The 53,947-nt window shown below is 69.0% G+C and carries 60 protein-coding genes (1 of these 60 cut by a window edge); 25 read left to right on the top strand and 35 right to left on the bottom strand.

The window, feature by feature from the left end; genetic code table 11:
* From trmD to ffh, 4 genes are all read right to left on the bottom strand, one after another.
* Positions 1-86, bottom strand: the 5' end (the start) of a protein-coding gene (trmD, locus tag FHW84_RS21035) for a tRNA (guanosine(37)-N1)-methyltransferase TrmD (RefSeq protein ID WP_167258072.1). Its footprint begins 694 nt before the window's first position; 86 of the gene's 780 nt are visible here — the first part of the coding sequence; its start codon is at positions 84-86; its stop codon lies off the left edge, out of view.
* Between the two features lie 33 nt (positions 87-119).
* Positions 120-635, bottom strand: a complete 516-nt coding sequence (rimM, locus tag FHW84_RS21030; protein ID WP_167258070.1) for a ribosome maturation factor RimM — start codon at positions 633-635, stop codon at positions 120-122.
* 2 nt (positions 636-637) lie between these two features.
* Entirely contained in the window at positions 638-892 is a 255-nt protein-coding gene (gene rpsP / locus FHW84_RS21025; protein WP_026635253.1) for a 30S ribosomal protein S16, read from the bottom strand.
* A 186-nt stretch (positions 893-1,078) separates the two neighbouring features.
* Entirely contained in the window at positions 1,079-2,458 is a 1,380-nt protein-coding gene (gene ffh, locus FHW84_RS21020; RefSeq protein ID WP_167258068.1) for a signal recognition particle protein, read from the bottom strand.
* A gap of 94 nt (positions 2,459-2,552) precedes the next feature.
* Here ffh and ccsA point away from each other — a divergent pair, with 94 nt between their 5' ends.
* Positions 2,553-3,350 (top strand): cytochrome c biogenesis protein CcsA, encoded by a 798-nt coding sequence (gene ccsA, locus FHW84_RS21015; protein WP_167258066.1) that lies wholly within the window; start codon positions 2,553-2,555, stop codon positions 3,348-3,350.
* Between the two features lie 136 nt (positions 3,351-3,486).
* Positions 3,487-4,095, top strand: a complete 609-nt coding sequence (locus tag FHW84_RS21010) for a glutathione S-transferase (protein ID WP_167258060.1) — start codon at positions 3,487-3,489, stop codon at positions 4,093-4,095.
* A 61-nt stretch (positions 4,096-4,156) separates the two neighbouring features.
* On the opposite strand, the gene FHW84_RS21005 is transcribed toward FHW84_RS21010, so the two are convergent.
* The 5 genes from FHW84_RS21005 to gstA form a co-directional block, all read right to left on the bottom strand.
* On the bottom strand, positions 4,157-5,845 hold the full coding sequence (locus FHW84_RS21005) for an enoyl-CoA hydratase-related protein (RefSeq protein ID WP_167258059.1): 1,689 nt from the start codon (positions 5,843-5,845) through the stop codon (positions 4,157-4,159).
* 177 nt (positions 5,846-6,022) lie between these two features.
* On the bottom strand, positions 6,023-7,402 hold the full coding sequence (radA, locus tag FHW84_RS21000; protein WP_167258057.1) for a DNA repair protein RadA: 1,380 nt from the start codon (positions 7,400-7,402) through the stop codon (positions 6,023-6,025).
* Between the two features lie 76 nt (positions 7,403-7,478).
* The gene (gene alr, locus FHW84_RS20995; protein ID WP_167258055.1) at positions 7,479-8,567 is read right to left on the bottom strand and encodes an alanine racemase; all 1,089 of its coding nucleotides are present in this window, start codon (positions 8,565-8,567) and stop codon (positions 7,479-7,481) included.
* 205 nt (positions 8,568-8,772) lie between these two features.
* Positions 8,773-9,096, bottom strand: coding sequence for an SMR family transporter (locus FHW84_RS20990; RefSeq protein ID WP_167258053.1), 324 nt, complete (start codon positions 9,094-9,096; stop codon positions 8,773-8,775).
* The gene (gene gstA, locus FHW84_RS20985; RefSeq protein ID WP_167258052.1) at positions 9,093-9,707 is read right to left on the bottom strand and encodes a glutathione transferase GstA; all 615 of its coding nucleotides are present in this window, start codon (positions 9,705-9,707) and stop codon (positions 9,093-9,095) included. Before gstA ends, FHW84_RS20990 begins: the two co-directional genes overlap by 4 nt.
* A gap of 82 nt (positions 9,708-9,789) precedes the next feature.
* Here gstA and FHW84_RS20980 point away from each other — a divergent pair, with 82 nt between their 5' ends.
* The gene (locus FHW84_RS20980; RefSeq protein WP_167258050.1) at positions 9,790-10,668 is read left to right on the top strand and encodes a LysR family transcriptional regulator; all 879 of its coding nucleotides are present in this window, start codon (positions 9,790-9,792) and stop codon (positions 10,666-10,668) included.
* A 13-nt stretch (positions 10,669-10,681) separates the two neighbouring features.
* Here the strand turns inward: FHW84_RS20980 and FHW84_RS20975 are convergent, their stop codons facing one another.
* From FHW84_RS20975 to FHW84_RS20955, 5 genes are all read right to left on the bottom strand, one after another.
* The gene (locus FHW84_RS20975) at positions 10,682-12,076 is read right to left on the bottom strand and encodes a replicative DNA helicase (RefSeq protein ID WP_167258048.1); all 1,395 of its coding nucleotides are present in this window, start codon (positions 12,074-12,076) and stop codon (positions 10,682-10,684) included.
* 256 nt (positions 12,077-12,332) lie between these two features.
* A complete protein-coding gene (gene rplI, locus FHW84_RS20970) occupies positions 12,333-12,782 on the bottom strand; it encodes a 50S ribosomal protein L9 (protein ID WP_167258046.1) in 450 nt (149 codons plus the stop codon).
* A 160-nt stretch (positions 12,783-12,942) separates the two neighbouring features.
* Positions 12,943-13,173: a 30S ribosomal protein S18 gene (gene rpsR, locus FHW84_RS20965; protein WP_131150740.1), complete on the bottom strand. Its 231-nt coding sequence runs from the start codon at positions 13,171-13,173 to the stop codon at positions 12,943-12,945.
* Positions 13,174-13,187: 14 nt separating this feature from the next.
* Positions 13,188-13,625 (bottom strand): 30S ribosomal protein S6, encoded by a 438-nt coding sequence (gene rpsF / locus FHW84_RS20960; protein WP_167258044.1) that lies wholly within the window; start codon positions 13,623-13,625, stop codon positions 13,188-13,190.
* Between the two features lie 304 nt (positions 13,626-13,929).
* Positions 13,930-14,256 carry an iron-sulfur cluster assembly accessory protein gene (locus FHW84_RS20955; RefSeq protein WP_167258042.1) on the bottom strand — a complete coding sequence of 109 codons (327 nt, stop codon included), beginning with the start codon at positions 14,254-14,256 and terminating at the stop codon, positions 13,930-13,932.
* A 166-nt stretch (positions 14,257-14,422) separates the two neighbouring features.
* Between FHW84_RS20955 and asnS the strand changes: the two genes are divergently transcribed.
* From asnS to FHW84_RS20920, 7 genes are all read left to right on the top strand, one after another.
* Positions 14,423-15,823 carry an asparagine--tRNA ligase gene (asnS, locus tag FHW84_RS20950; RefSeq protein WP_167258040.1) on the top strand — a complete coding sequence of 467 codons (1,401 nt, stop codon included), beginning with the start codon at positions 14,423-14,425 and terminating at the stop codon, positions 15,821-15,823.
* Positions 15,824-15,831: 8 nt separating this feature from the next.
* Complete coding sequence (locus tag FHW84_RS20945; protein ID WP_167258038.1) at positions 15,832-16,704, top strand: MalM family protein; 873 nt, start codon at positions 15,832-15,834, stop codon at positions 16,702-16,704.
* 42 nt (positions 16,705-16,746) lie between these two features.
* Positions 16,747-17,061, top strand: a complete 315-nt coding sequence (locus FHW84_RS20940) for a hypothetical protein (protein WP_167258036.1) — start codon at positions 16,747-16,749, stop codon at positions 17,059-17,061.
* Positions 17,062-17,143: 82 nt separating this feature from the next.
* Complete coding sequence (locus tag FHW84_RS20935) at positions 17,144-17,935, top strand: SDR family oxidoreductase (protein WP_167258034.1); 792 nt, start codon at positions 17,144-17,146, stop codon at positions 17,933-17,935.
* Positions 17,936-18,085: 150 nt separating this feature from the next.
* A complete protein-coding gene (locus tag FHW84_RS20930; protein ID WP_167258032.1) occupies positions 18,086-19,537 on the top strand; it encodes an aldehyde dehydrogenase in 1,452 nt (483 codons plus the stop codon).
* A 12-nt stretch (positions 19,538-19,549) separates the two neighbouring features.
* Positions 19,550-20,218: a carbonate dehydratase gene (gene can, locus FHW84_RS20925; RefSeq protein WP_167258030.1), complete on the top strand. Its 669-nt coding sequence runs from the start codon at positions 19,550-19,552 to the stop codon at positions 20,216-20,218.
* Complete coding sequence (locus FHW84_RS20920) at positions 20,215-20,643, top strand: Rid family hydrolase (RefSeq protein WP_167258028.1); 429 nt, start codon at positions 20,215-20,217, stop codon at positions 20,641-20,643. The genes can and FHW84_RS20920 overlap by 4 nt, the downstream gene beginning before the upstream one ends.
* Before the next feature lie 167 nt (positions 20,644-20,810).
* Here FHW84_RS20920 and FHW84_RS20915 read toward each other — a convergent pair whose 3' ends face one another.
* The 4 genes from FHW84_RS20915 to FHW84_RS20900 form a co-directional block, all read right to left on the bottom strand.
* Positions 20,811-21,023, bottom strand: a complete 213-nt coding sequence (locus FHW84_RS20915) for a hypothetical protein (protein WP_167258026.1) — start codon at positions 21,021-21,023, stop codon at positions 20,811-20,813.
* A 191-nt stretch (positions 21,024-21,214) separates the two neighbouring features.
* Complete coding sequence (gene hutG, locus FHW84_RS20910) at positions 21,215-21,994, bottom strand: N-formylglutamate deformylase (protein ID WP_167258024.1); 780 nt, start codon at positions 21,992-21,994, stop codon at positions 21,215-21,217.
* Between the two features lie 107 nt (positions 21,995-22,101).
* Entirely contained in the window at positions 22,102-23,448 is a 1,347-nt protein-coding gene (gene gorA / locus FHW84_RS20905; RefSeq protein ID WP_167258022.1) for a glutathione-disulfide reductase, read from the bottom strand.
* Between the two features lie 80 nt (positions 23,449-23,528).
* The gene (locus FHW84_RS20900; RefSeq protein ID WP_167258020.1) at positions 23,529-24,788 is read right to left on the bottom strand and encodes an FAD-dependent oxidoreductase; all 1,260 of its coding nucleotides are present in this window, start codon (positions 24,786-24,788) and stop codon (positions 23,529-23,531) included.
* 59 nt (positions 24,789-24,847) lie between these two features.
* Here FHW84_RS20900 and FHW84_RS20895 point away from each other — a divergent pair, with 59 nt between their 5' ends.
* From FHW84_RS20895 to FHW84_RS20875, 5 genes are all read left to right on the top strand, one after another.
* Positions 24,848-26,122 (top strand): hypothetical protein, encoded by a 1,275-nt coding sequence (locus FHW84_RS20895; protein ID WP_243868227.1) that lies wholly within the window; start codon positions 24,848-24,850, stop codon positions 26,120-26,122.
* A gap of 75 nt (positions 26,123-26,197) precedes the next feature.
* Complete coding sequence (locus FHW84_RS20890; RefSeq protein WP_243868226.1) at positions 26,198-27,571, top strand: hypothetical protein; 1,374 nt, start codon at positions 26,198-26,200, stop codon at positions 27,569-27,571.
* Positions 27,572-27,672: 101 nt separating this feature from the next.
* On the top strand, positions 27,673-28,236 hold the full coding sequence (locus FHW84_RS20885) for a C40 family peptidase (protein WP_167258018.1): 564 nt from the start codon (positions 27,673-27,675) through the stop codon (positions 28,234-28,236).
* Positions 28,237-28,413: 177 nt separating this feature from the next.
* Complete coding sequence (locus tag FHW84_RS20880) at positions 28,414-28,878, top strand: MarR family transcriptional regulator (RefSeq protein WP_167258016.1); 465 nt, start codon at positions 28,414-28,416, stop codon at positions 28,876-28,878.
* Positions 28,879-28,930: 52 nt separating this feature from the next.
* Positions 28,931-29,371 carry an organic hydroperoxide resistance protein gene (locus FHW84_RS20875; RefSeq protein ID WP_167258014.1) on the top strand — a complete coding sequence of 147 codons (441 nt, stop codon included), beginning with the start codon at positions 28,931-28,933 and terminating at the stop codon, positions 29,369-29,371.
* Between the two features lie 72 nt (positions 29,372-29,443).
* On the opposite strand, the gene FHW84_RS20870 is transcribed toward FHW84_RS20875, so the two are convergent.
* The gene (locus FHW84_RS20870; RefSeq protein WP_167258012.1) at positions 29,444-29,929 is read right to left on the bottom strand and encodes a peptidylprolyl isomerase; all 486 of its coding nucleotides are present in this window, start codon (positions 29,927-29,929) and stop codon (positions 29,444-29,446) included.
* Between the two features lie 92 nt (positions 29,930-30,021).
* A complete protein-coding gene (locus tag FHW84_RS20865) occupies positions 30,022-31,248 on the bottom strand; it encodes an MFS transporter (RefSeq protein WP_167258010.1) in 1,227 nt (408 codons plus the stop codon).
* Between the two features lie 156 nt (positions 31,249-31,404).
* On the opposite strand from FHW84_RS20865, the gene FHW84_RS20860 reads away from it, so the two are divergent.
* Positions 31,405-32,073 carry a class I SAM-dependent methyltransferase gene (locus FHW84_RS20860; protein ID WP_167258008.1) on the top strand — a complete coding sequence of 223 codons (669 nt, stop codon included), beginning with the start codon at positions 31,405-31,407 and terminating at the stop codon, positions 32,071-32,073.
* A gap of 104 nt (positions 32,074-32,177) precedes the next feature.
* Positions 32,178-33,506: a DEAD/DEAH box helicase gene (locus tag FHW84_RS20855; protein ID WP_167258006.1), complete on the top strand. Its 1,329-nt coding sequence runs from the start codon at positions 32,178-32,180 to the stop codon at positions 33,504-33,506.
* Between the two features lie 106 nt (positions 33,507-33,612).
* Here the strand turns inward: FHW84_RS20855 and FHW84_RS20850 are convergent, their stop codons facing one another.
* Both FHW84_RS20850 and fghA read right to left on the bottom strand, forming a co-directional pair.
* Entirely contained in the window at positions 33,613-34,158 is a 546-nt protein-coding gene (locus FHW84_RS20850) for a GNAT family N-acetyltransferase (RefSeq protein ID WP_167258004.1), read from the bottom strand.
* Positions 34,155-35,000 carry an S-formylglutathione hydrolase gene (gene fghA, locus FHW84_RS20845; RefSeq protein WP_167258002.1) on the bottom strand — a complete coding sequence of 282 codons (846 nt, stop codon included), beginning with the start codon at positions 34,998-35,000 and terminating at the stop codon, positions 34,155-34,157. The genes FHW84_RS20850 and fghA overlap by 4 nt, the downstream gene beginning before the upstream one ends.
* Before the next feature lie 367 nt (positions 35,001-35,367).
* On the opposite strand from fghA, the gene FHW84_RS20840 reads away from it, so the two are divergent.
* A complete protein-coding gene (locus tag FHW84_RS20840) occupies positions 35,368-37,254 on the top strand; it encodes a DEAD/DEAH box helicase (RefSeq protein WP_167258000.1) in 1,887 nt (628 codons plus the stop codon).
* 171 nt (positions 37,255-37,425) lie between these two features.
* The gene (locus FHW84_RS20835; protein WP_167257998.1) at positions 37,426-38,214 is read left to right on the top strand and encodes a class III extradiol ring-cleavage dioxygenase; all 789 of its coding nucleotides are present in this window, start codon (positions 37,426-37,428) and stop codon (positions 38,212-38,214) included.
* On the opposite strand, the gene FHW84_RS20830 is transcribed toward FHW84_RS20835, so the two are convergent.
* Together FHW84_RS20830 and FHW84_RS20825 are read right to left on the bottom strand one after the other, a co-directional pair.
* The gene (locus tag FHW84_RS20830) at positions 38,201-38,539 is read right to left on the bottom strand and encodes a cupredoxin domain-containing protein (protein WP_167257996.1); all 339 of its coding nucleotides are present in this window, start codon (positions 38,537-38,539) and stop codon (positions 38,201-38,203) included. The two genes, FHW84_RS20835 and FHW84_RS20830, sit on opposite strands and share 14 nt — an antisense overlap.
* Entirely contained in the window at positions 38,536-39,489 is a 954-nt protein-coding gene (locus FHW84_RS20825) for a metallophosphoesterase (RefSeq protein ID WP_167257994.1), read from the bottom strand. The genes FHW84_RS20830 and FHW84_RS20825 overlap by 4 nt, the downstream gene beginning before the upstream one ends.
* A gap of 143 nt (positions 39,490-39,632) precedes the next feature.
* Between FHW84_RS20825 and FHW84_RS20820 the strand changes: the two genes are divergently transcribed.
* A complete protein-coding gene (locus FHW84_RS20820) occupies positions 39,633-40,205 on the top strand; it encodes a sigma-70 family RNA polymerase sigma factor (RefSeq protein ID WP_167257992.1) in 573 nt (190 codons plus the stop codon).
* On the top strand, positions 40,192-40,938 hold the full coding sequence (locus FHW84_RS20815) for a zf-HC2 domain-containing protein (protein WP_167257990.1): 747 nt from the start codon (positions 40,192-40,194) through the stop codon (positions 40,936-40,938). Before FHW84_RS20820 ends, FHW84_RS20815 begins: the two co-directional genes overlap by 14 nt.
* Positions 40,939-40,960: 22 nt before the next feature.
* Here the strand turns inward: FHW84_RS20815 and FHW84_RS20810 are convergent, their stop codons facing one another.
* Positions 40,961-41,320, bottom strand: coding sequence for a YkgJ family cysteine cluster protein (locus FHW84_RS20810; protein WP_167257988.1), 360 nt, complete (start codon positions 41,318-41,320; stop codon positions 40,961-40,963).
* Positions 41,321-41,500: 180 nt separating this feature from the next.
* A complete protein-coding gene (locus FHW84_RS20805; RefSeq protein ID WP_167257987.1) occupies positions 41,501-42,364 on the bottom strand; it encodes a neutral zinc metallopeptidase in 864 nt (287 codons plus the stop codon).
* Between the two features lie 167 nt (positions 42,365-42,531).
* Here FHW84_RS20805 and FHW84_RS20800 point away from each other — a divergent pair, with 167 nt between their 5' ends.
* A complete protein-coding gene (locus tag FHW84_RS20800; RefSeq protein WP_167257985.1) occupies positions 42,532-42,927 on the top strand; it encodes an MAPEG family protein in 396 nt (131 codons plus the stop codon).
* Positions 42,928-42,930: 3 nt separating this feature from the next.
* Here FHW84_RS20800 and FHW84_RS20795 read toward each other — a convergent pair whose 3' ends face one another.
* Complete coding sequence (locus FHW84_RS20795) at positions 42,931-44,484, bottom strand: TerC family protein (protein WP_167257983.1); 1,554 nt, start codon at positions 44,482-44,484, stop codon at positions 42,931-42,933.
* Positions 44,485-44,688: 204 nt separating this feature from the next.
* Between FHW84_RS20795 and FHW84_RS20790 the strand changes: the two genes are divergently transcribed.
* Positions 44,689-45,492 carry a type II CAAX endopeptidase family protein gene (locus FHW84_RS20790; protein ID WP_243868225.1) on the top strand — a complete coding sequence of 268 codons (804 nt, stop codon included), beginning with the start codon at positions 44,689-44,691 and terminating at the stop codon, positions 45,490-45,492.
* A gap of 90 nt (positions 45,493-45,582) precedes the next feature.
* On the opposite strand, the gene FHW84_RS20785 is transcribed toward FHW84_RS20790, so the two are convergent.
* From FHW84_RS20785 to FHW84_RS20750, 8 genes are all read right to left on the bottom strand, one after another.
* Positions 45,583-46,143, bottom strand: a complete 561-nt coding sequence (locus tag FHW84_RS20785; RefSeq protein ID WP_167257979.1) for a Maf family protein — start codon at positions 46,141-46,143, stop codon at positions 45,583-45,585.
* Between the two features lie 11 nt (positions 46,144-46,154).
* Positions 46,155-46,607: a GNAT family N-acetyltransferase gene (locus FHW84_RS20780; protein WP_167257977.1), complete on the bottom strand. Its 453-nt coding sequence runs from the start codon at positions 46,605-46,607 to the stop codon at positions 46,155-46,157.
* A gap of 63 nt (positions 46,608-46,670) precedes the next feature.
* A complete protein-coding gene (gene rlmH, locus FHW84_RS20775) occupies positions 46,671-47,141 on the bottom strand; it encodes a 23S rRNA (pseudouridine(1915)-N(3))-methyltransferase RlmH (RefSeq protein ID WP_167257975.1) in 471 nt (156 codons plus the stop codon).
* Between the two features lie 88 nt (positions 47,142-47,229).
* Positions 47,230-47,619 (bottom strand): ribosome silencing factor, encoded by a 390-nt coding sequence (gene rsfS / locus FHW84_RS20770; RefSeq protein ID WP_167257973.1) that lies wholly within the window; start codon positions 47,617-47,619, stop codon positions 47,230-47,232.
* A 105-nt stretch (positions 47,620-47,724) separates the two neighbouring features.
* Positions 47,725-48,792, bottom strand: coding sequence for a nitronate monooxygenase (locus tag FHW84_RS20765; RefSeq protein WP_167257971.1), 1,068 nt, complete (start codon positions 48,790-48,792; stop codon positions 47,725-47,727).
* 118 nt (positions 48,793-48,910) lie between these two features.
* Positions 48,911-49,189 carry a hypothetical protein gene (locus tag FHW84_RS20760; RefSeq protein ID WP_167257969.1) on the bottom strand — a complete coding sequence of 93 codons (279 nt, stop codon included), beginning with the start codon at positions 49,187-49,189 and terminating at the stop codon, positions 48,911-48,913.
* 550 nt (positions 49,190-49,739) lie between these two features.
* Positions 49,740-50,393, bottom strand: coding sequence for an NrsF family protein (locus tag FHW84_RS20755; RefSeq protein ID WP_167257967.1), 654 nt, complete (start codon positions 50,391-50,393; stop codon positions 49,740-49,742).
* A gap of 5 nt (positions 50,394-50,398) precedes the next feature.
* Positions 50,399-51,055, bottom strand: a complete 657-nt coding sequence (locus FHW84_RS20750) for a sigma-70 family RNA polymerase sigma factor (protein ID WP_167257965.1) — start codon at positions 51,053-51,055, stop codon at positions 50,399-50,401.
* A 140-nt stretch (positions 51,056-51,195) separates the two neighbouring features.
* Between FHW84_RS20750 and FHW84_RS20745 the strand changes: the two genes are divergently transcribed.
* Positions 51,196-52,917, top strand: coding sequence for a cytochrome c biogenesis protein DipZ (locus tag FHW84_RS20745; RefSeq protein WP_167257963.1), 1,722 nt, complete (start codon positions 51,196-51,198; stop codon positions 52,915-52,917).
* Positions 52,918-52,946: 29 nt separating this feature from the next.
* Positions 52,947-53,564: a peptide-methionine (R)-S-oxide reductase MsrB gene (msrB, locus tag FHW84_RS20740; RefSeq protein WP_167257961.1), complete on the top strand. Its 618-nt coding sequence runs from the start codon at positions 52,947-52,949 to the stop codon at positions 53,562-53,564.
* Positions 53,565-53,947: the final 383 nt, after the last annotated feature.

Raw genomic sequence — 53,947 nt, 5'->3', positions numbered from 1 at the left:
TCGCGCTGCTGGGCGCGCCCGACGACACCGACGGCAGCGCACTGGCGCACGAAGTCGGGAAACAGCGTGACGACGTCGAAGCGCATGACCCTCAAACTCCAGCTGCGGCGCAACCGCCGTCAGAATTCAGGATCCCAGTCCACCACCATGCGTCCGCCGGACAGGTCCACCGAACGCACGTAAGAACCCTGGACGAAGGGAATCAGCCGCTCGCGCTCGCCGTCCCTCACCACCACGACGTCGTTGGCCCCGGTGGCGAACAGGTGAGTCACCCGTCCCAGGACCACGTTTTCCGTGGTGACGACCTCGAGGCCCTCGAGATCGACCCAGTAATACTCGTCCTTGCCGGGAGGTGGCAGCTGCTCGCGGGGGACGTGGATGTCCTGCCCGATGAGTGCTGCCGCCGCGTCGCGGTCGTCGATGCCGGGAAAATAGGCGACTAAGCCCTTGCCCTGCGGACGACCTTTGACCCCGTGCAGTTCCTTTACCTCACCCGGCGCCGTGATGAGCAGCCAGGGCTGGTAGCGGAAAATCTGGGTGCGGGGCTCGGTCCAGGATTCGATCTTGAGCCAGCCCTGCACTCCGTACAGCCCGACGATGCGTCCCACCAGGACGCGCCGGCCGGCTGCGGTCACGCTCAGGCAGCCTGCTGCTTGCCGGCTTCCTTCACCAGGGAGGCGACCTTGTCGCTCAGCTGGGCGCCCTTGGACACCCACTCCTGGATGCGCACGACGTTCAGCTCAAGGCGCTTGTCCTTGCCCGAGGCAACCGGGTTGTAGAAGCCCACGTTTTCGATGTTGCGGCCGTCGCGCGCGCTGCGCGAGTCCGTGACGATGACGTGGTAGAACGGACGGCCCTTGGCGCCGCCGCGCGAAAGACGAATCTTGACCATAAGTAAAAGCTCCAGAGATGCCGGCTGTACCGGCAGCACGCCCGAGCACGGGCGCGGTAAACGCGGCATTTTAGGGGGAAAGCCGGGAAAAGGGAATAGGGAACGGGGAATCGAAAAATCGCTGCTCGGACAGGGCGCTACGCCGCCCCTGTTCCCTGTTCACGATTCTCTGCTCCCGGCAAAGCTTCAGCGCATCGGCGGCAGGCCGCCCATGCCGCCCATGCCCTTCATGGCGCCGCGCATCTGGCGCAGCAGGCCCTTCGAGCCGCCCTTGGACAGCTTGGACATCATCTTTTCCATCTGCATGTACTGCTTGAGCAGGCGGTTGACGTCGGCCGGCTGGGTGCCCGAGCCGCGCGCCACGCGGGCGCGGCGTGAACCGTTCAGCAGGTCGGGATGGCGGCGCTCTTTCTTGGTCATCGAATTAATGATGGCGACCATGCGCTTGATCTCGCCGTCGTTGACCTTGGATTTCACGTTGTCCGGCAGGTTGGAGACGCCCGGCAGCTTGTCCATCAGGCCGGCCAGGCCGCCCATGTTGGACATCTGCTCAAGCTGGTCGCGCATGTCGTTGAGATCGAAGCGCTTGCCCTTGATGACCTTCTCGGCCAGCTTCTGGGCCTTTTCCTGGTCGACCTTGCGCTCGACTTCCTCCACCAGCGACAGCACGTCGCCCATGCCGAGGATGCGCTGGGCCACGCGGTCCGGATGGAACGGCTCCAGCGCGTCGGTCTTCTCGCCGGCGCCCAGGAACTTGATCGGGCGGCCGGTGACGTAGCGCACCGACAGCGCGGCACCGCCGCGGGCGTCGCCGTCGGTCTTGGTCAGCACCACGCCGGTGAGCGGCAGCGCCTCGGCGAAGGCCTTGGCGGTGTTGGCCGCGTCCTGGCCGGTCATGGAGTCGACCACGAACAGGGTTTCGACCGGGGTGATCGCGGCGTGCAGCGCCTTGATCTCGGCCATCATCGCCTCGTCCACGTGCAGGCGGCCGGCGGTGTCGACCAGCAGCACGTCGACCACCTCGCGGCGCGCGGCGACGATCGCATTTTTGGCGATGTCGACCGGGTTCTGGCCGGCCTCGGACGGGAAGAACTTCACGCCGACCTGCTCGGCCAGCGTGCGCAGCTGCTCGATGGCGGCCGGACGGTAGACGTCGCAGCTCACCACCATCACTTTCTTTTTCTTGCGCTCGGTGAGGAAGCGCGCCAGCTTGGCCACCGTGGTGGTCTTGCCCGCGCCCTGCAGGCCGGCCATCAGCACCACCGCCGGCGGCTGCTGCGCCAGGTTCAGTTCGGTGTTGGCGGTGCCCATCACCGCGGTCAGCTCGTCGCTGACCACCTTCACCAGGGCCTGGCCGGGGCTGAGGCTCTTGAGCACTTCCTGGCCGACCGCGCGCACCTTCACGCGCTCGATCAGCGCCTGCACCACCGGCAGCGCCACGTCGGCTTCCAGCAGGGCGATGCGCACTTCGCGCAGGGCCTCGCGGATGTTCTCCTCGGTCAGGCGGCCGCGGCCGCGCAGGCGGTTGACGGTGGCGGAGAGGCGTTGGCTGAGCGACTCGAACATGGCGGAGTACGGCAGAGGGAAAGTGGGCAAGTATAGCGGAGTGCGCCGGAGCCGCATTCACTCGTCCCAAGGGCATATGCGACACTCGCCGGTCATGGCTATCCCCCTTCTTTCCGTGCTCGCCGTCGTGCTCTACCTCGCCGCCGCCGGCGGGCTCGCCCGGCCGCTGCTGGGCGGCGGGCAGCCGCTGAACAAGTCGGCGCTGGGCCTGGGCGGCGCGGCCGTGCTGATCCATGCGGGCATCCTGCTGGGCGTGCACCGCGGCGCGCTGGACCTGCACTTCTTCGCGGCGCTGTCGCTGGTGGCCTGCGTGGTGTCGGCGCTCACCCTGATGGTCAACCTGACCCGCCCGGTGGCCGCGCTGGGCGTGATCGTGTTTCCGCTCAGCGCCCTGCTGCTGGCGGCGGACAGTTTCATGGCGCCGGCCACCGTGCCGCTGGCGATGGGCTGGCAGATCAAGCTGCACGTGACGGTGGCCCTGCTCGCCTTCAGCGTGCTGTCGATCGCCGCGGTGCTGGCGATCCTGCTGGCGGTGCAGGAACGCGCCCTGCGCCATCGCCACTTCGGCCCCTGGCTGCGCGCGCTGCCGCCGCTGACCCTGACCGAATCGCTGCTGTTCCGCCTGATCGGCGCCGGCTTCGTGCTGCTCACCTTCACCCTGCTGACCGGCGCGCTGTTCGTCGGCGACCTGTTCGGCCAGCACCTGATCCACAAGACCGTGCTGTCGATCATCGCCTGGCTGGTGTTCGGCGCCCTGTTGTTCGGACGCTGGCGCTACGGCTGGCGCGGGCGCCGCGCGGTCAATCTCACCCTGGTGGGCATGGGCGTGCTGCTGCTGGCCTTCTTCGGCACCAAGGCGGTGCTGGAACTGATCCTCCATCGCACGGCCTGAAGACGTGGCCGGTGCAGGTTGGGGTGAGCCAACGGCGAACCCCAACACCGCGCAGCCTGTGCATGGTGGCGACGTTGGGGTTCGCTGTGCTCACCCCAACCTACGCCGACGTTTTTCGCAATCCGGGAGATAGCAGATGAAGCTGATCGGCATGCTCGACTCACCCTTCGTCCGGCGCGCGGCGATCACGCTGCACCTGAAGGGCCTGCCGTTCGAGCACCAGTCGCTGTCGGTGTTCCGCAACTTCGACGAATTCCAGGCGATCAATCCGCTGGTGAAGGCGCCGACCCTGGTCGGCGACGAAGGCTGGCAGCTGGTGGATTCCTCGCTGATCATCGACTGGGCCGAAAGCACCGGCAGCGGCCCCAGCCTGATGCCCGGCGATCCCGGCGAACGCCTGCGCGCGCTGCGCCTCACCGGCCTGGCGCTGGTCGCCGCGGAGAAGAGCGTGCAGATCGTCTACGAAGGCAAGCGCAGCGAAGACCACCGCGACGCCGGCTGGCTGGCGCGCGTCGAAGGCCAGCTCAAGGCCGCCTACATGGGACTGGAACGCGAAGCCAGGGGCCGCGACGGCTGGCTGGTGAACAGCACGCTGACCCAGGCCGACATCACCATCGCCGTGGCCTGGCGCTTTACCCAGCTGATGCAGCCGGAACTGATCGCGGCGCAGGACTACCCTGCCCTGGCCGCGCATTCGGCGCGGGCCGAGCGGCTGCCGGCGTTTCTGGCGTTGCCGCCGGAGTGATGCGGCATACGGCGGGCGGCATTTCTTAGCTCGTCATCCCGGCCTGCGCCGGCATGACGAGTCAGGCGCGTTCGGCCGCGGCGTTTTCCATCGCCGGTTCCAGCCTGCGCACGAACGCGCGCCGCGCCAGGTGATAAGCCGGATCCGCGCCGAAGAAATTGCGCCGCATCTCCGCCAGCTCTTCTTCGGCGTAGCGCTCCAGCGGCTTGCGCTGTTCGTCCTCCGCGCGGCGCGCGGCCTTGCGGGCCAGTTCGTCGCGCCAATGCCGCGCCTCGTTGCCGGGCGCCAGGATCGCTTCCATCGCACCCGGCAATTCGCTGGCCGGCAGCACGCCGTCGACCAGCCCGATGCGCTTGGCGCGCGCCGTGCCCAGCGGCTGCAGCGATTCGGTAAGCAGGCGCGCGGCGGTTTCGCCGACGCGGCGCGGCAGCAGATAGGTCCAGTATTCCGAACCGTACAGGCCGCCCATGCCCTTGTAGTGCGGATTGAGCACGATGCCTTCGCGGGCGTAGACCAGGTCCGCGGCCAGCGCCAGGATCACCCCGCCCGCACCGGCATTGCCGCGCATAAGGGCCACCGTGCGCTTGTCGTGGGTGAGCACGATCTCGCGCACCAGCGCGTTCATCGCGAGGATATTGCGCCATGACGCCTCGGCCGGATCCCGCGCTGCCTCGATCGCATTGAGGTCGATGCCGTTCGACCAGAAATCCTCGCCGCCGCACAGCACCAGGGTGCGGGTAGGACGCGAGCGCGCATGCCGATATGCGGCGAGCAGCCGTTCCAGCAGCGCGGTGCCCATGGCGCCATTGAGCACGTCGAAATGCAGATAGCCGTTGTGGCCGCGTTCGCGGTAGCGGATCGGCTGCCAGGTGGAAGCGGAAGGCCGCGCCTCCGGCGCCAGCGGCCATTCCGGCACGCCGTCAAGGCGCTCGGCGAGCGCCAGCGTTGCAGGAAGTTTCACGTCGTAGCGCGGATCGTCCAGCGACAGGCCATGCCTGCGGCGCACATGGCTGATCCACAGCGCGCCATCGGCGCAGGCCACGCAAACGGCATCGTCGCGCCTGCCCAGCAACTGGCCCGGCGTGCCGCGCAGCTTCGCTTCGGGCTGGGCGCCGAACACGCGCAGCTTGACGCCAGCCATCGTCACCAGCAGGCCCGGCGCACTGTCCGCCGAACGGATATGCCGCAGCAGCCGTTCCGCCGGCGCATCCCAGCCGAGCTGGCGATCGGACTGCCGGCAAGGTGGACGTTCGTGGCCCCGCGTGTCGATGCGCTCGCCGAATGGCGGACGCTGGCCGCGCTGGTAGCGCTCCAGCGCCTCGCGGATCGCGGCCATCGCCGCGTCGGTGGTTTCGCGGCGGTAGATCGCGCTCTTGCTCGCCACGCGCAGAGGAAAGGAGCGATGCGCCCACACCGGGCCGCCATCCAGTTCGTCGCGCGCTTCCAGCACGGTGACGCCCCACTGCGGCGCATCTTCCAGCAAGGCCCAGTCCAGCGCGGAAGGGCCGCGGTCGCCGGGAATGCCGGGGTGCACGATCAGGCAGGTATGGCGCTGCCACACGCTGGCGGGGATCGCCGACTTCAGCATCGGCGCCAAAATCAGGTCGGGGCGGAAACGCTGCGCCGCGGCTTCCATCTGCGCGCCGCTGGCGACTTCGGCGATATCCAGGTGATGCCCCAGTTCTTCCAGTTCGACCTGCGCGCGCTGGGACAGTCCATTGTGCTTGGTGGACAGGAACAGGATCCGCATAGCCCCCTCTCCTTGAAGTGCGCTCCTCGCACTTGAGTGGGCGATGCTGCCAGCGCGCGATGGCGGCTTAAGTTGATGCAACGCACAGCTTCAAAAAAATCGAAAACGATGCAAGGCGCGCGAACTTTTTTCACGCGGTATCGACGCAGGCCATGATCGCCGCGCCGCCGCCGATGTTTACCGACAGGCGTCGATCGCCTGCGCGAGACGCTCCACGCCGATCACTTCCATCTCGCCCACCTTGCCCTTCTTCGGCGCATTCGCCTTCGGCACGATCGCGCGCTGGAAGCCGTGATGCGCGGCTTCCTTCAGGCGCTCCTCGCCATTGGGCACCGGACGGATCTCGCCCGACAGGCCCACTTCGCCGAAGGCGATCGTCTTCTCCGGCAAGGGCCGGTCGCGCAGGCTGGACAGCACCGCCAGCAGCACCGGCAGATCGGCCGCGGTTTCCTGCACGCGGATGCCGCCGACCACGTTGATGAACACGTCCTGGTCGTACGCCGCCACGCCGCCGTGGCGATGCAGCACCGCCAGCAGCATGGCCAGGCGGTTCTGCTCCAGGCCCAGCGCCACGCGGCGCGGATTGCCCAGCGAGGACTGATCCACCAGCGCCTGCACTTCCACCAGCAGCGGCCGCGTGCCTTCGCGCGTGACCATCACCGCGCTGCCCGAGGTGGGACCGGCATGCGCGGAGAGAAAGATCGCCGATGGATTGGGCACTTCGCGCAGGCCCTTCTCCGACATGGCGAACACGCCCAGCTCGTTCACCGCGCCGAAGCGGTTCTTGAACGCGCGCAGCACGCGAAAGCGGCTGCCGGATTCGCCTTCGAAGTACAGCACCGCGTCCACCATGTGCTCGAGCACGCGCGGGCCGGCGATGCCGCCTTCCTTGGTGACGTGGCCGACCAGGAAGACCGAGGTCCCGGTTTCCTTGGCGAAGCGGGTGAGCTTGGCCGCGGATTCGCGCACCTGGCTGACCGAGCCCGGCGCGGCGGTGAGCAGTTCCGTCCAGATGGTCTGGATCGAGTCGATCACCAGCACGCGCGGCCGCGTCGCCACGGCCTGTTCCAGGATGCGTTCGATGCAGGTCTCGGCCAGCGCATGCAATGGACCCAGCGGCAGGTCCAGCCGCTGCGCACGCGCCGCGACCTGGCCCAGTGATTCCTCGCCGGTGACGTAGACGCTGGCCAGCTGCTCGCCGAGCTTGCCGAGCATCTGCAATAGCAAGGTGGACTTGCCGATGCCGGGATCGCCGCCGATCAGCACCACCGAGCCATCCACCAGCCCGCCGCCGAGCACGCGATCGAGTTCGCCGATGCCGGTGAGCGAGCGCGTCTCGGCGGTCAGCGCCACCGAGGTGAGCGGCGTCACCTTCGGTGCGCCCGCCGCGGCGCCGGCATAGCCGGAGCTGCGCGCGGCGCCGGCCGACTTCACCGCCGGCTGCACCACGAATTCGCTCAGCGTGTTCCAGGCACCGCATTCGATGCACTGGCCCTGCCACTTGGAATGCTCCGCCCCGCAATCGGCGCAGACGTAGGCGGTCTTGGCCTTGGCCATGGATTCGAACTCTGCAAAAACGAAAGGCGAGCTTAGCCCGCCTTGATCGCAATCGGCGAGACGGCGGATGCCGGCGTCAGCTGTCGTCCTCGACGAACAGCACGCGTCGGGTCATGCCGCAGGTGAGGTCGTAGGAGATCGTGCCAGCTTGTGCGGCGATCTGCTCCACGGGCAGTTCCTCGCCCCACAGGGTGACGCGGTCGCCGACTTTCGCCTGCGGCGCTTCGCGCAGGTCCAAGGTGATCAGGTCCATCGACACGCGTCCGACCAGGGGCACGCGCCGGTCGCCCACCAGCACCGGCGTGCCGCTGGCGGCGCTGCGCGGATAGCCGTCGCCGTAGCCGACCGCGGCGACGCCGACCGGCATGTCTTCCGGGCAGGTCCAGGTGCCGTTGTAGCCGACGCGTTCGCCGCGGCGGATCCAGTTCACCGCGATCAGCCGCGTGGTCAGGGTCATGGCCGGGCGGAAGCCGAAGTCCGCGCCGCTCTTGCCCGGCACCACCGACAAGCCATACAGCAGGCCGCCGGTGCGCACCCAGTCGCCGCGCGCCTCCGGCCAGCCCAGCACGCCGGCGGAATTGGACAGCGCGCGCGGTCCGCTGAGGTCTTTCACCGCCTCGTTGAAGCGGCGGATCTGCGCACGCGTTTCGTCGCCTTCGAATTCCTCCGATTCGGAGAAATGCGTGAGCAGGCCGACCTCGGGATCGATGCCGGGCATCGCCGACAGCCGCGCGTGGATTTCGGCCACACGCTCCGGCGGAAAACCCAGGCGGTGCATGCCGGTGTCGACTTTCAGCCACACGCGCAGCGGACCGCGCGACGACGAGGCGCCGTCCAGCCAGGCGAGCTGGGATTCGTGATGGATCGCGGCATCCAGCTGCAGGCGCTGCATCTCGGCGATATCGCTGGCGCGGTCCGGGCCGGACAGCACCACGATGCGCTGCCGGTGCCCCGCCGCGCGCAGGCGCAGGCCGTCGCCCTGCGCCGCCACCGCGAAGGCGTCGGCGGCGCCGTCCAGCGCGCGCGCCACGCGTTCCAGGCCATGCCCATAGGCATCGGCCTTGACCACCGCCATGACCTTGGCCGGCGCGGCCATCGCCTTGATGCGGGCGAGATTGTGACGCAGAGCGCCGAGGTGGATGGTGGCGACGGTGGTACGGCTCATGATTCCTTGGCGCCGCGCGGAAGGCGGCGGCTGTATGGCGGCGGGCTTGATCGCGGAAAAGCTTAGCAGGCCGGGTCTGCGGGAGCCGGGGCTGGCCCGGGGAAATTCCGGGACAAGCGCGCGTAGGTTGGGGTGAGCCAAAGGCGAACCCCAACAGGCCTGGCCAGGTGGCCGCAACGTTGGGGTTCGCTGCGCTCACCCCAACCTACGCCGCGCGCAGCACCAGCACGCCGCCCACGATCAGCACGATCCCCGCGATCCGTCCCAACGTCAGCGCCTCGCCGAAGCACGCCGCGCCGAGCAGGGCCGTGCCGGCCGCGCCCAGCCCGGTCCAGACCGCATAGGCGCTGCTCACCGGCAGCACCGACAGCGCCCGCCCCAGCAGCCAGACGAAGGCCGCCAGCGCGGCCAGCGACAAGGCCGTCCAGCCCGGGCGCGTATAGCCCTGGGCGAACTTCATCGACAGCGCCCACAGCACGTCGAGCCCGCCGGCGGCCAGCAGCATCAGCCATGCGGTCGAGGTCTTCATCGCAGCCGCTCGGCCTGCAGCGCGGCCTGCACGGTGGGCCGGGCGGCCATGCGTTCCAGCCATGCCTGCAGATGCGCGAAAGCATCCAGCGGCACCTTGCACAGCTTCGCCCAGCTCACGATGGCGAACAGGTACGCATCGGCCACGGTGAAGGCCTGGCCGAGCAGGTAGTCGCGCCCGTCGAGTTGCCGCTCCACCAGCTCCAGCCGCTTGGCGATCTTGCCGCGCGCCACCTCGGCGGCCTGTTCGCCGTATTCCGGATGGAACAGCCAGGGGCTGAACATCTTGTGCAGCTCGGAGCTGATGTAGACCAGCCAGCGCATGGATTCGTAGCGCTGCAGCGGCGTCGCCGCCGGCAGCAGGCCGGCTTCGGGGTGCAGGTCGGCCAGGTATTGCAGGATCGCCACGCCTTCGGTCAGCAGGCTGCCGTCGTCCAGTTCCAGCAGCGGTACGTAGCCGTTGGGATTGAGCGTGCGGTAGTCGTCCTGCGTCGCGGCGATCACCGGCGGGGTGCCCAGGCGCAAGCGCACCAGTTCGGCCTCGAGGCCGAGTTCGCGCAGCACGATGTGCGGAGCGAGGGAACAGGTACCGGGGGTGAAGTAGAGTTTCATGCGAGCCTCCGTTGGGGAGGCGGCAGCATCCCGCCACGGGCACGCCGGCACCATCTGTCGCCGGCACAAGGAAAGCTTGCGCATGAAGTCAGGCGATTGGTCACTCGACGATCTGGCCCTGGTGCGCGCCATCGCGGCGCACGGCAGCCTGGCCGGCGCGGCGCGCGAACTGGGCGTGGATCACTCCAACGCGTTCCGCCGCCTCGGCGCGCTGGAAGCGCGCACCGGCGTCACGCTGTTCCGCCGCAGCCGCCGCGGCTACGAAGCCACCGATGCGGGCGAACTGGCCGCGGCCGCCGGCGAGCGCGTGCTGGCCGAAACCGCACTGCTGGCGCGCGAACTGCAGGGACACGACCAGCGCGTGCAGGGGCTGCTGCGCATCACCGCGCCGGACACCCTGGTGCGCCACGTGGTGGAACTGTGCAACGCGTTCGAGGCGCAGCACCCGTCGGTGCGCTTCGAGCTGGTGATCAACAACGCCTTCCTGACCTTGCAGAAGCGCGATGCGGATGTCGCGCTGCGACCGGCGCGCACGTCGCCCACCGGGCTTTCCGTGCGCAAGCTGGCGCCGATCGCCACCGCCGTGTACCAGGCCAAGGGCAGGCGCGGGACGGCGAACAAGGAGCGCTGGATCGGCCTGGGCGATGCGCTCGCCCATCTCGATGCCGCGCAGTGGCTGCATGCGCATGTCGACCCGTCGCAGATCGCCATCGTGGTCGACACCCTGCCCGCCGCGCTCGCCGCCTGCGAGGCCGGCATGGGGCGTGCGCTGCTGCCGTGCTTCCATGCCGAAGCGTCGTCCAAGCTGCGCCGCCTCGGCGCGCCGCTGGCGGAGGTGCAATCGCAGCTGTGGTTCGTCACGCATCCGGATCTGCGCCGCTCGACCCGCGTGCGGCTGTTCCGCGATTTCACCCAGGGCTGGGTGCAGCGGCACGCGGCGGATTTCTGGCCGGCTGCCTGAGCCGGCGCCGCGCTTACTCGAACGCCCCGACGAAGGAATCCGGCGCGTAGTTCATGAACTTGGTGTAGTGGCCCAGGAAGGTCAGCTTCACCGTGTCGGTGGGGCCGTTACGCTGCTTGCCGATGATGATCTCGGCCAGGCCCTTATCCGGCGATTCCTTGTTGTAGTAGTCGTCGCGGTAAATGAACATGATCACGTCCGCGTCCTGCTCGATAGCGCCGGATTCGCGCAGGTCCGACATCATCGGACGCTTGTCGGCGCGCTGTTCCAGCGAGCGGTTGAGCTGCGACAGCGCGATCACCGGACAGTTGAGCTCCTTGGCCAGGCCCTTCAGCGAGCGCGAGATCTCGGAGATCTCGGTGGCGCGGTTTTCCTTGTTGCCGGGCACCTGCATCAGCTGCAGGTAGTCGATCACGATCAGGCCCAGGCCGCCGTGTTCGCGGTGCAGGCGGCGCGAGCGCGAGCGCATTTCCACCGGCGAGAGGCCGGGCGTGTCGTCGATGAAGATCTTGGCTTCGGACAGCAGCGCGATCGCATTGGTGACGCGCGGCCAGTCCTCTTCGGCCAGGTCGCCGTTGCGCAGGTGCTGCGCATGGATGCGGCCGACCGAGGAAATCATGCGGAAGGCCAGCTGCGAGGCCGACATTTCCATCGAGAAGATCGCCACGGCCTTCTTGGCGCCCAGCGCGGCAGCCTCGGCGATGTTCACCGAGAACGCGGTCTTGCCCATCGAGGGGCGCGCCGCGACGATGATCAGGTCCGACGGCTGCAGGCCCGAGGTGAGTTCGTCCAGGTCGGTGAAGCCGGTGGAAATGCCGGTGAGCTGCCCGCGGTTTTCGTAGCGCTCGGACAGGATGCGGAAGGCGTCCTTCACCGCCTCGCGCATCGACACGGTGTCCTTCTTGCCGCGTGCGCCGGACTCGGCGATCTTGAACACGCGCTGCTCGGCGCTTTCCAGCACCTCCTGCACGCTGCGGCCTTCGGGCTGGTAGCCGTCCTCGGTGGTTTCGGTGCCGGCGTCGATCAGCTGCCGCAGGATCGACTTCTCGCGCACGATGTCGGCATAGGCGCCGATATTGGCCGCGCTCGGCGTGGCATTGGCCAGTTCCACCAGATACGTGGCGCCGCCGACCAGCTCGGCCAGGCCGTTGGCCTCGAACCAGTCGCCCAGGGTCACTGCGTCGCAGGGCATGCCCTTGTTGGCCAGCTCGGTGATGGCGCGCCAGATCAGGCGGTGGTCCTTGCGGTAGAAATCGCGCTCGCCGAGGCGGTCGGCCACCTTGTCCAGCGAATCGGGCGACAGCATCAGGCCGCCCAGCACGGCCTGCTCGGCGTCGATGGAATGCGGCGGCACGCGCAGCGCCTCGATGGCGGAGTTGCCGTGCTTGCGATCGGGGGCAAAGGACATCGAGTCTCCTCGCGAGTTGCCGGGCGAGTCCGACCAACGCGGATCGTCGCCATCAGAGGATACGCGGCGTTTTCTCATGCGACGAGACCATAACTCTGTGGATAACTTGTGGGAAAGCTGGGAATAGAGAATGGGGAATAGGAAATCGGACCACCAAGGCGACGCAGCCTCGATGACCTATTCCCCATTCCCTATTCCCGCCCCAAGAAAAAGGGCGCCGCAAGGCGCCCTTGTTCTTGGGGCTCAGGGGACCGGCTTACTTCTCGCCGATCACCGTCACCTTGACGGTCGACTGCACGTCGGCGTGCAGCGCGACGACCACTTCGAACTCACCGGTGGTGCGGATCGGGCCTTCGCCCTGGATCACTTCGTTCTTGTGGACGTCGTGGCCGGCGGCCTGCAGGGCGTCGGCGATCTCGCGCGGACCGACCGAGCCGTACAGCTTGCCTTCCGGGCTGGCGTTGACGGTGATGGTCACCGCCACGTCGGCCAGCTTGGCCTGGCGCGCGGTGGCGTCGGACAGCTGCTTGTTGGCCTTCGCTTCGTACTCGGCGCGGCGCTTCTCGAAGCTTTCGAGGTTGGCGGCGGTGGCCGGCGCGGCCTTGCCCTGCGGCAGCAGGTAGTTACGGCCGTAGCCCGGCTTCACCTTGACCTTGTCGCCCAGGTTGCCGAGGCCGCGGACTTTCTCGAGGAGGATCAGATCCATGGTTTATTCCTTTTCGTTAGCGCCGGAGAGTGGCCCGGCGCAGCCGTGGACGGGTGTCCGAAATGTCTGGGAATAGGGAATGGAGAGTCGGGAATCGGAGAGCGGCGCCGCGAACCGGCGAACCTGTTCTCTATTCCCTACTCCCTATTCTCCGCCACGCTCAGACGTCGTGGTTGTCGGTGTACGGCAGCAGCGCCAGGAAGCGCGCGCGCTTGACCGCGGTGGCCAGCTGGCGCTGGTAGCGCGCCTTGGTGCCGGTGATGCGGCTCGGCACGATCTTGCCGTTCTCGGTGATGTACTGGCGCAGCGTGTTGAGATCCTTGTAGTCGATCTCCTTCACGTTTTCGGCCGTGAAGCGGCAGAACTTGCGGCGGCGGAAGAACTTGGACATGGCTGTGCTCCTGATCAGTCGTCGCTGTCGCGATCGTTGTCGTTGCGGCTGCTGCGACGGTCGTCGCTGCCTTCACCGTCGCTGTCGTCGTCGCGGCGGCGCGAGGACTTGGCGTCATCCTTTTCCTTGGACTTCAGGATGAAGGACGGCTCGGTGTCGGCGGCGTCGCGCTTGATCACCAGGTGGCGCAGCACGGCGTCGTTGAAGCGGAAGCCCGACTCCAGCTCGTTCAGCGCGTTCTGGCCGACTTCGATGTTGAGCATGACGTAGTGAGCCTTGGCCAGGTTCACGATCGGGTAGGCCAGCTGGCGGCGGCCCCAGTCTTCCAGGCGGTGGATCTTGCCGCCGTCGGTCTCGATCAGCGCCTTGTAGCGCTCGATCATGGCCGGGACCTGCTCGCTCTGGTCAGGGTGGACCAGGAACACAACTTCGTAATGACGGAGAGTCGTCATTGGTAGGTAACTCCTTGCGGATGCGGCCCTTTCGGGGCCTGGCAGCCTCCCGCCGGATGCGGTGAGGCAAGGGCCTGCCCGGACCTTTTTCGCCTGGGCAGAAGCGGAATTGTAAACAACTGCGGGGATTTACCGCAAGCAGGGCGACTGGAGTGCATGAAAGCCCCCAGATGAGAGCCTTCCTCCCGCCGGGAAAAGGTGGCGGCAGCCAGATGTGGGTACGGGCGGAGCGGTGCACATCACTCTTGCGCTCCGCCCGTACCCTCACCCCAACCCCTCTCCCAGAGGGAGAGGGGCTCTAAATTCAGGAGACGGTGAAACTCTCGCCGCAGCCGCACTCGCCGGTGGCGTTGGGGTTGTGGAACACGAAGGCCGCGTTGAGGCCCTGGCGCTGGAAGTCGATCACGGTGCCGTCCACCAGGGGCAGGCTCCTGGCGTCGACGATCAGGCGCACGCCGTCCACGTCCAGCGCCTGGTCCTCGGCGGCGACGCTGGCGGCCAGGTCCACCACGTAGGCGAAGCCCGAGCAGCCGGTGCGCTTGACGCCGAAGCGGATGCCGGCGGCGCCCGGCGTGGTGGCCAGAAAGTGGCGCATGCGTTCGCTGGCGGCGGGGGTGATGCTGATGCTCATGGCGGGAACTGATGGCACGAAATGGGGATCGGAACGTCGCGGTCCGGACGAAGCCTACATTATGATGCAGGTTTGCCCCTGGCGCTGCGATGCGGCGGGGCATCCAGGCCCGGTCCTACAACGATTACATGTGCCAGATGCGGCACCCCAGCAGGAGTTTCAATCCATGACGGTGGTCAGTGTCAAACAGGCCCTCTCCGGCAAGCTCGAGGCCGGCAGCAAGGTGACGGTCCGGGGCTGGGTGCGTACCCGGCGCGATTCCAAGGCCGGCCTGTCCTTCGTCAATATCACCGACGGCTCCTGCTTCGCCCCGATCCAGGCCGTGGTGCCGGCCACCCTGGCCAACTACGAAACCGAGGTGAAGCACCTCACCGCCGGCGCCGGCCTGATCGCCAGCGGCACCCTGGTGCCCTCGCAGGGCCAGGGCCAGAGCTTCGAGCTGCAGGCGGACCGGATCGAGGTCACCGGCTTCGTCGACGACCCCGAAACCTATCCGATCCAGCCCAAGCAGCACTCCATGGAGTTCCTGCGCGAGGTCGCCCACCTGCGTCCGCGCACCAACCTGTTCGGCGCGGTCACCCGCGTGCGCCACACGATGATGACGGCGATCCACCGCCACCTCACCGAGCAGGGCTTCTTCTGGATCAACACGCCGATCATCACCACCTCCGATGCCGAAGGCGCCGGCGACATGTTCCGCCTGTCCACCCTGGACCTGGCCAACCTGCCGCGCACGCCGGACGGCAAGATCGATTTCCGCAAGGACTTCTTCGGGCGCGAGGCCTTCCTCACCGTGTCCGGCCAGCTCAACGTCGAGGCGTACGCGCTGGCGATGAGCAAGGTCTACACCTTCGGGCCCACCTTCCGCGCCGAGAACTCCAACACGCCGCGCCACCTGGCCGAGTTCTGGATGGTCGAGCCGGAGATCGCCTTCGCCGACCTCGCCGCCGACGCCGACTGCGCCGAGGCCTTCCTCAAGGCCATCTTCAAGGCCGTGCTGGACGAGCGCGCGGACGACATGGCGTTCTTCGCCGAGCGCGTGCTGCCGGAAGCGGTCACGCGCCTGGAGAACTTCATCGCCCAGCCGTTCGAGCGCATCGACTACACCGACGCGGTGGAGATCCTGAAGAACTGCGGCCAGAAGTTCGAATTCCCGGTGGCCTGGGGCATCGACCTGCAGACCGAGCACGAGCGCTACCTCGCCGAGAAGCACGTCGGCCGCCCGGTGGTGGTGATGAACTACCCCGAGCAGATCAAGGCCTTCTACATGCGCCTCAACGACGACGAGAAAACCGTCGCCGCAATGGACGTGCTGGCCCCCGGCATCGGCGAGATCATCGGCGGCAGCCAGCGCGAGGAACGCCTGGACTACCTCGACCGCCGCATGGCCAAGTTCGGTCTCGATGCCGCCACCTACGGCTGGTACCGCGACCTGCGCCGCTACGGCAGCGTGCCGCATGCGGGCTTCGGGCTGGGCTTCGAGCGCCTGCTGGTTTACGTTTGCGGTCTTGCCAACATCCGCGACGCCATCCCCTACCCGCGCGCCGCGGGCACCGCCGAGTTCTGATCTCGAAGATGCGCTCCAGCCGACTGCTTCTCGCTCCGTTGCTTGCCCTGGGCCTGCTGGCCCTCGGCGCCTGCCACCAGGTCAAGAAGCTGGTGCCGCCGAACTTCCGGCCGCCGGAAGACAGCAGCACCGCGCTTGAGCAGGCCAAGGCCACGCTGCAGCAGGCCACGCCCTGCTGCAGCAGCTATGCCGACTTCTCGTTCCAGACCCTGCTGCCGTGGGAACCCAAGCGCTTCGAGCTGGGCCCGGGCAGCCTGGTCGCCAGCATCAACGGCGAGCGCAGCTACTTCATCAGCTTCCGCCTGCCGCCGGACAGCAAGCTGCCGTACCGCATCGCGATCAAGTCCGAATTGAACGGCCGCTGGCTGCGCGCCAGCTATCTGTTCGGCCCCACCGTCACCCTGCTCGATGAAGCCTTCCAGCCAATCAGCAGTGAAGACGTCACGCTGTGCGAGCACATGGGCTGGACCAGCGAGACCACCGGCGCGTTCGGCAGCGTCAAGGTCACCAGCAAGCAGGCGCGTTACCTGGTGCTGTACAGCTCGGCCAAGCAGCAGGCCGGAAGCACGTATTGGGAGCAGTCGCCGGCGGCGTTCTCCGCCGAGGCGCCGGTGAAGATGGCCGCCGCGGGCAGCTTCACCATTCCGCATGGGCCGGACGGCTCGGTGTGGGTCGGCCTGATGAACAGCACGTTCGCCGATGCGGTGGACAGCGCCATCTGCGGCAAGGCGGCGAAGGGCGACGGCGTGCTCAACACGCTGCGCACCGCGCTGCCGGTGCCGCTGTGGCCAGGCGCGGATGCCGCAGCCAAGCCCGGCACGATCAATACGCCGGCGGCCGACACCCCGGCCAAGTCCGACGACACCGCCAAGCCGCACTGATCGTCCGCGCCGACGCTTACGCATCCCCCCGGAATCACCCGCATGCTCACGCTCTATCTCTCGCTTCTGCTCGCCGGCGTGGTGTTCTTCCTGCTGCATTTCTTCGCGCAGCTGCGCATCGCCAAGAGGCTGCGCGATCACCATCCATCGCAGTGGAAGATCATCGCCGAGACGGAAACCGGCCGCGCCGGCCTGTTCGGCATCTGGATGCGCCTGCAGCTCGCGCTGCGTTCGCCGATCCTGCCCGCGCTGGAAGATGCCACCGTCACCCGCTGGCGACGGGTGTGGCGCTACGCTTCGTGGGGCGCATGGCTATGCTGGTTCGCCGCGCTGGCCCTGCAGTGGATGGCGCGCTGATTCGCCGATCGCCATCCGATCACCGCTGGCAACCGGGCCGGCCATAGGCCGATAACAGGGCCGATAACAGGAGAGCGTCGTCATGCAGCTGGATCTGAGCGGGCGCCACGCCCTGGTGTGCGGAGCCTCGCAAGGCATCGGCCGCGCCGCCGCCGTCGAACTGGCCGCCCTCGGCGCCAATGTCACCCTGCTGGCGCGTTCCGCCGAAGCGCTCAAGGCGCTGGCCGCCGAACTTCCGCGCACGCATGCCGCGCAACTGCACCGCTGGCAGGCGGCCGACATGCTCGATACCGCCAAGCTGCTTACCGCCGCCACCGACACCGTCGCGGCGGAACCCGTGCAGATCCTGATCAACAACACCGGCGGCCCGCCGGGTGGCACGGCATACACCGCCGAAGGCGCGGCGTTCGAGGCGGCGTTCCGCCAGCACCTGCTGGCCGGCCAGGCGCTGGTGCAGTCGGTGCTGCCGGGCATGCGCGACAGCGGCTACGGCCGCATCGTCAACGTGATTTCCACCTCGGTGAAAGAACCGATCCCGGGCCTGGGCGTGTCCAACACCATCCGCGCCGCCGTCGCCGCCTGGGCCAAGACCCTGGCCGGCGAACTGGCCGCCGACGGCATCACCGTCAACAACGTGCTGCCGGGCTATACCCGCACCGCGCGCCTGGACGGCCTGCTGGATACGCAGGTCGCCAGCAGCGGCCGCAGCCGCGAGGAACTGGAGCGCGGCATGCTGGCCACGGTGCCGGCGCGCCGCTTCGGCGAGCCGGAGGAAATCGCCTCGGTCATCGCCTTCCTGTGCACGCCCGCGGCGGCTTACGTCAACGGCGTGAGCATCGCGGTCGACGGCGGCCGCACGCGCGCGTTGGCCTGAAGAGCAGGGAACGGGGAATAGGGAACGGGGAAATGAAGGGCCCGGTTCTCGCATTGCTCGCACGTTCCCCGTTCCCCGTTCCCCGCTCCACCCCAAGCCATACCCCAGCGTCCGGTGCATTGAGGAGCCTCAAGGATTAAGCTTCCCAGGATGCCCAGCCTGCGCCTCGCCAACCTGATCGACGGTCGCCTGCAGGCGCCGCGCCAGGATCGCTGGCTCGATGTGTTCGAGCCGGCCAGCGGCGAGGTTTTCGCGCATTGCCCCGATTCCAGCGCCGACGATGTCGATGCCGCGGTTGCCGCCGCGCACGCCGCCGCACCCGCCTGGGCTGCCACGCCGAGCGAACAGCGCGCCCGCCTGCTGCAACGCCTGGCGGATCTGGTCGAAGCACGCCTGGACGCATTCGCCGCGCTGGAATCGCGCGACAGCGGCAAGCCGCTGAGCCTGGCGCGCAGCCTCGACATCCCGCGCGCGGTCAGCAACCTGCGCTACTTCGCCGCGGCGATCGTGCCGTGGAGCAGCGAGTCGCACGCGATGGAGCTGGGCGCGATCAACTACACGCTGCGCCAGCCGCTCGGCGTGGTGGGCTGCATCAGCCCGTGGAACCTGCCGCTGTACCTGTTCACCTGGAAGATCGCGCCCGCGCTGGCCGCCGGCAATGCGGTGGTGGCCAAGCCGTCGGAGATCACGCCCTGCACCGCCGCCCTGCTCGGCGAGCTGAGCATCGAGGCCGGCTTTCCGCCGGGCGTGCTGAACATCGTGCAGGGCCGCGGCCCCAGCGTGGGGCAGGCGCTGGTCGAGCATGCGCAGGTGAAGGCGATTTCCTTCACCGGCAGCACGCGCACCGGCGCGCAGATCGCCGCCGCGGCCGCGCCGCGCTTCAAGAAGCTGTCGCTGGAACTGGGTGGCAAGAATCCGGCGATCGTGTTCGCCGATGCGGACTTGAGCGAGGCCAACCTCGACACCATCGTGCGCTCCGGTTTCGCCAACCAGGGCGAGATCTGCCTGTGCGGTTCGCGCCTGCTGGTGCAGCGTTCGATCTACGACGATTTCCGCGCACGCTATCTGGCCAAGGTGCGCGCGCTGCGCGTCGGCGATCCGCGCGACGCATCCAGCGATCTCGGCGCGCTGGTCTCGCGCGAGCATTTCGAGAAAGTCATGGGCTGCATCGAGCAGGCCCGCGCGGAGGGCGGCCAGGTGCTGTGCGGCGGCGAGTCGCTCGCCCTGCCCGGCCCGCTCGCCGGCGGCTGGTACGTGGCGCCCACGGTCGTCGAAGGCCTGGCGCCGGAAGCGGCCACCAACCAGCACGAGATCTTCGGCCCCGTGGTCAGCCTGATCCCGTTCGACGACGAAGACGAGGCGCTGGCGATCGCCAACGGCACCGGCTACGGCCTGGCCGCCTCGCTGTGGACCGCCGACCTCTCGCGCGCGCACCGCTTCGGTGCGCGGCTGGACGTCGGCATCGTCTGGATCAACTGCTGGCTGCTGCGCGACCTGCGCACGCCATTCGGCGGCACCCGGCAATCCGGGGTCGGCCGCGAAGGCGGCGTCGAGGCGCTGCGTTTCTTTACCGAACCCAAGAACATCTGCATCCGCTACTGAAGAGGCCTCGCCTTGAACAGCCCCCTGCAAGACCTGCTCGACAGCAACCGCCGCTGGTCCGCCGCCGTACGCGGCGAGGACCCGCACTTCTTCGAACGCCTCGCCCAGCAGCAGGCGCCGAAGTATCTGTGGATCGGCTGCTCCGATTCGCGCGTGCCGGCCACGCAGATCGTCGACCTGCCGCCGGGCGACATCTTCGTGCAGCGCAACGTCGCCAACGTGGTGTCGCATACCGACCTCAACTGCCTGAGCACGATCCAGTTCGCGGTGGACGTGCTGAAGGTCGAACACATCCTGGTGGTCGGCCACTACGGCTGCGGCGGCGTGCAGGCGGTGCTGGACGATCGCCGCCTGGGCCTGGTCGACAACTGGCTGCGCCACGTGGCCGACGTCGCGCAGAAGCACACCGGCATGCTCGCCTCGCTGGACCTGATGCAGCTGCGCAATACGCGCCTGTGCGAACTCAACGCGATCGAGCAGGTGGTCAACGTCTGCCACACCACCATGGTGATGGACGCGTGGGAGCGCGGGCAGAAGCTGTCCGTGCACGCCTGGTGCTACAGCCTGTTCGACGGGCACATCAACGACCTCGGTCTACACGTGAGTTCGCGCGAGCAGTTGTATCCGGCCTACCAGGATGCGCTGCGGCGCCTGACCACCGGCCCGGCCCTGCCGCGATGAACGACGGCGTCGTCCGCACCGACCGCGCGCCCGCCCCGGTGGGCGCGTATCCGCACGCGCGGCGCGTGGGCAACCTGCTGTTTCTCTCCGGCGTGGGTCCGCGCATGCCGGGCAGCAACGGCATTCCCGGCAATGTCACCGATGCCGACGGACGCCTGCTCAGCTACGACATCGAGGCGCAGTGCCGGCAGGTGTTCGCCAACGTGCGCCACGTGCTGGAAGCCAGCGGCGCGCGCTGGGAAGACCTGGTCGACGTCACCGTCTTCCTCACCGACATGGCGCGCGACTTTCCGATCTACAACCGCCTCTACGCGGAATACTTCGCCGACGTCGACGCCTGCCGCACCACGGTGGGCATCACCGACCTGCCGACGCCGATCGCGATCGAGCTGAAGTGCATCGCGGCGTTGTCGGCGGATAGCTGACAGCAGGCGAGGCGCCACATCCTCGTCATTCCGGCGCAGGCCGGAATCCAGTAGCGAGGCGCTCCGCTGAAGATGCGGGCGTTGGAAGGCCTTGCGCTTGAGTCGTTCGCGACCACCGGGCAATAACGCCACTGGATTCCGGCCTGCGCCGGAATGACGAGCAACGCTCAGGGCGTGGTGGTGGTGGCCGGCATGGCGCTCTTCTTGGAGCTCTTGGAGCCCTTCGCGGCCTTGTGGCCCTTGCTCTTGGAATGCTTGGCGTGATGCGTCGCCGACTTGGTCGTGCCCGTCTGCGGCGCGGCCGCGCCATCCTGGGCGAACGCCGATCCGGTAAGAGCCATACCCGCGATCAGCAGAGAAACGATGGCCAGTTTGCGCATGGGGAAAACCTCGAAAGCTTTTTAAGTCGCCGCGGGCCCGGCCGGAACCCGGCGTCGCGGGTGGCGCGGCGGGTTTACCTTGGCACGTTCCGCGCTGCGCTGGAACCGGAAAATCAGCGCGCGCCGTGCATGCAAACACCGCGCGCTTATTGACTTTCCGCTGGCGCGTTACCGGTCGAAATTCCTTGCGCTTACGCCACGCACAGACGCAGCAGCGAGAGGATCAGCGGCTGCAGCCGCGCGGCCTTCGCCTCGTCGTAGGCGAAGCTTTCCTCGTCCATGTAATTGAGCTGGGCCAGCTCCAGCTGCACGGTCTGCACGCCCTGCTCCGGCCGCGCGTAGTGCCGCGTGATGTAGCCACCCTTGAAGCGGCCGTTGACCACGCAGGCGTAGTCGGACTGCGCCTTCAGGCAGGCCGCCAGCTGCGCCTGCAGCGCGGGCATGCAGCTGGCGCCGTCGGCGGTGCCGAGATTGAGGTCGGGCAGCCGGCCTTCGAACAGCATCGGTACGCGGCTGCGGATCGAATGGCCTTCCCACACCACCACGCGGCCGTGCGCCGCCAGCAGCCGCGCAATTTCCTGCGCGAGCGCCTGGTGATACGGACGCCAATAATCGTTTACCCGCTGTTGAACTTCCGCCGCATCGGGCTCCTGTCCGTCCAGATACAGCGGCTCGCCGTCGAAGCCGATGGTGGAGACCAGGCCCGTCTCGCGCTGCCCCGGATACAGCGCATGCCCGTCGGCCGGGCGGTTGAGGTCGACCACATAGCGCGACGCATGCGGACGGATCACGCTCGCCCCGAGCAGTTCGGCCAGCGGCTGGTACAGGCGGCCGACGTGCCAGTCGGTGTCCGGCGCGCGGCGCGCATGCGGATGCAGGCGCGCCGCGATCGGCTCGGGAATGAAGCTGCCGTCGTGCGGCAGGCTGATCAGCAGCGGAGCGCTGCCTCGATGCAGGGTGTAGGTATCCATCGGCGCAGTGTACCGGCGGCACGGCCGTAGGTTGGAGTGAGCGCAGCGAACTCCAACAGACCGCGCATGGGGAATGCCACGTCGGGGTTCGCTGCGCTCGCCCCAACCTACGACATCAGCACCAGCTCTTCGCCGGAGCTGGGATGGATCGCCACCGTGGCGTCGAGGTCGCGCTTGCACGCGCCCATCTTCACCGCCACCGCGAAGCCCTGCAGCATCTCGTCCGCGCCCGGCCCCAGCACGTGCACGCCGGCCACGCGCTCGTCCGCGCCGACGCAGACCAGTTTCATCAGGGTCTGCCCGTGCAAGCCGGCCAGCGACCACTGCATCGGTGTGAAGCGGCTGCGGTAGACGCGCACGCTGTCGCCGAACTTCGCGCGCGCCTGCGCCTCGGTCAGGCCCACCGCGCCCAGCGGCGGCTCGGAGAACACCACGCTGGGCACGTCGTCGTAGTCGAGCTTCGCCTCGTTCATGCCGCCGAACCAGCGGTCGGCCAGGCGCCGCGCCGCGGCCACCGCCACCGGCGTGAGCGCGAGGCGGCCGGTGACGTCGCCGAGCGCGGCGATGCCGGGCACGTTGGTGTTCTGCCAGGGGTCGGTGAGCACGTGGCCGAGGCCGTCGCAGCGCACGCCGGCGGCGTCGAGATCGAGCCGCTCGGTATTCGGCACGCGGCCCAGCGCCCACAGCACGGCGTCGTAAGGACCGCGCTCGCCGCAGCTGGCGTCGTCCAGCACGATCGCGTCGCCGTCGCGGCGCGCACCGGCGATGCGCGCGCCATCGGCGAAGGTGATGCCCTGGGTGCGCATGTGCTCTTCCAGCGAAGCGACCACCTCGCCGTCGAAGCTGCGCAGCATGCGATCGCGCACGTGCAAGGTCACCTCGCTGCCCAGCGCGCGCAGCAGGCCGGCGAATTCCACCGCGATATAGCCGCCGCCGACGACAGCCATGCGCCGCGGCAGTTCGCGCAGCGCGAACATGTCGTCGGACACCAGCCCCAGCTCGAAGCCCGGCAGCGGCGGGCGCTGCGCGCGCGCGCCGGTGGCGATCACGATCTGCGGCGCGCGCAGCTCGGCGCCGCTGTCGGTGGCGATGGTGTCCGGCGCCACGAAGCGCCCGGCTTCACGCAGCCAGTGCACGCCGGCGGCGGCGAGGCGCTCTTCGTAGCGCAGCTTGATGCCGTCGATATAAGCCAGCCGCCGCTGCCGGAAATGTTCCCAGTCGAACCGGCCCGGCCCGCCTTCGAAACCGTAGGGGCCCGCCAGTTGCATCGCGTGCGCGAGCTGGGCGGCGAACCACAGGGATTTTTTCGGCACGCAGCCGACATTGACGCAGGTGCCGCCCAGCGCGCCGGGATCCAGCAGCGCCACGCGCGCGCCGTGCCGCGCCGAGCGGAAGGCCATGGCCAGTCCGCCGGAGCCGGCGCCGAGCACGATCAGGTCGTAGGTGTCGGCCATGCGTCGAGGTTCCTCGCCATAAAGCTGCGGTACGAAACGGGGCAAGCTAACGGCCGCTGCTGTAAGTCCACGTCAAGGACTCACAGGCCGAAGCGTGCCGGGGCATACGGCGCCGGATCGATCGCCGGCGCGCCGCGCCCGGCCAGCGCGGCGACCAGTTCGCCGGTGGCCGCCGACATGCTCACGCCGAGCATGCCGTGCGCGGTGGCCAGCAACAGGTTCGACCAGCGCGTGCTCGGGCCGATCAGCGGCACTTCGTCCATGCTCATCGGCCGCCAGCCCCACCATTCTTCCACCACCTCCGGGCCTTCCGGCTCGCGCAGCGCGGCGGCCGCGCCGCGGCGCAGCGCATCCAGGCGCGTGCGGTTCAGGCCTTCGGCATAGCCGGAGAATTCCATGGTGCTGCCCAGGCGATAGCCGCTGCCCCAGGTGGTGACGCACACCGCCGCCTCGCGCAGCACCAGCGCATGGCGCGGCGCCCGTTCCGGACGGGTGTAGGTGATCGAATAGCCCTTGCCCGGCTGCATCGGCAGGCGCAGGTCCAGCAGCTTGCCCAGCAGCGGCGACCAGGCGCCCAGCGCCATCACCACCTGCTCGCCATGGAACACGCCGCGGGTGGTGCGCACGTGCGAGATGCGGCCGCCCTGCAGGCCGAACTGGTCGATGCGCGCGCCGCTCTCGATCACGCCGCCGAGCTCGCGCACGCGGCGCGCCAGTTCCGCCGCGTAGCGGTTGGGCCGCAGCTGCGCATCGCCCGGGTGGAACAGGCCGCCCGCCACGCCGGGCAGCAGGGCCGGTTCCAGGGCTTCCACCGCGTCGCCGCGCAGGCGTTCCACTTCGATGCCGAGGCGGTCCAGCACCTGGGCGTGATGGCGCTCGTCGGCCTCCATCTGCGCGCGGCCGCGGTAGACATAGAGCTCGCCGCCGGGCACGAATTCGCAGTCCAGCGCCTCGTCGCGCACCAGCGCTTCGAGCAGCCCGCGCGAGCGCTGCAGGATCGCCGAACGGGCCCGCGTGGCGCGTTCGAAATCGCGCCAGTTGCAGCGCCGCGCGAAGCCCAGCAGCCAGCGCAGCCGCTCCGGGTCGGGCCGGGGGTTGAGATAGAGCGGCGCGTCGGCGCGGAACATCGAGCGCAGCGCCACCCCGACCATGCCCGGCATCGCCAGCGGCGCCGCGTGGCTGGGCGTGATGGTGCCGCAGTTGCCGTGCGAACTGCCGCAGCCGGGCGTCCCCTGCTCCAGCACGCGGACCGAGGCGCCGGCCCGCAACAGGTAATAGGCACTGGCGAGGCCGATCACGCCGCCGCCGAGGATCAGAACATCACTGCGCGAAGCATCCATACGGGCTATTGTAGCGGCGCGAGGCTGCTCCCCCGCCGGCCTCGTATCCGGGGGTAGGCATGGACATGCAGCTGGGCGTGGCGCGCCGGTACCTGCGGCTGGGCCTCGCCATGGGATTGGGCTTATGCAGTGCCGGCTTCGCCGCGGCCGCCGGCCACCCGGCGCAGGCGCGCGACCTGTACGCCGAGCTGCAGCCACTGAAGTCCGACCTGCAGCGCTACCAGCACCTGGCCGACGCCATCCCGCGCCTGGAACACGACGACCGCATCATGCCGCTGCAGCTGCTGGCCGCGGTCGAGGACGAGCTGGGGCTGTACGACGAAGCGATCCGCGACTTCCCGTTCGACAACCGCGTGAGCTACGAAGGCGAGCTGCCGCAGCCGGAGCAATGGCGCGCGGACGATGCCGCCGAGGTCATCGCGAAGCTCGCCGCGGACCGGCGCATCGTGATGATCAACGAGGCCCACCACGACGGCCACACCCGCGCGCTCACCCTGGCCCTGCTGCCGCGCCTGCGCGCCGCGGGCTTCACTCATTTCGCCGCCGAGGCGCTGCACGACGGCGATCCCGAGCTGGCCAGGCGCGGTTACCCGATTCCCGCCAGCGGCAGCCAGTACCTGCACGAACCGCTGTACGGCGAGATCGTGCGGCAGGCGCTGAAGCTGGGCTTCGTGGTGGTGTCCTACGAGTCGGACGCCAACACCGCGGGCGAACGCGAAAGCGGCCAGGCGCGCCAGCTGTATCGCAAGGTATTCGCGGCCGACCCCAAGGCCAGGCTGTTCATCCATGCCGGCTACGCGCATATCGACAAGGCGCCCGGCAATCTCGGCGCCGGCGTGCAGCCGATGGCGATGCAGCTGAAGCAGCTGACCGGCTTCGATCCGCTCAGCATCGACCAGACCCGCTGGCGCGATATCGGCGTGAAGCTGGACAACGATCCGTATCGCCAGCTGCTCGCGCTCTACAAACCCGAGCGCGCGGTGGTGCTGGTGCGCCGCGACGACGGCAGCGCCTGGAGCGCCGACCGCACGCGCCACGACGTCGACGTGATCCTGCCGCCGCCCGGCCACCAGCGCCGGCCGCGCTGGCTCACCCTGGACGGCAAGCGCAGTTCGCGCCTGATCACCACCGACCTGTGCGCGGGGCATATCCCCTGCGTGGTGGAAGCGCGCCATGCGGAAGAGAACGACGACGCGATCCCCGCCGACCGTTTCGCCTTCCTCGCCGCGGACGGGATGAGTTCGCTTTATCTGTATCCGGGCAAGTACGTGCTGCGCGCCGCGGATGCGCAGGGCCGCACGCTGGCGGAGCGCAGGCTGGAGGTCGCTCCCTGACAGGGTTTGTTGCAGTGCTTTTGCATTTTTCGTTTCGGTGCAACTAGCTTTCACGCATCAAGGGGGAACGGATTCATGCCATCGAGTCACCGGGTTTCGCGCATGGCCGCGGCTATCTGCTGTGCGTTCGGACTGCTGTACGGCGGCGCGGCGCGCGCCAGCGACATCGACCCTTCCACGCTCGCCTTGCTGCGCGAGCTCAAGCCGCTCACCGACGACCTGGCGCGCTACCGCTATCTGCTGGTGGCCATGCACAAGCTGCCGCTGAACCAGCGCCTGGTGGCCAAGCAGCTGCTGGCCACCACCGAAAGCGAGCTGGGCCTGTACAGCCAGGCGCTGCGCGATTTCCCCATCGACAGCCGCAAGGTCTACAGCGATCCGCTGCCCGCGATCGGCGACTGGCAGGCGGTGGATGCCGCCACGGCGGTCACCCGCCTCGCCACGGGGCGCCGGCTGGTGCTGATCAACGAGGCGCACCACGACCCGCACACGCGCGAGCTCACCCTGGCCCTGCTGCCGCGCCTGAAGGCCGCCGGCTTCACCCACTTCGCAGTGGAGGCGCTGGGCGACGACGACACCGGACTGGCCAGGCGCGGCTATCCGCTGACGAACAGCGGCAGCGAATACCTGCACGAGCCGCTGTACGGCGAGCTGGTACGCCGCGCGCTGCAACTGGGCTTCGTGGTGGTGCCGTACGAATCGGACAACTCCTCCACCGCCGGGCGCGAAACCGGCCAGGCCAAGAACCTCTACAAGCGCGTGCTCGCCGACCATCCGCAGGCGCGCCTGTTCGTGCATGCCGGCTACGCGCATATCGACAAGGCCAAGGGCCGGCTGGGCTGGGCCGCGCCGATGGCGGCCGAGCTGGCGCGCTTGAGCGGCATCGAGCCGCTGTCGATCGACCAGACGCAGTTCCGCGAAGCCAATCCGCGCGTGCCGCATGCGGCTTATGACCAGCTGGTGGCGGCCTTCCATCCCACCGTGCCGATCGTGCTGGAGCGCAAGCCCGAAGCCGGCGCGACCGGCGCGGCGGCCTGGAGTTCGGATCCGACGCTGCACGACGTGTCGGTGATCCTGCCGCCCGACGGCAACGCCCCGAAGGACGCCAAGGCCGTGCCCGGCTGGTACACGCTGGACGGTGCGCTGATTCCCGCCAAGCCCCCGGGTGAAGACGAGAAGCGCCCCGACTGGCTGGGGCTGGGCGGGCAGCGGCTGCCGCTGGCCGTCGACGGCGGCCTGTGCAAGGAGAAATTCCCCTGCCTGGTGGAGGCGTTCTACGCGAAAGAATCCGACACGGCCGTGGCCGCGGACCGCTTCGCATTCCTGGACGCCGACGCGCAGAGCGCGCTCTACCTGTTCCCCGGCGACTACCGGGTGCGCGTACGCGATGCGGACGGCAAGGTGCTGGAGGAGCGGGCCGTCACCGTCGCCAGAACGCCGGTGAAGTGAGCGGCGATCTCAATCGCTGTCGAGCCTCAGATCAATCCTCAAGACTTCCATCCAACTTATTGATTTGCTAGCCTCGCGCCGTCGCTCGCCAGGGAATTCCGATGCGCCAGGCCAACGCCGCCCCGACCACCTGCCCGCCGCTCGCGCTGCGGCATGCGGCGCTGGCCATGGTGCTGCTGGCGCTGGCCGCCTGCTCCAGCGCGCCGCGCCGGCCGCAGCTCACCTATAAGCAATCGCGCTCCGCGCTGGCCAATCTGCCGGCGCGCGCGCCGGACGGCGCCGCGGGCACGGCCAACGACGTGCTGTTCCGCGCCATCGCCCTGGTCGGCACGCCGTACCGCTGGGGCGGCAATACGCCGGACGGCGGCTTCGACTGCAGCGGCCTGGTCGACTACATCTATCGCCAGGCGGCCGGCCTGCAGCTGCCGCGCACCTCGCGCGAGATGTCGGCCATGAGCGGCCACCGGGTCGGCACCATGACCGACCTGATGAGCGGCGACCTGGTGTTCTTCGGCAGCGGCAGCGGCATCAGCCACGTCGGCGTCTACGTCGGCAAGGGGCGCTTCGTGCATGCGCCCAACAGCGGCGGCACGGTGCGGCTGGACGATATCGACGGTCCGTACTGGAAGGACCATTTCGCCTTCGGCAAACGGCTGCTGGATTGAAGCGGGGAACGGGGAACGGGGAATTTATGGGGTGATACGAGGCTGAAGGCCGCGCTCTCCCTCATGCTCCTCGTCCTCGCTCCCCGTTCCCCGCTCCCCGCTCCCCCGTCCCGACTATCGCTCCAATTGAAAAATTCAATTGTACACAATTGAATTTTGCGCCTAAGGTTCGTCCCCATGAAGACCGCCAAGCCCTCCACCAGCCCGGACATCCTGCTGCTCGACCAGCAGCTCTGCTTCGCGCTCTACGCCGCCTCGCGCGCCGTGACCGCGGCGTACCGCCCGCTGCTGGAGTCGCTGGACCTCACCTATCCGCAGTACCTGACCATGCTGGTGCTGTGGGAGCAGGACGGCGTGACGGTGCGCGAACTGGGCCGCCGCCTGCAGCTGGACTCCGGCACGCTCACCCCGCTGCTCAAGCGCCTGCAGCAGGCCGGCCTGGTCTCGCGCGAGCGCCGCAGCAGCGACGAGCGCGAAGTGGAAATCCGCCTGACCCCGGCCGGCCGCGAGCTGCGCGCGTCGGCCGAATCGATCCCCGCCTGTCTGGCGGCCCGGCTCTGCATGGGTCCCGACGACATGCGCCGCCTGCGCGACGAGTTGCGGGAACTCGCCGCGCGGGTACTGAGCCCCACCGACGCCTGACCTTACCCATCACCCCACCCCGCACCACATCACACCCACCGAGGAAACGATCATGAGCAACGGCACTGTCAGCAAGATCCTTTACACCGCCACCGCCACCGCCCACGGCGGCCGCGAAGGCCACATCAAGAGCAGCGATGGCGTGCTCGATTTCGACCTGAAGGTGCCGAAGGAACTCGGCGGCCCGGGCGGCCACGGCAGCAATCCGGAACAGCTGTTCGCCGCCGGCTATGCGGCCTGCTTCGAAGGCGCGGTGCGCTACGTGGCGCGCGAGCAGAAGGTGGCGCTGAAGGATGCCTCGGTCACCGCCCAGGTCGGCATCGGCCCGCGCGAGCCGACCGGCTTCGGCATCGCCGTGAAGCTGGAAGTGAGCCTGCCGGGCATCGACCGCGAGGTGGCGCAGAAGCTGATCGATACCGCGCACAGCGACATCTGCCCCTACTCGCACGCCACCCGCGGCAATGTGGACGTGCAGATCACCCTGGCGGCCTGATCGCTCCACCGCCAGGCGAAAAAAAAACGGCGCCCCAGGGCGCCGTTTTTCATGCCGTCGCGAACGCAGCGCTCAGTGCGCCTCGGCGCCCGGCGGATGCGCGTGGCCGTGCTGGATTTCTTCCTCGCTGCCATCGCGCACTTCGTTGACGGTGACGTCGAAGTGCAGCGTCTTGCCGGCCATCGGATGGTTGAGGTCCACGTCGACCGCGCTCATGCCCACCTTGTGCACCACCACCACGCGGTGGCCGCCCTGCTTCAGCGCCAGCACGGTGGTGTCGCCGGCCTTCAGCTTCTGGCCGTTCTGGAAGTACTTCTTGGGCACGCGCTGGATCTGGCCTTCCTGGCGCACGCCGTAGCCTTCCTCCGGCGCCACTTCCACCTGCAGCTGGGCGCCGGCCTCGTGGCCGTCGAGCGCCTTCTCCAGGCCGGGGATCAGCTGGCCATGGCCCAGCAGCACCCACAGCGGCTCGTTGCGATCGAGCGAGCTTTCCACTTTCTCGCCGTCCACCGTCAAGGTGTAGTGGAGCGAGATGACCTTGTCCTTGCCAGCCTTCATTGCCTGTCTCGTGATGTGCGAAAGGCGTGCATTCTAGCAGAGGCCTTGAGCCCCTCTCCCTTCGGGTCGCCGGAGGGAGAAGGGTCCGCTAGCTAGCGCTCTCCGAACCCCACGCCATGCTTTTCCGGCCCCAGCCACACCAGCAAAGCCAGGATCAGCGCAATCCCGGCGATCCATGCGCCCATGGCGAAGGCCAGGTCGCCGCCGCGCCACTCGGCGATCAGGTTCTGCGCATTGGCCGTATAAGCCGCCAGCAGATTGCCCAGCTGGTAAGCCACCCCGGGCAGGGTGCCGCGCACGGCGTCGGGCGACAGCTCGTTCAGATGGGTCGGCACCACGCCCCAGGCGCCCTGCACCATCACCTGGATCAGGAAGGCGCCGACCGACAGCCACAGCATCGAGCCGCCGTACATCCATAGCGGAATCACCGGAATGGCCAGCAATGCCGCGGTCATCATGGTGCGCCGCCGCCCGTAGCGTTCCGACAGGCCGCCGAAGAACAGGCCGCCGAACATGGCGCCGAGATTGAGCATGGCCACCAGCAGGAAGGCCGCGCCGGAGCCGGTCGGCAGGTGCAGCACCTCTTCCTCGAAGGTGTGGTACAGGTCCTGCGAGCCATGGCTGAACATGTTGAACGCGGCCATCAGCAGGGCGAGGTAGAAGGCCAGCTTCCAGTGGCCGCGCATCTGCTCGAACAGGCCGCGCCTGGCGCGCTCCTCGCGTCCCGCTTCCCACACCGGCGATTCCGGCACGCTGGCGCGGATGTACACCACCAGCAGCGCCGGCGCGGCGCCGACGATGAACAGTCCGCGCCAGCCGATGTGATCCACCAGCAGCCAGTTCACCAGCGCGCCGAGAAAGAAACCGCACGGATACCCGCTCTGCAGCAGCCCCGAGACCAGCCCGCGCGTACGCGCCGGAATGCTCTCCATCGCCAGCGACGCGCCCAGGCCCCATTCGCCGCCCATCGCCACGCCGAACAGAAAGCGCAGCACGAGGAACACGGTGAGCGTAGGCGCGAACGCGGTGGCCAGTTCGAACAGCGAGAACAGCACCACGTCGATCATCAGCACCGGCCGCCGTCCGTAGCGGTCGGCCAGCCGTCCGAACAGGAAGGCGCCAAGCGGCCGCGCCGCCAGGGTGAGGAACAGGCCGTACAGCACCTGCGCCTTGTCGGCGTGGAATTCCTTGGAGACCGCCACGATCACGAAGGTCAGCAGGAAGTAGTCGAACGCATCCAGCGTCCAGCCCAGGAAACTCGCCAGCACGGTGTGGCGCTGCGTGGAATTCAGTTCGCGCAAGGGCTCGAACAGGCGCATGGAAGCTCCATCGATGGCGGCGAGTGGCGCCACAAGACACCAATGCGCTCCCCGGTGCAAGACCGCTCCCGCCCGGTACGGAACATTCACGCCATGCCAATGGAATCGCTGCAGGGCGGAGGCTAGTCTGCGGGACCCGGAATTTTTTGCGGACCGATGGCTTCCCTCTCGCACCGAGACATCGCCGCCTGCTACGACAGCCGTTTCCAGCGCGGCTACGTGCGCGGCAAGCTCGCTTCCGATCCGGTCTATGCGGCCACCGCGCAGGCCATCGGCGGCAGTGCCCTGCCCCTGCTCGACATCGGCTGCGGCATCGGCCTGCTCGGCCTGTACCTGCATGCGCGCGGCATGCTGCCGCGCTACCTGGGCCTGGACCGCGACGAGCGCAAGATCGCCGAAGGCCGCGCCGCGGTACGCCGCGCGGGGCTGCAGAACGCGATCGAGCTGCGGACCTCGGACGCCGCTGCGCTGCCCGAACTGCGCGGCCACGTGGCGCTGCTGGACATGCTGCATTACCTGCCGCGCGAGGCGCAGGCCGCGCTGCTGCAGGCGGCGATCGGCCGGCTCGCTCTCGGCGGCGCGCTGGTCATCCGCAGCGTGCTGCGCGACCGCAGCTGGCGGTTCCACGCCACGCGGGCCGAGGAACTATGGTTGCGCGTAAGCGGGCTGATCCGCGGTGGTGCCCAGCACTATCCCTCCTCAGAGGAGCTGCGCCAGCCGCTGGAAGCCGCCGGGCTGGCGGTTTCCGTGAGTCCCCTGTTCGGCTACACCCCGTTCAACAGCTACCTGCTGGTGGCCCGCCGGCCCGGTCAGGCAGCGGCGTAACAATTCGGTTATACTCGGCGGCGCGGCAACCGCCGCCCTCCCCTACTGAACACTGCAACGCGGTTCGCAAGACGCTCCGGGTTGCGCCTCTGGAGCATCCATACATGTCTTTCGAATCGCTGGGCCTCGCGCCCGCGTTGCTGCGTGCGCTTGCCGAACAAGGCTACGCCAACCCCACCCCCATCCAGGCCGGCGCCATTCCGGTGGTGCTGGAAGGCCACGACCTGCTCGCCGCCGCGCAGACCGGCACCGGCAAGACCGCCGCGTTCGCGCTGCCGCTGCTGCACAAGCTGTCCTCGGCCCGCCCGGCCACCACGCGCCGTCCGCATGCGCTGGTGCTCACCCCCACCCGCGAGCTGGCCGCCCAGGTCAACGACAACCTGCGCGACTACGGCCGCCACCTGCGGGTGAGCAGCACCACCATCTTCGGCGGCGTCAGCATGGGCCCGCAGATGCAGGCGCTGCGCCGCGGCGTCGACGTGGTGATCGCCACGCCGGGCCGCCTGATCGACCACATGCAGCAGCGCAGCGTCGACCTGTCCGGCATCGACACGCTGATCCTGGACGAAGCCGACCGCATGCTCGACATGGGCTTCCTGCCGGCGCTCAAGCGCATCCTCGCGGCGCTGCCCAAGCAGCGCCAGACCCTGCTGTTCTCGGCCACCTTCGCGCCGCCGATCAAGGCGCTGGCGATGCAGTTCATGCACGAGCCGCGCGAGGTGTCGGTGACGCCGCCCAATACCGTGGCCACCACGGTAAGCCACCACGTGCATCCGGTGGACGCCGCGCGCAAGCGCGAACTGCTGCTGCACGTGCTGGCCCAGGACAGCCGCCGCCAGACCCTGGTGTTCAGCCGCACCAAGCACGGCGCCGACAAGCTGGTGCGCTACCTGGAAGCCGCCGGCCTGCGCGCCGCCGCCATCCACGGCAACAAGAGCCAGAACGCGCGCACCCGCGCGCTCAGCGATTTCAAGACCGGCCGCATCACCGTGCTGGTGGCCACCGATATCGCCGCGCGCGGCATCGACATCGACCAGCTGCCGATCGTGATCAACTTCGACCTGCCGATGGTGGCCGAGGACTACGTGCACCGCATCGGCCGCACCGGCCGCGCGGGCGCCGACGGCCTGGCCGTGTCGCTGGTGAGCCACGACGAATCCGGCCTGCTGCGCGACATCCGCCGCCTGCTCAAGCAGGAAATCGCCATCACCGACGTGGCCGGCTTCGAACCCTCGCAGCCGCTGCGCCTGGATGCCGGCGCGCCGCGCCCGGTGCAGGGCCAGCGCCAGCCGCAGGGCCAGCGCCAGCAGCGTCCGTCGCGGCCGGCGCCGTCGCATCGTCCGCACGGACATGCGCAGCAGGGCAGCGCCGAGCGCGCCAGCGACGGCAACCACAAGCGCCGCCGCCGCCGTCGTCCCGCCGCAAAGGCCTGAGCAACGCGAAAGCACGGCGTAGGTTGGGGTGAGCCGCAGGCGAACCCCAACACGACCGCGCTCCTGCGTTTCGCGCTGTCGGGGTTCGCCTGCGGCTCACCCCAACCTACCCTCTGGGATGGATCAGCGAAGTGAGCACGTGGTCCTCCCACTCGCCACCGATGCACAGATAGCGCTTCGCATAACCCTCGCGCTCGAAGCCCAGCCGCTCCAGCAGGCGCCCGCTGCGTTCGTTGCGCGGCATGTAGTTCGCCATCACGCGATGCAACCCCAGCGGACCGAACGCCCAGGCCAGCCCGCTCTCCAGCGCTTCGCGCATCAGGCCCTGCCCCTGCCAGCGCTGCGCCACGGCGTAGCCGAGATGGCAGGCCTGGAACACGCCGCGCACCAGGTTGGCGAGATTGAACGTGCCGATCACTTCGCGCTCGTCGTGGCCGAGCACCAGGAAGGCGTAGCCGCGGTCGAGCCGGATCGCTTCGCGCCAGTCCGCGATGGTCTGCGCGCTATGGCCCAGCGTGTAGTAGCGCTCCTCGCGCAGCGGTTCCCACGGCGCCAGGTGCACGCGGTTCTCCATGCGGAAACGCCACAGCGCGGCCGCATCCGCTTCGCTGGCGTGGCGGATGCGCGTGCGCGGCGTCAGCAGGATGGTCATGCCTCCAGCGCCCGCGCGTGGTGGCGCAGGTGGTCCTCGATCAGGCTGGCGATGAACCAGTAACTGTGGTCGTAGCCGGCGTGGCGGCGCAGCTGCAGCGCCTGGCCGGATTCGGCGCAGGCCTGGTCGAACAGTTCCGGGCGCAATTGCTCGGCCAGGAATTTATCCGCCTCGCCCTGGTCGATCAGGATCTCGCCGCCGAACGTGCGCTCGCGCACCAGCTCGCAGGCGTCGTACGCCGCCCACGCGGCGGGGTCTGCGCCGAGATAGCGCGGCAGCGCCTTGCGCCCCCACGGCACCTGGGTGGGCGCGACGATCGGCGCGAACGCCGACACCGAGCGATAGCGCTCGGGATGCTTCAGCGCGATGGTCAGCGCGCCATGCCCGCCCATCGAATGGCCGCAGATGCCGCTGCGTTCCAGCTCCACCGGAAAGTGCCGCGCCAGCAGCGCGGGCAGTTCGTCCGCCACATAGCTGTGCATGCGGAAGCGCGAGCACCACGGCGCCTGCGTGGCATCCACGTAGAAGCCTGCGCCTTCGCCGAACTCCCAGTCGCCGGTGGCGCCTTCGATGCCGGTATCGCGCGGGCTGGTATCCGGCATCACCAGCACCAGGCCCAGCTCCGCCGCGACGCGCTGCGCGCCGGCCTTGATGGTGGCGGTCTCCTCGGTGCAGGTCAGGCCGGCCAGGAAGTACAGCACCGGGCAGGCGCGCGAGGCGGCCTGCGGCGGCTGGTATACCGCGAAGCGCATCGGGCCGCCGCAGCTTGCCGACGAATGGCGGTAGAAGCCCTGTATGCCGTTGAAGCTGCGGTGTTCGGTAACGGTTTCGATCTCGGACATACGTCTTCCTTCATCCATCGCGTCGCGGCCACGCATGATAAGCAGAAGCCGCTCTCCCACCGGCCTGATCAGAGTCGAATCTCAGCCGGGCGTCCAAGGCTCGTCATTCCGGCGCAGGCTGCAATGACGGGAAAAAACGGTACGGCGGAGTGCGGCGCCCCGCTCCGCCCGCACCCTCATCCGCCTGCCGGCACCTTCTCCCAATGGGAGAAGGGTTAGCCCCTGGGGCCTGAGGGCGGGGATTTCGGCGCCAAATCTGCACGGAATGGGCTTTTTGACCCTACATCCCGCAGCTCAGGCCAGCCAGGCTGCTACAATGCCTGCATTCTCACGCACGCGCGCCGCGCCTGCCCTGTCGAGGTTCCCCATGTCCTCCCCGTCCTCCGAATCCCAGCCGGCGGCCGCCGGCTTCGCTGCGCTCGCGCTCAAGCCGGAAGTGCTCAAGGCGCTGTCCGACGTCGGCTACGAGTCGCCGTCGCCGATCCAGGCCGCCACCATTCCGCCGCTGCTGGAAGGCCGCGACGTGCTGGGCCAGGCGCAGACCGGCACCGGCAAGACCGCCGCGTTCGCGCTGCCGATCCTGTCGCGCATCGAACTCAAGCCCGGCAAGCCGCAGGCATTGGTGCTGGCGCCCACGCGCGAGCTGGCCATCCAGGTGGCCGAAGCGTTCCAGCGCTATGCCGCGCACATGCCCGGCCTGCAGGTGCTGCCGATCTACGGCGGCCAGAGCTACGGCCCGCAGCTGCACGCGCTCAAGCGCGGCGTGCAGGTCGTGGTGGGCACGCCCGGCCGCGTCATCGACCATCTGGAACGCGGCACGCTGGACCTCTCCGAGCTCAGCTACCTGGTGCTGGACGAAGCCGACGAAATGCTGCGCATGGGCTTCATCGACGACGTCGAGAAGGTGCTCGAAGCCACCCCGCCGGAGCGCCGCGTGGCGCTGTTCTCGGCCACCATGCCGCCGCCGATCCGCAAGATCGCGCAGCGCCACCTGAAGGACCCGGTCGAGGTCACCATCAAGGCGGCCACCACCACCAATACCAATATCCGCCAGCGCTACTGGTTCGTCAGCGGCCTGCACAAGCTGGACGCGATGACGCGCATCCTCGAGGCCGAGCCGTTCGACGCGATGATCATCTTCGCGCGCACCAAGCAGGCCACCGAGGAACTGGCCGAGAAGCTGCAGGCGCGCGGTTTCGCCGCCGCCGCCATCAACGGCGACATCGCCCAGGCGCAGCGCGAGCGCGTGATCCAGCAGCTGAAGGAAGGCAAGCTCGACGTGCTCGTCGCCACCGACGTGGCCGCGCGCGGCCTGGACGTGGAGCGCATCAGCCACGTGCTGAACTACGACATCCCGTACGACACCGAAAGCTACGTGCACCGCGTCGGCCGCACCGGCCGCGCCGGGCGCAGCGGCGAGGCGATCCTGTTCGTCACGCCGCGCGAGAAGGGCATGCTGCGCGCGATCGAGCGCGCCACGCGCCAGCCGATCGAGGAAATGCGCCTGCCCACCGTCGAGGCGGTGAACGACGTGCGCATCGCCAAGTTCAAGCAGCGCATCAGCGACACGCTGGCGGTGGGCGAGCTGGGCATGTTCCAGCAGCTGATCGAGCAGTACGAGCAGGAGCACAACATCCCCGCGATCGAGATCGCCGCCGCGCTGGCGCGCATCGCCCAGGGCGACCAGCCGCTGCTGCTCAGCCCGCCGCCGAAGCGCGAGCAGGCGCCGCGCGAACATGGCTTTCGAGAGCAGGGCTTTCGCGAGCAGCGTGAACACCGCGAGGACCGCCACGGCGGCGAGCGCGAGCGCGCACCGCGCCAGCAGCGCGAACGCGACGGCGCGCCGCGCGAATTCGGCACGCGCCCCGTGCGCGCGCACCAGACCGAGCAGGGCAAGCGCACCTACCGCGTGGAAGTCGGCCACGAGCACGGCGTGAAGCCGGGCAACATCATCGGCGCCATCGCCAACGAGGCGGGCCTGGAAAGCCAGCACATCGGCCGCCTCAGCATCCGCAGCGAATACAGCCTGATCGACCTGCCCGACGGCATGCCCAAGGAAGTGTTCGAGCACCTGAAGAAGGTGTGGGTGGCGCAGCAGCAGCTGCGCATCCGCGAATGGGACGGCGACGACAGCGGCGCGGGCGAGGCCCCGCCGCGCCGTGCCGGCGGCGGTGGCGGCTATCGTCCGGGCGGCTTCAAGGGCGGCCCCGGCGGCAAGCGCCCGGGCGGCGGCAAGCCGTTCAAGAAGCGCTGACTCCGGGCGTTGCCCATCGTTTCACATGGGCAGCCTTGGTTGCCCATAGATTTAGCTCGAACAGCCTTGGCTGCCCATCGTTTCACTTGAGCAACGCTTAGTCCGAATCGGCACGGCTACCGCCTGCCGACAGCGCCCATACTCTAGGACGGTCCCCCAGAGACCGTCCCCATGACCGCCCTCCCCAGCCTCTACATCTCCCACGGCTCGCCGATGACCGCCCTGCATCCGGGCCAGGTCGGCGAGCGCCTGGCCGAGCTGGCCCAGGCCATGCCGCGCCCGCGCGCCATCGTGATCGCCTCCGCCCACTGGCTGGCGCGCCAGCCCACCGTGGGCGGCGCGGCGCGGCCGGAAACCGTGCACGACTTCCATGGCTTCCCGCGCGAACTATACGAACTGCGCTACCCCGCGCCGGGCGATCCGGCGCTGGCCGCGCGCGCGGTGGAGCTGCTGGACCGCGCCGGCCTGCCCTCCATGCTCGACCCGCGCGAGGGCCTGGACCACGGCGCCTGGGTGCCGCTGCGCCTGCTCTATCCGAAGGCCGATATCCCGGTGGTGCCGCTGTCGATCCAGCCGCAGCTGGGGCCGCGCCACCAGTACGAGGTCGGCCGCGCGCTGGCGCCGCTGCGCGAAGAAGGCGTGCTGGTGATCGGCTCCGGCAGCATCACCCACAACCTGCACGATTTCCGCGCCGGTTTCAGCGAAGACAACGAAGCGCCTTACGTGCGCCCGTTCATCGGCTGGATCGAAGAAAAGCTCGCCACCGGCGACGTCGACGCCCTGCTCGACTACCGCCGCCAGGCACCGTTCGCCGAACGCGCGCATCCCACCGACGAACACCTGCAGCCGCTGTTCCTGGCGCTCGGCGCCGCCGGTGCCGATGCCCGCGCCGAACGCATCGACGCGGGTATCGACCTGGGCTTCCTGGCGATGGATATCTACCGCTTCAGCGCACGATGATGGTGCCCACCATGTGCGGGTGGATCGAGCAGAAGTAGGCGTAGGTGCCGGGCTTGTCGAACACCGTCGCATAGGTCTCGTCGGTATCCATCGCCTTCGACGAGGCGAAGCGGTTGCCGGCGCTGACCACGATGTGCGGCTCGTCGTCGCGGTTGGTCCACACCACGCGCGTGCCCGCGCTCACCGTCAGCGCTTCCGGCACGAAGGCGAAATGCTTGATCTCGACCTTGGCCTGTGCCGGCTTGCCGGCGGCAGCCGCGGAACCCGCGCCCAGCGCCGCCACGCCCAATGCCAGGGCCCGCCACCATGCGCGCGCGCCGCTCATGCCAGCACCTCCTCGGTCACCGCCAGCGCCTGCTTGCCGCGCACGTGGCTCACCTCGCGCACGCCCAGGTATGTCTGCAGCGAGCCGGGCGCGATGTCTTTCAACGGCCCCGGTGCGTCGGCCTTGCCCGGTGCCGGTTGCGGATACGCGGTGGAGCGCGCGGTGTAGAAGGTGATCTTGCCTTCCACCTTCTGCTGGATCTGGTGGATATGCCCGTTGAGCACGCTGACCGAACCGAAGCGGCGCAGGTAAGCCATGGCTTCGGCGCTGTCGTCGGTGCCCCAGCCCCATTGCGGATACACCGTCCACATCGGCATGTGCGCGAACACCACCACCGGCGTTTCCGCCGACAGCCCGGCCAGGTCTTGCTTCAGCCATGCCAGCTGGTCCGCGCCCAGCGAACCGAAGCCGCCGGCCTTGAGGTTCAGCACATTGATCAGCCCGACGAAATGCACGCCGCGGTGGTCGAAGCTGTACCAGCCGCCGGACTGCTGGTGCTGGCCGAAGCGGCGGAAGAATTCCGCGCCGTTGTCGCCGATCACGTCGTGCTCGCCGGGCACGTAGAAGGTGTGCGGCGCCTTCGCTTCCTGCATCAGGCCGGACAGCGTGTCGAATTCCTCCGGCTTGGACAGGTGGGTGAGGTCGCCGGTATGCAGCAGGAAATCCGGCTTGGTCGAGCGTGCGTTGATCTTGGCCAGCGAGGCGCGCAGCGTGGCGGCCACGTCGGGGTTCGGTTCCTTGTGGAAGCCGATATGCGAATCGCTGATCTGCACGAAGCTGAAGCTGGCATCGGCCGCCTCGCCGCCGGCCAGGCCGTCCAGGGCATGCGCCTGCAGCACCCCGCCCTTCATCAGCCACAAGGTGCCGGCCCCGGCCCAGGCCATGCATTGCAGGAACTGGCGGCGGCCGTGCACCGCCTGGTCGTCTTGTTTGTCGTCGTGATCTTGCATGGTGCGCTCCGAATGGACGGCCGGCTGGCCTGGTGGCCGGCATCGACACGACCCCGGCGATTCGCAATACCGGCGGCACGGGCGGCCTATTCCCGCTTTTCCGCGACGGGAATAAAGTCGCGCGCAGCCAGGTATAAGCCCCCATGACCACCGATGCGCCCCTGCCGCCGCACCGCGCCGAAGCCGCCGCCAACGCGCGCTTCCAGGCCCTGGTGCTGCCGTACCTGGACGCCGCCTACAACCTCGCCCACTGGCTGACCCGCAACGACGCCGATGCGCAAGACGTGGTGCAGGAAGCGATGGTGCGGGCGCTGCGCTATTTCGGCAGCTTCCACGGCACCGATGCGCGGGTGTGGCTGCTGGCGATCGTGCGCAACACCTTCTACACGCTGCGCGCCAGGCACGCGCCGGAGCTGGCGCGCGATCCGCTGGACGACGACCACCATCCGCTGGTCGACCCCGGCCCGTCGCCGGAAAGCGTGGCCCTGCTGGCGGTGGACGTGGGCGCCCTGCAGGAAGCGCTGGCGCGCCTGCCGGAAACCTGGCGCGAGGTGCTGGTGCTGCGGGAGTTGGAAGAGTGTTCGTACAAGGAAATCGCCGCCATCACCGGCCACAAGATGGGCACGGTGATGTCGCGGCTGGCGCGGGCGCGCGAGAAACTGCGCGAAGAACTCACGCATCGACCGAAAGAGGGGCGCCGCCATGACCTGCGATGAGTCGCGCCTGCTGCTGCACGCTTATCTCGACGACGAACTGGACGCCGCGCAAAGCGTGGACGTGGAACGCCACGTCGCCGCCTGCCCCGCCTGTGCCGCCGCGCAGCGCGAGCACGAGCGCCTGCGCAAGGCGCTGGCCCAGCCCGAGCTGTACCGCCGCGCGCCGGAGGCGCTGCGGCGCCAGTGGGAGGCGCCGCCCGCGGTTGCCGCCTCGCCACGCCGCCGCCCGCTGGCCATGGCTGCCGCGGCCGGCTTTGCCGGCGCCCTGCTGCTGTCGGCGCCGGCCTGGCTGTGGCTGGCGCGGCCCGGTGCGGCGCCGGCCGCGCTGGTCGACGAGGCAATCTCCGGCCATCTGCGCTCGCTGCAGCCGCAGCACCTGATGGACGTGGTCTCCACCGACCAGCACACGGTCAAGCCCTGGTTCGAGGGCAAGCTGGATTTCGCGCCGCGGGTGAAGGAACTGGCCGGTGAAGGCTTCCCGCTGGCCGGCGGACGGCTGGATGCGATCGGCGGACGCAGCGTGGCGGCCCTGGTCTATCGCCGCCGCATGCACGCGATCAACCTGTACCAGTGGCCGGCGGACGGCGCGGATACACCGCAGTCGATCGCGCAGCGGCACGGCTATACGGCGATCGACTGGCGCCAGGGCGGCATGCGCTTCCTGGCGGTGTCGGACCTCAACGAGGGTGAGCTGAAGCAGTTCGCGCTGGCGTTCGATAACACGGCGCATTGAATCGTCAGTGCGCCGCGCCGGCTCATGCCGTCCGCGGCTCCGCCCAGTCCGCCAGCGTCAGCGGCGCCAGCCCATACGCCGCCCGTGCCTTGTCGCACTGCGCGCTGGGCGTGCCGAACTCCCACGCCGGAATCACCTCCCGGCACACCGACGGCCGCTGCGTGTAGATACCGCAATGCACCGCTTCGCCCACCGCGCCCTGCAGCGCCACGCAATGCGGCTGGCGCGCCTGGGTGCCGCGCATGGCCAGGCGGTGCGGGTCGATCTGCTCGGTCAGTTCGGACGGCACCGCGCCGCCCATGAAGGACTCGGCCTCGGACCAGTGGAAAGCCACGCGGAAGTGGGCACAGCAGGCGCCGCAGCGCTGGCACGGATGGCTCATCGCGGTTGACCGAAGCGCACCCCCTGGCGCGCGGCGGCGGGATTGTGCACGGGCCTGCTGGCCTGGGGGAATATGACGTAGGTTGGGGTGAGCGCCAGCGAACCCCAACGCTGCGATCGCCTGCGGGGTCTGTTGGGGTTCGCCTTCGGCTCACCCCAACCTACGGCTCGCTCCCAGCCTTCAGGGCTCGCCGGCGAAGGTGTTGCAGGCGCCGACCTTGCCGCTCTCGAAACCGGTGCGGAACCACTTCACGCGCTGGGCCGAGGTGCCGTGGGTGAAGGAGTCCGGCACCACGCGGCCGCGCGCCTGCTGCTGCAGGGCGTCGTCGCCGATCTTGCTGGCCGCGTTGAGCGCCGATTCGATATCGCCCGCCTGCAGCCAGTGCAGGCGTTCCTGGCTGTGATACGCCCACACGCCGGCGAAGCAGTCGGCCTGCAGTTCCTGGCGCACCGACAGGCCGTCCGCGCCTTCCATGCGCGCGCCCTGCCGGCGCGCCTGCTCGGCGCGGTCGAACACGCCCAGCAGGTTCTGCACGTGGTGGCCGACTTCGTGCGCGATCACATAGGCGCGGGCGAAGTCGCCGGCGGCGTGGAAGCGGTCCTGCAGTTCCTGGAAGAAGGCCAGGTCCAGGTACACCTTCTGGTCGCCGGGGCAGTAGAACGGGCCCACCGCGGTGGATGCCGCGCCGCAGGCGGTGTTCACGCCGCCGTTGAACAGCACCAGCCGCGGCTGCGTGTACTGCTTGCCGTTGGCGGCGAAGATGTCGCCCCAGGTCTTCTCGGTGGAACCGAGGATCGCGCTGACGAAGTCCTTCTGCTGCGGATCCACCTGCGCCGGCTGCCCGCTGGGCGCGGCGACCTGGCCGCCGCCCTGGTCCACCTGGCTGAGCAGGGCGGTGGGGTCCTTGAAGAACACCATGCCGAGGATGGCCAGGATCACGATGCCGCCTATACCTAAGCCACGCCCGCCGCCGAAGCGCGGGCCGCCACCACCGCCGCTGTCGACGTCGACGTTCTGACTGCGTTCGCCTTTCTGCCAATCCATGTGAGTGCCTTGTCTGCCGTGGGCTCGCCGCGGACGATAACCCCATGGGCGCGCCCACGCCACGTAGGTTGGGGTGATAACCCCAACAACCGGTGCGGTCAGCGGTGATGTGATGTTGGGGTTCGCTATGCTCACCCCAACCTGCGCCGAGCCGTTTCGAGGAATCCATGTTCCAGCACCTCCCTGCCGTGGTCGTCCTGCTTACCGTGCTGCTCCAGTGCGGCACCGCCTACGCCGTGGGCCGCGCCCGTGCGCTGTACGGCGTGAAGGCGCCCGCCACCAGCGGGCATCCGCTGTTCGAGCGCGCCTTCCGCGTGCAGATGAATACGCTGGAATCGACCCTGATGTTCCTGCCCGCGCTGTGGCTGGCCGCCACCTACGGCGCGCCGCTGTGGAGCGGCATCGCCGGGCTGGTGTGGGTGCTCGGGCGTGTGTGGTATGCGGTGGGCTATCTGCGCGATCCGGCCAGGCGCGAAGGCGGCTTCATCGTGGCGGCGGTCGGCCTGCTGGCCGTGCTGGGAATGGGCGCGATCGGCCTGGGCAAGGCGCTGCTGCTGGGCTGAGCCTCAGTCCGCAGGCGTCACGCGCAACCGCTCGATGCGCGCGCCGTCCATCGCCACCACGTCGAAACGCAGCCCTTCGCTGTCCAGGCTGTCGCCTTCGCGCGGCAGCCGGCCCAGCTGCTGCAGCACGTAGCCGGCCAGGGTGGAGAAGCTGCCGTCGCCGCTGAGCGTGCGGTCCAGCAGATGCTCGGCGCGGCGCAGGTCCAGGCTGCCGTCCAGCAGCCAGGCGCCGCTGGTTTCCTGCATGGCGGAAGGGTCGCCGCTGTCCCCGCCGGGGAATTCGCCGGCGATGGTTTCCAGCACGTCGGTGGGCGTGACCAGGCCGAGCACGCTGCCGTATTCGTCCACCACCAGGGCCACCTGTAGCGGCGAGTGGCGGAAGGCGTCGATCAGGCGCAGCACGCTGAGCGACTCCAGCACCGTGAGCGGCTTGCGCACCACCTGTTCGGCCTCGATGCGGCCATGTTCCAGCAGGCTGGCCAGCAGGTCGCGCGCGGAGGCCACGCCGACCAGCTGGTCGAGGTCGTCGCCCGCCACCGGCAGCCACGCATGCGAGGACGCGGTCAGTTCCGCGCGCAGCGTCTCGGCGCTTTCGCGCGGATCGACCCAGTTGATCTCGGTGCGCGGGGTCATGATCGAGCGCACCGGACGATGCGCCAGGTCGAGCACGCCGCGCACCATCGCCAGCTCGTCCTTGCCGAACACGCCCATGCCTGCATCGGCCGCCGCATCGGCGGCCTTGGGCACGTCTTCCTCTTCCTCGCCGCCGGCGCCGAGCAGGCGCAGCACCGCGCGCGCGGTACGGTCGCGCAGCTTGCGCGGGCTGCTGAACAGCGCGCGCCGGCGGTTGCGCCGCATGGTCTGGTTGAACACCTCGATCATGATCGAGAAGCCGATCGCGGCGTACAGATAGCCCTTCGGAATGTGGAAGCCCAAGCCTTCCGCGACCAGGCTGAAGCCGATCATCAGCAGGAAGGACAGGCACAGGATCACCACCGTCGGCCGCGCGTTGACGAAGGCGGTGAGCGGCTTGCTGGCGCTGATCATCAGGATCATCGCCACGATCACCGCGATCATCATCACCGACAGCTGGTCGACCATGCCGACCGCGGTGATCACCGAGTCCAGCGAGAACACCGCGTCCAGCACCACGATCTGCGTCACCACCAGCCAGAAGCGGGCATGCGCGCGGTTGCCGCCTTCGTGGCCTTCGCCGCCCTCGAGGCGCTCGTGCAATTCCAGCGTGGCCTTGAACAGCAGGAACAGGCCGCCGACCAGCAGGATGATGTCGCGCCACGACAGCGTGAAGCTCTGCCAGGAGACGATCGGCTCGGTCAGCTTGACCAGCCAGGACATCGCGCCCAGCAGCACCAGCCGCATCGCCAGCGCCAGGCCCAGGCCCATCAGGCGCGCCCGGTCGCGCTGCTGCGGCGGCAGCTTGTCGGCCAGGATCGCGATGAACACGAGGTTGTCGATACCCAGCACGATCTCCAGCACCACCAGGGTGAGGAGACCGGCCCAGGCAGTGGGGTCGGCCAGCCAATCGAATGCGAACATGGGTCGGCGCCTGGACGCCTGCTTCCTCCGTATGAACCTCGCCACTATACAGGCCGTATCCGCAGCGACCATGACGAAGGGCAGGATTGCGCGGCCGCGGCGGCGGCGATTAGCGTGGGCGCGTCGGCAACGGTCAGGGAGATGGGGAAGGGCCAGGCCTGGACTTCGGGCTTGCAGCCACGCCACCCGCACAGGATGAACCCGATGGAAGCTCCCCGCCTCGACTCCGCCTTCACGCCCGCCGCAACGCCGGCCGCGCCCAGCCTGTGGGCCGCGCTGGGCCTGATCGCGCTGTACTTCCTGCTGCAATACCTGGTGGGCGCGGTGGTGGGGCTGCTGGTCGGGCTGACCGTCGGCCTGCTGCACGGCTTCCGCCATGGCGAGGCGCTGGCGCAAATCCAGCAGTGGCTGGTGCAGCCGGACGTCAACGCGCTGATGGTGATCCTCACCCTGCTGATCACCGCCAGCGTGACCCTGCTGCTGGCGCGCCGCCGCTGGCCCGCGCTATGGCCGCTGCCGGCGCCGCCCGGCTTCGGCTTCGCCGCGCCCGCGCAGCCCGGCTATTACGCGCTGGCCTTCGCGCTCGGCCTGATGCTGCCGTTTCTCGGCGGCCTGCTCACGCAGTGGTTCGCGCAGGGCCACGAAGTGAGCCAGGACATCAAGCAGCTCGGTGCCGCCGCCTCGCCCCTGCTGCGCTTTCCGCTGGCCCTGCTGGTGGTGACGGTGGGTCCGCTGGTGGAAGAACTGCTGTTCCGCGGCGTGCTGTTTTCGTCAGCGCTGCGCTACGCACCGCCGGGCGTGGCGATGTTCATCACCGCCGCGCTGTTCGCCTGCGTGCACCTGCCGGACCTCGGCTTCCTCTGGTACGCCCTGCCCAACCTGCTGGTGCTGGGCATGGTGCTGGCGTGGCTGCGGCTGGCTTCGGGTTCGGTGTGGCCGGCGGTGCTGGCGCATGGCGTCAATAACGCGCTGGCGGTGGTGTCATGGTTCCTGGTGACCGGGTCGTAATCGTAGGTTGGGGTGAGCCGAAGGCGAACCCCAACGTTGCGTCGCGCTCGAATGTGGCGATGTTGGGGTTCGCCTGCGGCTCACCCCAACCTACGCCACGCCGAAATGCCGCAGCAGGCGCGCGGTCTCGAACACCGGCAGGCCCATCACGCCGGTGTAGCTGCCTTCCAGATGCTCGATCAGCGTGGCGCCCAGGCCCTGGATCGCATACGCGCCGGCGCGGCCGAACGGTTCGCCGCTGGCGACGTAGGCGGCGATGTCTTCGTCGCTGAGCGCGGCGAAGCGCACGCGGGAAATGCTGGTGGCGCTTTCCGCGCGCTCGCCCTGCACGGCCCACACCACCGAGATGGTTTCGTGCGTGCGGCCGGACAGGCGGCGCAGCATGGCGCCGGCGTCGGCGGCGTTGGCGGGCTTGCCGAAGACTTCGTCGTCGAGCACCACTTCGGTGTCCGCGCTCAGTACCAGCGCATCCTGCGGCAGCCCCGCGCGGCCCGCCTGCGCCTTGTCGCGCGCGACGCGGCTGACGTAGTCCAGCGGCGATTCGCCGGGCGCGCGGCGTTCCGGCACGTCCACATCCACCGGCGTGAAGGCCACGCCGATCTGCTCCAGCAGCTGGCGGCGGCGCGGCGATTGCGAGGCGAGATAAAGCATCGGGGTTCCTTTCACAGCGTGAGGTGGTACTCGCGGAAGCCCTGCTCCAGCTCCCAGCCCATCGATTCGTACAAGCGCTGCGCCGCCACATTGTCGTTGGCGGTGGACAGCGACATGCCGGACACGCCCATCGCGCGCGCATGCGCGGTGGCCGCGTGCAGCAGCGCGGCGGCCACGCCGAAGCGGCGCCTGGCGGGCGTGACGAACAGATCGTTGAGCAGATAGCGGCGCGTGGCGCGCACCGAGGAAAACAGCGGATAGAGCTGGGTAAAGCCCACGCCCTCGCCGTCCGCTTCATTCAAGGCCAGCAGGATCACCGACTCCGCATGCTGGAAACGCTCGGCCAGGAAGCGGCGCGACAGCGCGAGATCGGCCGGCTGCGCATAGAACTGGCGATACGCGTCGAACAGCGGCGCGACAACGTCGAGATCATGGATGGTGGCCTGCCGCACGATGATGGACATGGAATGACCCGCCGCGGGAAAAGTGCGGCGAGCATAGCAAGGCCGCACGCTCGAACAGCACGGTCAGGCGCGGTGGTAGGGATGCCCAGCCAGCAAGGTGGTGGCGCGATACAGCTGTTCCGCCAGCACCAGCCGCACCAGCATGTGCGGCAAGGTGAGCGGACCGAGCGACCAGCTCTGGTCCGCACGCGCCAGCACCTCCGGCGCATGGCCGTCCGGCCCGCCGATCAGGAATGCGAGATCGCGGCCGGACATGCGCCACTTCGCCAGCTGGGCGGCGAGTTCCTCGCTGGACCAGGTCTTGCCGCGCCCGTCCAGCGCAATCACGTGGATGTCGCGCGGCAGCGCCGCGAGGATGGCGGCGCCTTCGTCCTGGATCGCGCGCGCGTCGTCGCGCCCCTTGCCGCGCACACCGGGCTTGAGCTCGACCAGCTCCAGCGGCAGCTCGTGCGAAAGGCGCTTGCGGTATTCGGCGAAGCCCTCGGCGACCCAGGCGGGCATGCGTTCGCCGACGGCGATCAGGCGGGCGCGCATAAGCGGAAGACCATCGGGAAAAAAGAGGTGACGAAGCTATGGCGCGCACCGTCGCCGGTGCCGCGCGGAGCCAACCTGGCGCGGGCGCTCAGCCCGCGCCGACGGCCTGGCTGTCCTGCTCGCGGTCGCCCACGGTCCACAGCCGCTCGAGGCCGTAGAACTCGCGGATGCGCGGCAGCATCACGTGGACGATCACGTCGCCCAGGTCCACCAGGACCCATTCGGCTTCCTGCTCGCCTTCCACGCCGATCGGCATCACGCCCGCCTTCTTGGCGAACTTGACCACTTCGTCGGCAATGGATTTGACGTGGCGCGCGGAAGTGCCGGAGGCGATGACCAGCAGGTCGGCGATGGAGGTTTTGCCGCGGACGTCGATTTCGCGGATGTCCTTGGCTTTCAGTTCTTCAAGCGCGTCGATGACGTGCTTGCGGAGGGTGGCGGTGTCGGCCGCCTTGTTGCGCTGGGAAGTCTGACTCAAGTGGGCGTGCCCTCGATGCGGATCGGCGCGCCCCACGCATTGGGCGGAGGCGCGGGCGCAGTATACCGCCCTGCCCGGGAAGCCGCGTCAAGCCTGGGGTTTGCCCTAGTCGAAGGCACGCCGCGCCTGGGCGTACTCGTCCATCAGCACGGCGACCAGTTCCGCGGCCGGCATGGCGCGCGACAGCCCGGCACCCTGCCCGCACCATTCGTTGGTGAGGTCGGCGCGCCCGGCGGCGACCGCCGCCTTGCGCAGCGGCGAGGTCAGCGCGTTGGTCACCGGATAAGCCGGCAGGCCGGCCGCGATGCCTGCCATGGCCTTTACGTACGTGTTGCGCAGACCGCGCGCGGCGCGGCCGGAAAAGGTAGTGATGGTGGTGACCTCGTGCTCGGCCGAGGCCGGCAGGTCGCGCTTCCAGCCCTCCGCCGCGCCGCATTCCGGGCAGGCCAGGAAGGCGGTGCCGAGCTGGCTGGCGGCGGCACCCAGCACTTCGGCGGCGAGCATGCCGCGTCCGTCCATGATGCCGCCCGCGGCGATCAGCGGGATCTTCACCGCGCGCCGGGCCAGCGGCAGCAGGGCGAACAGGCCGATCATGCCGTCCTGCGCGTCGTGCAGGAACGTGCCGCGATGGCCGCCGGCTTCCGCGCTCTGCAGGCTCACCGCGTCGGCGCCGCGTTCTTCCCAGGCGCGCGCCTCGTCCACCGTGGTGGCGGTGCCCACCACCACGATGCCGAGCTGCTTGAGCTGGCGCACCTGCGCCACGCTGAGCAGGTCGAAGGCGAAGCTGGCCACCGCGGGGCGCGCCTCGCACAGCGCGGCGAACTGGTCGTGGAAGGATGGCGCCCAGCGCGCGGGAATCGCGGTGCGCACGGCCAGGCCTTCGCGCTCCATCAAGGCGTCGAGCGCGCGGCGCGCATGATCGACCGCCGCCATGTCCACCTCGAAGCTTTCCGGCAGCACGAACAGGTTGAGCCCGAACGGCTTGTCGCTGAGCGTGCGCACTTCGTCGGCCTGGTCGAGGATGGCCTGCGGTTCCAGATAACCCGCGCCCAGCGAACCCAGCGCGCCCGCATTGGACACCGCGGCGGCCAGGGCCGGCGTGGTGGAGCCGGACATCGGCGCCTGGATCAGCGGATGCTCGATGCCGAGCCGCGCGACGAAGGAGGGAGCCATGGCGTTTCTCCGCAAAGCGAAACCCGCGTATTACACCATGGAAAACACGACGGCCCCCGCTGTTGCCAGCGGAGGCCGTGATTGAAGACGCTGCGGTTCGATCAGTGCGAACGATTTATCAATGCGAGCTGCTGGCCGCAGCCGGTTCGGCCGCTTTTTTATGGCCCTTCTTGTGATGCGGCTTGGCCGCGGCGTCGGACTTCATCGAATCGCCGGAGCTCATCGAGTCGTTGGACTTCATGTCGTTGGACTTCATGGAGTCTTTCTTCATATGCATGTCGGACTTCATCGCCGAGGACGAAGACGACGCGGGGGTGGTTTCCTGCGCGCTGGCCTGGCCGATGCCGACAGCGAGTGCGAGAGAAAGACCGAGGACGGCGTAACGGGAAACTTTCATGGATGCGTACTCCTTAAGTCGGTGAATGTCGTGCGGCGCGAACCGCGCTTCCCCAAAACTTTTGAAGATGTCGCTCAACTCAACTGCTGTCGAAAGAGCCGGGGCGACCCCCTCCCGGGCCGCCCCGGCGGTACCGCTGCCGGCATCGACCGGCGGCGGGCTCGCTGCGTCTGTGGCGGGTCGGTGCACAACGGCCCCGCGCGAGACGCCGCGGCAGCGCCCCCTCCAGCGCCGCCGACGCGGGCTAGCCTAGCTCGACGGCTCACACGAGCTTCGCGAAAAAAAACCGCGCTGTTCAGCGTCAATACCGTCTCGCGGCGTGTCTGCGCACGGCGTGTTGCGATGCGCAGAGCGGGGTTCGATCCGGAGCAAAGCAACATGGCCGCGACAGCCACCGGCGCGAACACCGCTGCAATGGGCTTTCGCGTTCTGCTCGCCCCGATGCGGCGGAATGGCGGCCGAACGCCTGGCGCATTCAGCGTTGCGACGCACCAGAGAAACGAAAGTTTCTGCGTCTTTCGCGAACCTGACGATCCGCGTGAAGAAAAACTCAGCGCGAACGCAGCAGGCGCCCGCCCATCGCCGCATTGACGGCGATCACCGCCACCACGGCCAGCGCATGGGTGAGCAGATCCGAGGCCGCCGCGTCGAACTCGTGGCAGATCTCCAGCAGGCTGGCGGAGGCCGCCGCGCTGGCCAGCCCGATCAGTACGGCGGTGAGCACCGGCCGCAGCGGGCAGGCGCGGCGCAGCAGCCAGATCAGCAGCGCCGACAGCGGCACCGAGAAGGCGATGATGAATTGCAGGCAGCCGATCGGCTGATGCGGCCCGGCCACCACGGTGCCCGGCGCGATCCAGTCGCGCAGGCAGCCCAGTCCGCTGGCGCCCACCCATAGCAGCGCCGGCGCCACCGGCAGCCAGGCCCAGCGCGCGCTGCGCCCCGGCACGCCGAGCGCGAACGCGGCCCAGGCGGCGGTGACCGCGGTCAGCACCGCGCCGACGCCGGCCCAGGCCAGGTCCGGCGCGCCCGCCCAGCGGCGCAGCATGCCGCCGCTGCCGTAATGCGCGAACAGCACCGCCGCGATGGCCGCCACCACCAGCAGCCACCCGGCCGCGCGCCGCCACGGCGGCGGCAGGCGGCGCACCGGCACCAGCTCGGCGCCGAGCGCGTCGATCAGGCGGTGGTGGTTGCTCGGTTCGGACATGGTGCTCAGGAGTCTCCGTGGAAGCGGTTGCGCAGCGCCTTCAGCGCGCGATGCAGGTTGACCTTCAGCGCGCCGGCATTGCGGCCGGTGTGCTCGGCCGCCTCGGCCAGCGAGCGTTCGCGCAGGGCCAGCTGTTCCACCGCCTCGCGCTGGCCCGGCGGCAAGGTGGCGATGGCCGCGCGCAGGCGCCGTGCCTCCTGCTCGCGTTCGGTGTCGCGCGCGGCGTCGGCGTGGTCGGTCTGCATGTCGAGCAACTGCTCGTCGTGCAGTTCGCGGCGGTCGCGGCGGCCGTGGCTGCGCAGCGCATCGATGGCGCGGCGCGAGGCGATGGCGGTGATCCAGGCGTCGTACGAACGCGACGGATCGTAGGTGTGGCGCACCCGGTGCACGGTGAGCAGGGTTTCCTGCACCACGTCGTCGATGTTGTCGGTAGCCACGCCCTGCCGCCGCGCGGCGGCGCGGATCAGCGGCAGCGAATCGGCCAGCACGCGCTCGTAGGCGCGGCGGTCGCCGGCCTGCGCGGCCGCCATCCACGCGGCGCGGCGCTGGTCGGCTTCCTGCTGGGCGCTGGCGGGGGTAGCGGACAAGGCGGCGCGTGGATCCGGACGGCGGAATACGCCATCTAGACCCAAGGCGCCGTCCGCGGTCAAGCTCGCATGCATGGCCGGCTCGCGGCTGGGGGTTCCGCCGTTATTCGCGCGAAGCCTGCGCAGGGTTACCCGCAGTGAAAAATCTCCCTGCGAGGTAACTCCCCCGCGTTCCATTCCGAATAGCCCATCAACCTGCTTGCGGACTTCCTTCCATGCTCGTGCTCATCCTGGCCTATCTCGGCGGCGTGCTGACCATCCTCAGCCCGTGCATCCTGCCGGTGCTGCCCTTCGTGTTCGCCCGCGCCGACCGGCCGTTCCTGCGCAACGGCCTGCCGATGCTGCTGGGCATGGCGCTGACCTTCGCCCTGGTCGCCACGCTGGCCGCGGTCGGCGGCGGCTGGGCGGTGCGCGCCAACCAGTACGGGCGCTGGGTGGCCCTGGTGGTGCTGGCGGTGCTGGGCCTCACCTTGCTGTCGCCGCGCGTGGCCGAATGGATCGCGCGCCCGTTCGTGGCGCTGGGCAACCGCCTGACGCAGCGCGCGGACCGCGACGAAGGCTCGGCGCTGTCCGCCGCCGGCCTGGGCGTCGCCACCGGCCTGCTGTGGGCGCCGTGCGCCGGTCCGATCCTGGGCCTGCTGCTCACCGGCGCCGCGCTCAACGGCGCCAGCGTGCAGACCACCCTGCTGCTGCTCACCTATTCGGCCGGCGCGGCCACGTCGCTGGCGCTGGCGCTGCTGGTCGGCGGCAAGGTGTTCGCGCTGATGAAGCGCTCGCTCGGCGCAGGCGAATGGGTGCGGCGCGTGCTCGGCGTGCTGGTGCTGGCCGGCGTGGCGGCGATCGGGCTGGGGCTGGATACCGGCGTGCTTACCCGCGTGTCGCTGGCGAGCACCGGCGGCATCGAGCAGAAGCTGGTCGACGCCGTGACGCCGCCGCCCGCGCCGCAGCCGGAACGCAAGGCCGGCGAAGCGCTGCCGGTGGAAGGCGAACTGCCTTCGCTGGCCGGCGCCACCGCCTGGATCAACAGCGCGCCGCTCACCACGGCCTCGCTGCGCGGCAAGGTGGTGCTGGTGGATTTCTGGACCTACTCCTGCATCAACTGCATCCGCGCCCTGCCCTACGTGCGCGCCTGGGCCGACAAGTACAAGGACCACGGCCTGGTGATACTCGGCGTGCACGCGCCGGAGTTCGCCTTCGAGAAAGACCTGGGCAATGTGCAGCGCGCGGTGAAGGACCTGGGCGTGGATTATCCGGTCGCGCTGGATAACGACTACGCGATCTGGCAGGGCTTCAACAACCGCTACTGGCCCGCGCATTACTTCATCGACACGCAGGGCCGCATCCGCCACCACCATTTCGGCGAAGGCGGCTATGCGCAAAGCGAGGACGTGATCCGCCAGCTGCTTACCGAAGCGGGCCAGAAAGACTTGCCCACCGGCTATGTGCAGCCCGATGCCAAGGGCGCCGAAGCCGCCGATTCGAAAGCCGCCGACCGCTCGCCGGAAACCTACGTGGGCTATGCGCGCGCGCAGAACTTCGTCGGCGGCCCGCTGATCCGCAACGACCGCGAGACCTACCGCGTGCCCGCCACGCTGCGCGCCAATCAATGGTCGTTCGGCGGCGACTGGACCGTAGCCTCCGAAGACGCGCAGCTCGCCGCGGCCGGCGGCCGCATCGTCTACCGCTTCCGCGGCCGCGACCTGCACCTGGTGCTGAGCCCCGGCGCCGACGGCAAGCCCGTACGCTTCCGCGTGCGCATCGACGGCCAGGCCCCCGGCGCCGACCACGGCATGGACACCGACGCCGGCGGCAACGGCACCGTCACCACGCAGCGCCTGTACCAGCTGGTGCGCCAGGCACAAGGCACCGGCGAGCGCCAGTTCGAGATCGAGTTCCTCGATCCGAACGTACGCGCCTACGCCTTCACTTTCGGTTGATCGCTTCGATCCCCCCGTCGAGGTTCCCCATGAGCACCCGCACGATCCGCCAACTGCAAAACGACCAGCGCCGCTCCTTCCTCCGCCTCCTGGCGCTCGGCGGCGGCGCCGCCGCCCTCGGCACCCTGCTCTGGCCCCGCGGCCCCTCTCCCATCGCCACCGCCTCCGCCGCGCCCACCGCCACCGGCAAAGACCTCCTGCTCGAATGCTTCGCCGACACCGACGGCCGCCACCTCGGCCCCTGCCACGTACAGAAGCTGGTGCTCACCGACACGCAATGGCGCCAACGCCTCTCCGCCGACGCCTTCGACGTGATGCGCCGCGAAGCCACCGAACGCCCCTTCAGCGGCCAATATTGGAACCTGCACGCCAAAGGCCTGTTCCGCTGCCCCGGCTGCGACACGGCATTGTTCGACGCCTCCACCAAGTTCGACTCCGGCACCGGCTGGCCAAGCTTCTGGCAACCGATCGCCAAGGCGAACATCATCGAGAGCAACGACTACAGCCTCGGCATGGTACGCACCAAGGTGAATTGCGCCGGATGCGATAGCCATCTCGGCCATGTGTTTACAGATGGGCCGCGCCCAACCGGCCTTCGTTACTGCATGAATTCAGTGGCGCTGAGGTTTGTGCCGCGCGGGGCTTGAGGTTATTCGAGCGTCACGCTCCGCCCGGCCCCTCACCCCGACCCTCTCCCCGGAGGGGAGAGGGAGAAGTGCAGTGATGTCGCATACAGGAACGAAGAGCAGAAACTGGCCTCAGTCCCTGAACATCCTCTCGGCCACGGCACGTTGAAGGACGCGTTACGAAACCGCACTGGTGTTTCGTGTAGACCCAGGTTAATCCGGTTACCGCAGCCGCCCACCGCTCCTTCTAGTCGCGTCGCGAGCCTTTGACTTGAGGCCATTTCTCTTTGGTTACTTTCTCTTTGGGCCGGCGGTTTCAACCGATCGATGCAACAACTTCCCGCAGCTTCTCGACCGGAGTCAAGAAGCCCAGCGTCTTGCGTGGCCGTTCATTGAGTTCACGC

It is taken from the genome of Dyella sp. SG562 (assembly GCF_011759495.1).
Classification (GTDB): Bacteria; Pseudomonadota; Gammaproteobacteria; order Xanthomonadales; family Rhodanobacteraceae; genus Dyella_D; species Dyella_D marensis.
Note: the sequence above shows the minus strand (reverse complement) of the source record. Positions and strands in the feature narration are given on the sequence as shown.

Bases quoted from the DNA above. Each gene is read 5' to 3' on its own strand.
- FHW84_RS20990 (WP_167258053.1), bottom strand. From the start codon at position 9,096: ATGAAGACCTCGACCGCATGGCTGATGCTGCTGGCCGCCGGCGGGCTC.
- FHW84_RS20780 (WP_167257977.1), bottom strand. From the start codon at position 46,607: ATGTCCATCATCGTGCGGCAGGCCACCATCCATGATCTCGACGTTGTC.
- rpsF (WP_167258044.1), bottom strand. From the start codon at position 13,625: ATGACGACTCTCCGTCATTACGAAGTTGTGTTCCTGGTCCACCCTGAC.
- FHW84_RS20840 (WP_167258000.1), top strand. From the start codon at position 35,368: ATGTCCTCCCCGTCCTCCGAATCCCAGCCGGCGGCCGCCGGCTTCGCT.
- FHW84_RS20830 (WP_167257996.1), bottom strand. From the start codon at position 38,539: ATGAGCGGCGCGCGCGCATGGTGGCGGGCCCTGGCATTGGGCGTGGCG.
- FHW84_RS20755 (WP_167257967.1), bottom strand. From the start codon at position 50,393: ATGTCCGAACCGAGCAACCACCACCGCCTGATCGACGCGCTCGGCGCC.
- FHW84_RS20765 (WP_167257971.1), bottom strand. From the start codon at position 48,792: ATGGCTCCCTCCTTCGTCGCGCGGCTCGGCATCGAGCATCCGCTGATC.
- FHW84_RS20835 (WP_167257998.1), top strand. From the start codon at position 37,426: ATGACCGCCCTCCCCAGCCTCTACATCTCCCACGGCTCGCCGATGACC.
- FHW84_RS20975 (WP_167258048.1), bottom strand. From the start codon at position 12,076: ATGTCCTTTGCCCCCGATCGCAAGCACGGCAACTCCGCCATCGAGGCG.
- gorA (WP_167258022.1), bottom strand. From the start codon at position 23,448: ATGGCCGACACCTACGACCTGATCGTGCTCGGCGCCGGCTCCGGCGGA.
- FHW84_RS20890 (WP_243868226.1), top strand. From the start codon at position 26,198: ATGCCATCGAGTCACCGGGTTTCGCGCATGGCCGCGGCTATCTGCTGT.
- FHW84_RS20820 (WP_167257992.1), top strand. From the start codon at position 39,633: ATGACCACCGATGCGCCCCTGCCGCCGCACCGCGCCGAAGCCGCCGCC.
- FHW84_RS20810 (WP_167257988.1), bottom strand. From the start codon at position 41,320: ATGAGCCATCCGTGCCAGCGCTGCGGCGCCTGCTGTGCCCACTTCCGC.
- FHW84_RS20855 (WP_167258006.1), top strand. From the start codon at position 32,178: ATGTCTTTCGAATCGCTGGGCCTCGCGCCCGCGTTGCTGCGTGCGCTT.
- FHW84_RS20930 (WP_167258032.1), top strand. From the start codon at position 18,086: ATGCCCAGCCTGCGCCTCGCCAACCTGATCGACGGTCGCCTGCAGGCG.
- hutG (WP_167258024.1), bottom strand. From the start codon at position 21,994: ATGGATACCTACACCCTGCATCGAGGCAGCGCTCCGCTGCTGATCAGC.
- FHW84_RS21005 (WP_167258059.1), bottom strand. From the start codon at position 5,845: ATGCGGATCCTGTTCCTGTCCACCAAGCACAATGGACTGTCCCAGCGC.
- FHW84_RS20935 (WP_167258034.1), top strand. From the start codon at position 17,144: ATGCAGCTGGATCTGAGCGGGCGCCACGCCCTGGTGTGCGGAGCCTCG.
- FHW84_RS20785 (WP_167257979.1), bottom strand. From the start codon at position 46,143: ATGCTTTATCTCGCCTCGCAATCGCCGCGCCGCCGCCAGCTGCTGGAG.
- gstA (WP_167258052.1), bottom strand. From the start codon at position 9,707: ATGAAACTCTACTTCACCCCCGGTACCTGTTCCCTCGCTCCGCACATC.
- rplI (WP_167258046.1), bottom strand. From the start codon at position 12,782: ATGGATCTGATCCTCCTCGAGAAAGTCCGCGGCCTCGGCAACCTGGGC.
- FHW84_RS20865 (WP_167258010.1), bottom strand. From the start codon at position 31,248: ATGCGCCTGTTCGAGCCCTTGCGCGAACTGAATTCCACGCAGCGCCAC.
- FHW84_RS20940 (WP_167258036.1), top strand. From the start codon at position 16,747: ATGCTCACGCTCTATCTCTCGCTTCTGCTCGCCGGCGTGGTGTTCTTC.
- alr (WP_167258055.1), bottom strand. From the start codon at position 8,567: ATGAGCCGTACCACCGTCGCCACCATCCACCTCGGCGCTCTGCGTCAC.
- rpsP (WP_026635253.1), bottom strand. From the start codon at position 892: ATGGTCAAGATTCGTCTTTCGCGCGGCGGCGCCAAGGGCCGTCCGTTC.
- FHW84_RS20790 (WP_243868225.1), top strand. From the start codon at position 44,689: ATGGAAGCTCCCCGCCTCGACTCCGCCTTCACGCCCGCCGCAACGCCG.
- FHW84_RS20900 (WP_167258020.1), bottom strand. From the start codon at position 24,788: ATGGATGCTTCGCGCAGTGATGTTCTGATCCTCGGCGGCGGCGTGATC.
- ffh (WP_167258068.1), bottom strand. From the start codon at position 2,458: ATGTTCGAGTCGCTCAGCCAACGCCTCTCCGCCACCGTCAACCGCCTG.
- asnS (WP_167258040.1), top strand. From the start codon at position 14,423: ATGACGGTGGTCAGTGTCAAACAGGCCCTCTCCGGCAAGCTCGAGGCC.
- FHW84_RS20825 (WP_167257994.1), bottom strand. From the start codon at position 39,489: ATGCAAGATCACGACGACAAACAAGACGACCAGGCGGTGCACGGCCGC.
- FHW84_RS20800 (WP_167257985.1), top strand. From the start codon at position 42,532: ATGTTCCAGCACCTCCCTGCCGTGGTCGTCCTGCTTACCGTGCTGCTC.
- FHW84_RS20885 (WP_167258018.1), top strand. From the start codon at position 27,673: ATGCGCCAGGCCAACGCCGCCCCGACCACCTGCCCGCCGCTCGCGCTG.
- radA (WP_167258057.1), bottom strand. From the start codon at position 7,402: ATGGCCAAGGCCAAGACCGCCTACGTCTGCGCCGATTGCGGGGCGGAG.
- FHW84_RS20875 (WP_167258014.1), top strand. From the start codon at position 28,931: ATGAGCAACGGCACTGTCAGCAAGATCCTTTACACCGCCACCGCCACC.
- FHW84_RS20860 (WP_167258008.1), top strand. From the start codon at position 31,405: ATGGCTTCCCTCTCGCACCGAGACATCGCCGCCTGCTACGACAGCCGT.
- FHW84_RS21010 (WP_167258060.1), top strand. From the start codon at position 3,487: ATGAAGCTGATCGGCATGCTCGACTCACCCTTCGTCCGGCGCGCGGCG.
- FHW84_RS20880 (WP_167258016.1), top strand. From the start codon at position 28,414: ATGAAGACCGCCAAGCCCTCCACCAGCCCGGACATCCTGCTGCTCGAC.
- fghA (WP_167258002.1), bottom strand. From the start codon at position 35,000: ATGTCCGAGATCGAAACCGTTACCGAACACCGCAGCTTCAACGGCATA.
- rpsR (WP_131150740.1), bottom strand. From the start codon at position 13,173: ATGTCCAAGTTCTTCCGCCGCCGCAAGTTCTGCCGCTTCACGGCCGAA.
- FHW84_RS20915 (WP_167258026.1), bottom strand. From the start codon at position 21,023: ATGCGCAAACTGGCCATCGTTTCTCTGCTGATCGCGGGTATGGCTCTT.
- FHW84_RS20945 (WP_167258038.1), top strand. From the start codon at position 15,832: ATGCGCTCCAGCCGACTGCTTCTCGCTCCGTTGCTTGCCCTGGGCCTG.
- FHW84_RS20870 (WP_167258012.1), bottom strand. From the start codon at position 29,929: ATGAAGGCTGGCAAGGACAAGGTCATCTCGCTCCACTACACCTTGACG.
- FHW84_RS20815 (WP_167257990.1), top strand. From the start codon at position 40,192: ATGACCTGCGATGAGTCGCGCCTGCTGCTGCACGCTTATCTCGACGAC.
- FHW84_RS20760 (WP_167257969.1), bottom strand. From the start codon at position 49,189: ATGAAAGTTTCCCGTTACGCCGTCCTCGGTCTTTCTCTCGCACTCGCT.
- msrB (WP_167257961.1), top strand. From the start codon at position 52,947: ATGAGCACCCGCACGATCCGCCAACTGCAAAACGACCAGCGCCGCTCC.
- FHW84_RS20850 (WP_167258004.1), bottom strand. From the start codon at position 34,158: ATGACCATCCTGCTGACGCCGCGCACGCGCATCCGCCACGCCAGCGAA.
- ccsA (WP_167258066.1), top strand. From the start codon at position 2,553: ATGGCTATCCCCCTTCTTTCCGTGCTCGCCGTCGTGCTCTACCTCGCC.
- FHW84_RS20955 (WP_167258042.1), bottom strand. From the start codon at position 14,256: ATGAGCATCAGCATCACCCCCGCCGCCAGCGAACGCATGCGCCACTTT.
- FHW84_RS20920 (WP_167258028.1), top strand. From the start codon at position 20,215: ATGAACGACGGCGTCGTCCGCACCGACCGCGCGCCCGCCCCGGTGGGC.
- FHW84_RS20980 (WP_167258050.1), top strand. From the start codon at position 9,790: ATGAAGTCAGGCGATTGGTCACTCGACGATCTGGCCCTGGTGCGCGCC.
- FHW84_RS20745 (WP_167257963.1), top strand. From the start codon at position 51,196: ATGCTCGTGCTCATCCTGGCCTATCTCGGCGGCGTGCTGACCATCCTC.
- rlmH (WP_167257975.1), bottom strand. From the start codon at position 47,141: ATGCGCGCCCGCCTGATCGCCGTCGGCGAACGCATGCCCGCCTGGGTC.
- FHW84_RS20805 (WP_167257987.1), bottom strand. From the start codon at position 42,364: ATGGATTGGCAGAAAGGCGAACGCAGTCAGAACGTCGACGTCGACAGC.
- FHW84_RS20750 (WP_167257965.1), bottom strand. From the start codon at position 51,055: ATGCATGCGAGCTTGACCGCGGACGGCGCCTTGGGTCTAGATGGCGTA.
- FHW84_RS20895 (WP_243868227.1), top strand. From the start codon at position 24,848: ATGGACATGCAGCTGGGCGTGGCGCGCCGGTACCTGCGGCTGGGCCTC.
- FHW84_RS20795 (WP_167257983.1), bottom strand. From the start codon at position 44,484: ATGTTCGCATTCGATTGGCTGGCCGACCCCACTGCCTGGGCCGGTCTC.